The organism is Pseudarthrobacter sp. 10T415, from assembly GCF_056394175.1.
Genome location: NZ_JBFTHJ010000004.1, coordinates 1 through 57671, shown reverse-complemented (window position 1 = coordinate 57671; position 57671 = coordinate 1). Strand labels below are relative to the sequence as shown.

The 57671-nt window shown below is 67.2% G+C and carries 44 protein-coding genes, 1 tRNA gene and 1 rRNA gene (1 of these 46 running past the window's edge); 25 read left to right on the top strand and 21 right to left on the bottom strand.

Features of this window, described 5'->3' with window-relative positions; all coding sequences use genetic code 11:
• On the top strand, positions 1–1057 hold the 3' portion of the coding sequence (locus AC1DBN_RS07775) for a cation:proton antiporter (RefSeq protein ID WP_091723681.1). The gene continues 125 nt to the left of window position 1, outside the view; 1057 of the gene's 1182 nt are visible here — the last part of the coding sequence; its start codon lies beyond the left edge, outside the window; the stop codon is at positions 1055–1057.
• A gap of 28 nt (positions 1058–1085) precedes the next feature.
• Here AC1DBN_RS07775 and dcd read toward each other — a convergent pair whose 3' ends face one another.
• Complete coding sequence (dcd, locus tag AC1DBN_RS07770) at positions 1086–1661, bottom strand: dCTP deaminase (protein WP_091716511.1); 576 nt, start codon at positions 1659–1661, stop codon at positions 1086–1088.
• A gap of 133 nt (positions 1662–1794) precedes the next feature.
• On the opposite strand from dcd, the gene AC1DBN_RS07765 reads away from it, so the two are divergent.
• Complete coding sequence (locus tag AC1DBN_RS07765) at positions 1795–3582, top strand: CAP domain-containing protein (protein WP_091723682.1); 1788 nt, start codon at positions 1795–1797, stop codon at positions 3580–3582.
• Positions 3583–3667: 85 nt separating this feature from the next.
• Here AC1DBN_RS07765 and AC1DBN_RS07760 read toward each other — a convergent pair whose 3' ends face one another.
• Positions 3668–4129: an SRPBCC family protein gene (locus AC1DBN_RS07760; RefSeq protein ID WP_091716514.1), complete on the bottom strand. Its 462-nt coding sequence runs from the start codon at positions 4127–4129 to the stop codon at positions 3668–3670.
• A gap of 240 nt (positions 4130–4369) precedes the next feature.
• On the opposite strand from AC1DBN_RS07760, the gene AC1DBN_RS07755 reads away from it, so the two are divergent.
• Together AC1DBN_RS07755 and AC1DBN_RS07750 are read left to right on the top strand one after the other, a co-directional pair.
• Positions 4370–4443: transfer RNA gene (locus AC1DBN_RS07755), tRNA-Gly, on the top strand.
• A gap of 305 nt (positions 4444–4748) precedes the next feature.
• Positions 4749–5999: an amidohydrolase gene (locus tag AC1DBN_RS07750; RefSeq protein ID WP_477722941.1), complete on the top strand. Its 1251-nt coding sequence runs from the start codon at positions 4749–4751 to the stop codon at positions 5997–5999.
• 2 nt (positions 6000–6001) lie between these two features.
• Here AC1DBN_RS07750 and AC1DBN_RS07745 read toward each other — a convergent pair whose 3' ends face one another.
• Positions 6002–7423: an MFS transporter gene (locus AC1DBN_RS07745; RefSeq protein ID WP_477722940.1), complete on the bottom strand. Its 1422-nt coding sequence runs from the start codon at positions 7421–7423 to the stop codon at positions 6002–6004.
• Between the two features lie 133 nt (positions 7424–7556).
• On the opposite strand from AC1DBN_RS07745, the gene AC1DBN_RS07740 reads away from it, so the two are divergent.
• Both AC1DBN_RS07740 and AC1DBN_RS07735 read left to right on the top strand, forming a co-directional pair.
• Positions 7557–8411 (top strand): LysR family transcriptional regulator, encoded by an 855-nt coding sequence (locus AC1DBN_RS07740; RefSeq protein WP_045732473.1) that lies wholly within the window; start codon positions 7557–7559, stop codon positions 8409–8411.
• A gap of 147 nt (positions 8412–8558) precedes the next feature.
• On the top strand, positions 8559–8873 hold the full coding sequence (locus tag AC1DBN_RS07735) for a hypothetical protein (protein ID WP_091716541.1): 315 nt from the start codon (positions 8559–8561) through the stop codon (positions 8871–8873).
• A 109-nt stretch (positions 8874–8982) separates the two neighbouring features.
• Here the strand turns inward: AC1DBN_RS07735 and AC1DBN_RS07730 are convergent, their stop codons facing one another.
• Positions 8983–12516, bottom strand: coding sequence for a proline dehydrogenase family protein (locus tag AC1DBN_RS07730; protein WP_477722939.1), 3534 nt, complete (start codon positions 12514–12516; stop codon positions 8983–8985).
• A gap of 346 nt (positions 12517–12862) precedes the next feature.
• Positions 12863–14326: an amino acid permease gene (locus AC1DBN_RS07725; RefSeq protein WP_091716546.1), complete on the bottom strand. Its 1464-nt coding sequence runs from the start codon at positions 14324–14326 to the stop codon at positions 12863–12865.
• A gap of 153 nt (positions 14327–14479) precedes the next feature.
• Here AC1DBN_RS07725 and AC1DBN_RS07720 point away from each other — a divergent pair, with 153 nt between their 5' ends.
• The 4 genes from AC1DBN_RS07720 (at position 14480) to AC1DBN_RS07705 (ending at position 18032) form a co-directional block, all read left to right on the top strand.
• Entirely contained in the window at positions 14480–15391 is a 912-nt protein-coding gene (locus AC1DBN_RS07720) for a LysR substrate-binding domain-containing protein (protein ID WP_091716548.1), read from the top strand.
• 85 nt (positions 15392–15476) lie between these two features.
• Positions 15477–15902 carry an aspartate 1-decarboxylase gene (gene panD / locus AC1DBN_RS07715; protein WP_172829877.1) on the top strand — a complete coding sequence of 142 codons (426 nt, stop codon included), beginning with the start codon at positions 15477–15479 and terminating at the stop codon, positions 15900–15902.
• 51 nt (positions 15903–15953) lie between these two features.
• Positions 15954–16880, top strand: a complete 927-nt coding sequence (locus AC1DBN_RS07710) for an AEC family transporter (RefSeq protein ID WP_091716552.1) — start codon at positions 15954–15956, stop codon at positions 16878–16880.
• Between the two features lie 21 nt (positions 16881–16901).
• Positions 16902–18032 carry an FAD-dependent oxidoreductase gene (locus AC1DBN_RS07705; protein ID WP_477722938.1) on the top strand — a complete coding sequence of 377 codons (1131 nt, stop codon included), beginning with the start codon at positions 16902–16904 and terminating at the stop codon, positions 18030–18032.
• Positions 18033–18047: 15 nt separating this feature from the next.
• Here the strand turns inward: AC1DBN_RS07705 and AC1DBN_RS07700 are convergent, their stop codons facing one another.
• The 3 genes from AC1DBN_RS07700 to AC1DBN_RS07690 form a co-directional block, all read right to left on the bottom strand.
• Positions 18048–19604 (bottom strand): MFS transporter, encoded by a 1557-nt coding sequence (locus AC1DBN_RS07700; protein ID WP_477722937.1) that lies wholly within the window; start codon positions 19602–19604, stop codon positions 18048–18050.
• 63 nt (positions 19605–19667) lie between these two features.
• Complete coding sequence (locus AC1DBN_RS07695) at positions 19668–22298, bottom strand: trehalase-like domain-containing protein (protein WP_314215656.1); 2631 nt, start codon at positions 22296–22298, stop codon at positions 19668–19670.
• Positions 22299–22486: 188 nt separating this feature from the next.
• Positions 22487–23479, bottom strand: a complete 993-nt coding sequence (locus AC1DBN_RS07690; protein WP_477722936.1) for an LLM class flavin-dependent oxidoreductase — start codon at positions 23477–23479, stop codon at positions 22487–22489.
• A 157-nt stretch (positions 23480–23636) separates the two neighbouring features.
• Here AC1DBN_RS07690 and AC1DBN_RS07685 point away from each other — a divergent pair, with 157 nt between their 5' ends.
• The 11 genes from AC1DBN_RS07685 to fdhA all read left to right on the top strand — a co-directional run bounded on the left by AC1DBN_RS07685 (position 23637) and on the right by fdhA (position 37680).
• Complete coding sequence (locus AC1DBN_RS07685) at positions 23637–24530, top strand: aldo/keto reductase (protein ID WP_477722935.1); 894 nt, start codon at positions 23637–23639, stop codon at positions 24528–24530.
• Between the two features lie 49 nt (positions 24531–24579).
• Complete coding sequence (locus tag AC1DBN_RS07680; protein WP_091716559.1) at positions 24580–25278, top strand: type 1 glutamine amidotransferase domain-containing protein; 699 nt, start codon at positions 24580–24582, stop codon at positions 25276–25278.
• Between the two features lie 244 nt (positions 25279–25522).
• The gene (locus AC1DBN_RS07675) at positions 25523–26503 is read left to right on the top strand and encodes an ABC transporter substrate-binding protein (RefSeq protein WP_091716561.1); all 981 of its coding nucleotides are present in this window, start codon (positions 25523–25525) and stop codon (positions 26501–26503) included.
• 151 nt (positions 26504–26654) lie between these two features.
• Positions 26655–27251 carry a hypothetical protein gene (locus tag AC1DBN_RS07670; RefSeq protein WP_091716563.1) on the top strand — a complete coding sequence of 199 codons (597 nt, stop codon included), beginning with the start codon at positions 26655–26657 and terminating at the stop codon, positions 27249–27251.
• Between the two features lie 75 nt (positions 27252–27326).
• Positions 27327–27926 (top strand): TetR/AcrR family transcriptional regulator, encoded by a 600-nt coding sequence (locus AC1DBN_RS07665; RefSeq protein ID WP_091716565.1) that lies wholly within the window; start codon positions 27327–27329, stop codon positions 27924–27926.
• 337 nt (positions 27927–28263) lie between these two features.
• Entirely contained in the window at positions 28264–29760 is a 1497-nt protein-coding gene (locus tag AC1DBN_RS07660; protein WP_477722934.1) for an aldehyde dehydrogenase family protein, read from the top strand.
• A complete protein-coding gene (locus AC1DBN_RS07655) occupies positions 29761–31410 on the top strand; it encodes a GMC family oxidoreductase (RefSeq protein WP_477722933.1) in 1650 nt (549 codons plus the stop codon). It abuts the gene before it with no gap.
• A gap of 153 nt (positions 31411–31563) precedes the next feature.
• Positions 31564–33162, top strand: a complete 1599-nt coding sequence (locus AC1DBN_RS07650) for an APC family permease (protein ID WP_314215688.1) — start codon at positions 31564–31566, stop codon at positions 33160–33162.
• A 464-nt stretch (positions 33163–33626) separates the two neighbouring features.
• Positions 33627–34931 (top strand): aromatic ring-hydroxylating oxygenase subunit alpha, encoded by a 1305-nt coding sequence (locus tag AC1DBN_RS07645; RefSeq protein WP_477722932.1) that lies wholly within the window; start codon positions 33627–33629, stop codon positions 34929–34931.
• Complete coding sequence (locus tag AC1DBN_RS07640; RefSeq protein ID WP_477722931.1) at positions 34928–36334, top strand: ferredoxin reductase; 1407 nt, start codon at positions 34928–34930, stop codon at positions 36332–36334. The genes AC1DBN_RS07645 and AC1DBN_RS07640 overlap by 4 nt, the downstream gene beginning before the upstream one ends.
• Before the next feature lie 134 nt (positions 36335–36468).
• Positions 36469–37680 (top strand): formaldehyde dehydrogenase, glutathione-independent, encoded by a 1212-nt coding sequence (gene fdhA, locus AC1DBN_RS07635; protein ID WP_091716575.1) that lies wholly within the window; start codon positions 36469–36471, stop codon positions 37678–37680.
• Between the two features lie 102 nt (positions 37681–37782).
• Here the strand turns inward: fdhA and AC1DBN_RS07630 are convergent, their stop codons facing one another.
• From AC1DBN_RS07630 to AC1DBN_RS07595, 8 genes are read right to left on the bottom strand one after another with little or no spacing between them, the layout of a single operon-like run.
• Positions 37783–37914 (bottom strand): hypothetical protein, encoded by a 132-nt coding sequence (locus AC1DBN_RS07630; protein ID WP_269457147.1) that lies wholly within the window; start codon positions 37912–37914, stop codon positions 37783–37785.
• Positions 37914–39287: an NtaA/DmoA family FMN-dependent monooxygenase gene (locus AC1DBN_RS07625; RefSeq protein ID WP_091716577.1), complete on the bottom strand. Its 1374-nt coding sequence runs from the start codon at positions 39285–39287 to the stop codon at positions 37914–37916. Before AC1DBN_RS07625 ends, AC1DBN_RS07630 begins: the two co-directional genes overlap by 1 nt.
• 9 nt (positions 39288–39296) lie before the next feature.
• Positions 39297–40379 carry an LLM class flavin-dependent oxidoreductase gene (locus tag AC1DBN_RS07620; protein ID WP_477722930.1) on the bottom strand — a complete coding sequence of 361 codons (1083 nt, stop codon included), beginning with the start codon at positions 40377–40379 and terminating at the stop codon, positions 39297–39299.
• Entirely contained in the window at positions 40376–41203 is an 828-nt protein-coding gene (locus AC1DBN_RS07615) for a DUF1684 domain-containing protein (RefSeq protein ID WP_314215674.1), read from the bottom strand. Before AC1DBN_RS07615 ends, AC1DBN_RS07620 begins: the two co-directional genes overlap by 4 nt.
• Complete coding sequence (locus AC1DBN_RS07610; protein WP_314215676.1) at positions 41193–42326, bottom strand: LLM class flavin-dependent oxidoreductase; 1134 nt, start codon at positions 42324–42326, stop codon at positions 41193–41195. The genes AC1DBN_RS07615 and AC1DBN_RS07610 overlap by 11 nt, the downstream gene beginning before the upstream one ends.
• Positions 42323–43387 (bottom strand): ABC transporter substrate-binding protein, encoded by a 1065-nt coding sequence (locus AC1DBN_RS07605; RefSeq protein WP_091716584.1) that lies wholly within the window; start codon positions 43385–43387, stop codon positions 42323–42325. The genes AC1DBN_RS07610 and AC1DBN_RS07605 overlap by 4 nt, the downstream gene beginning before the upstream one ends.
• Before the next feature lie 9 nt (positions 43388–43396).
• The gene (locus AC1DBN_RS07600) at positions 43397–44203 is read right to left on the bottom strand and encodes an amino acid ABC transporter ATP-binding protein (RefSeq protein ID WP_091716586.1); all 807 of its coding nucleotides are present in this window, start codon (positions 44201–44203) and stop codon (positions 43397–43399) included.
• Positions 44203–45300 (bottom strand): amino acid ABC transporter permease, encoded by a 1098-nt coding sequence (locus AC1DBN_RS07595; RefSeq protein WP_172829879.1) that lies wholly within the window; start codon positions 45298–45300, stop codon positions 44203–44205. Before AC1DBN_RS07595 ends, AC1DBN_RS07600 begins: the two co-directional genes overlap by 1 nt.
• 324 nt (positions 45301–45624) lie before the next feature.
• Between AC1DBN_RS07595 and AC1DBN_RS07590 the strand changes: the two genes are divergently transcribed.
• From AC1DBN_RS07590 to AC1DBN_RS07575, 4 genes are all read left to right on the top strand, one after another.
• Positions 45625–47589, top strand: coding sequence for an FAD/NAD(P)-binding protein (locus AC1DBN_RS07590; RefSeq protein WP_091716587.1), 1965 nt, complete (start codon positions 45625–45627; stop codon positions 47587–47589).
• Positions 47586–48137, top strand: a complete 552-nt coding sequence (locus tag AC1DBN_RS07585) for a GNAT family N-acetyltransferase (protein WP_091716599.1) — start codon at positions 47586–47588, stop codon at positions 48135–48137. The genes AC1DBN_RS07590 and AC1DBN_RS07585 overlap by 4 nt, the downstream gene beginning before the upstream one ends.
• 48 nt (positions 48138–48185) lie before the next feature.
• Positions 48186–49901: a helicase HerA-like domain-containing protein gene (locus tag AC1DBN_RS07580; RefSeq protein ID WP_477722929.1), complete on the top strand. Its 1716-nt coding sequence runs from the start codon at positions 48186–48188 to the stop codon at positions 49899–49901.
• Between the two features lie 195 nt (positions 49902–50096).
• Complete coding sequence (locus AC1DBN_RS07575; protein WP_172829880.1) at positions 50097–51089, top strand: hypothetical protein; 993 nt, start codon at positions 50097–50099, stop codon at positions 51087–51089.
• A 78-nt stretch (positions 51090–51167) separates the two neighbouring features.
• On the opposite strand, the gene AC1DBN_RS07570 is transcribed toward AC1DBN_RS07575, so the two are convergent.
• The 5 genes from AC1DBN_RS07570 to rrf form a co-directional block, all read right to left on the bottom strand.
• Positions 51168–52037 (bottom strand): type IV toxin-antitoxin system AbiEi family antitoxin domain-containing protein, encoded by an 870-nt coding sequence (locus AC1DBN_RS07570; protein ID WP_477722928.1) that lies wholly within the window; start codon positions 52035–52037, stop codon positions 51168–51170.
• Between the two features lie 173 nt (positions 52038–52210).
• The gene (locus tag AC1DBN_RS07565) at positions 52211–54235 is read right to left on the bottom strand and encodes an NHL domain-containing thioredoxin family protein (protein ID WP_477722927.1); all 2025 of its coding nucleotides are present in this window, start codon (positions 54233–54235) and stop codon (positions 52211–52213) included.
• Positions 54235–56397, bottom strand: a complete 2163-nt coding sequence (locus AC1DBN_RS07560; protein WP_091723697.1) for a bifunctional copper resistance protein CopD/cytochrome c oxidase assembly protein — start codon at positions 56395–56397, stop codon at positions 54235–54237. Before AC1DBN_RS07560 ends, AC1DBN_RS07565 begins: the two co-directional genes overlap by 1 nt.
• A 132-nt stretch (positions 56398–56529) precedes the next feature.
• Positions 56530–56817: an HU family DNA-binding protein gene (locus tag AC1DBN_RS07555; protein WP_015938867.1), complete on the bottom strand. Its 288-nt coding sequence runs from the start codon at positions 56815–56817 to the stop codon at positions 56530–56532.
• A 776-nt stretch (positions 56818–57593) separates the two neighbouring features.
• A 5S ribosomal RNA gene (rrf, locus tag AC1DBN_RS07550) occupies positions 57594–57671 on the bottom strand; the annotation flags it as partial.

Below are 57671 nucleotides of genomic sequence, written 5' to 3'. Positions count from 1 at the left end.
TTTCGGCGCCGGTGGCGTGGTGAAGCTCGAAGGCATGCACGAGTTCGCACACCTTTCCGGCGAGATCGGCGTCATCCTGCTCCTGCTTATGCTCGGACTGGAATATACGGCGGCGGAGCTGTTCACCGGCCTGCGGCGGTCGTGGCAGGCCGGCGTGCTGGACCTCGTGCTCAACTTCCTTCCGGGAGCGGCACTGGCCCTGCTCCTCGGCTGGGGCGGTGTGGGGGCCATGGTGATGGGCGGCGTCACCTACATTTCCTCGTCCGGAATCGCCGCAAAGGTCATCACGGACCTGGGCCGGCTGGGCAACCGTGAAACACCGGTGGTGCTGTCCATCCTGGTGTTCGAAGACCTGGCCATGGCCGTCTACCTGCCCATCCTTACTGCCACCCTCGCGGGCGTCAGTTTCCTGGGCGGGCTGACTACCGTGGCCATTGCGTTGGCCGTGGTCACTGCGGTGCTCATGGTGGCGCTGCGGCACGGCCACCATGTGTCCAAGGCCGTGCACAGCGAAAACTCGGAGGTGTTCCTGCTCAACGTGCTGGGCGCTGCGCTGCTGGTGGCCGGCCTGGCTTCTGCCATGCAGGTCTCCGCAGCGGTGGGCGCCTTCATGCTCGGCATCGCCATCTCCGGCGCCACCGCCCACAACGCCACCCGCATCCTCGAACCGCTGCGGGACCTGTTCGCCGCCATCTTCTTCGTAGCCTTCGGGCTGAACACCGACCCCACATCCATTCCGCCAGTACTGGGCTGGGCCCTGGTGCTGGCGGTGCTCACTGCCGGAACCAAGATGGCTACCGGAATCTGGGCAGCCAAACGCGAAGGGATTGCCAGGCCAGGACGCTTCCGTGCCGGTGCAACACTCATCGCCCGCGGCGAGTTCTCGATCGTGATCGCCGGGCTGGCCGTCGCCTCAGGCGCCGTACCGCCCAACCTCGCCGCCCTGGCCACCGCCTACGTCCTGCTGATGGCTGTCATCGGCCCGCTGGCCGCGCGCTTCGTGGAACCCCTGGTCAAGGCATCGACGCGGAGGCGGCAGGTCCCGGCGCAGGCGTAGGCGAAATCGGTACGGAGTGCCGGTTGCGCTAGATGCGGGTGCGGTGGAAGTTCAGGTGGCTCCGGCTGGCGGTCGGGCCGCGCTGGCCCTGGTAACGGTTGCCGTACTCACCCTGGCCGTAGGGGTACTCCGCCGCGGAGCTTAGGCGGAAGAAGCAGAGCTGGCCGATCTTCATACCAGGCCACAGCTTGATGGGCAGCGTAGCCATGTTGGACAGTTCCAGCGTGACGTGGCCTGAAAAGCCGGGGTCAATGAAGCCTGCGGTGGAGTGCGTCAGGAGCCCCAAGCGGCCCAGCGAGGACTTGCCTTCCAGCCGGGCGGCGATGTCATCCGGGAGGGTGACGGTCTCGTAGGTGGAGCCCAGGACGAACTCGCCCGGGTGCAGGATGAAGGCCTCGTCCTGCTCAACCTCCACCAGCCGCGTCAGCTCCGGCTGCTCCTGCGCAGGATCGATGTGGGCGTACTTGTGGTTGTCGAAAAGCCTGAAGAACTTATCGATCCGGACGTCCACCGACGACGGCTGCACCATCGCGGGCTCGAACGGTTCCAGGACGATCCGCTGGGAGTCTATTTCGGCACGAATATCGCGGTCTGAGATCAGCACCGTCCCAAATTACCGTATGGGATATCCACAGCCACATTCTTTCGTTGTTGCTGTTGTCCAGTGGGGCTAATGTTGCCTCAGATACACAGGCGCCGGATGGTCTCCCGGATGGCCCAACAGAGCTGGGGATGTTGTGAATAAATTAGTCGCGCCCTCTTTTATTGGCGTGCTCTGCGCGCTGGTGCTCGCCTCCTCGACGGCGGGGCCAGCCCCGCTGCCATTGGATGCCGGCCAGCACGTGGCGGCCTCAGGACCGTCACGCGTGTCGCTGGGGGAGGCCACCGGGAACGGCGGCGGCTCCAGCACGGTGAACAGCACCACCGGCACCGCCCTCACCCCGGCTGTTGATCCGGACATCCGGGTGGCCTCGCCCACCGCGCCGCTGGACGTGGCACCGCCTACAGCTCCTGCGGCCGCCGCGGTGGGACCGGCGCTGGACATCAGGCCGGTCCAGGAACCGTCCCCCGCGCCATCAGCCGATCCCACCGGCGCTTCGGGTCCCGCCACTGCGCTGCCCGCTGCCGGGGTCCCGTCCATACCCCCGCTGTGGGCACCTGACGCCGATCTGGCCTCCCCGCCGCCGGCAACATCCGGGCCCACTACTTCCGGGCCGGCAACGTCCGAATCACTGGCAGCGCCCCCGGCCACGGAGGCACTGGTCAAGGACAACAACTCCGCAGCGATCCTCACCGTCTTCACCAAGATCAACGAGTACCGGGCGTCCAAGGGCTTGAATCCGGTGAAATACAACCCCACTGTGGCCGGCCTCTCCCAGGAGTGGTCGGACAGCATTGCCTCCCGCGAGGTCATTGAGCACCGCGCCAACTTCTGGACAGATCCGCGCGCCATGAACCCCAACAACGGCGCAGGCGAGGTCATCGCCATCCGGACAGACAGGGATGCCGCCCAGCTGGTGGAGTGGTGGAAGGGCTCCCCGGGGCACAACGCCATGCTCATTGACCCCCGGTTCAACGTCATGGGTGCAGGCATCTCGTACACCAACTCCACCTACCAGATCTGGGGTGTGGTGAACTTCTTCGGCTACACCACACTCCCGGCCGGCACCGTGGACTCACCCGGCGGGTCCGGCGGGTCCTCAGGGGGAGGCTCCGCTTTCCCAGCACCGGCACCCACCTTGTGCGATGCCACGGGGCGGCACATGCCTCCCACGCTGGACCTGCGTGCCGCGGCCATCACGGGGCCCGGCGACCTTGTGTCCGTCAATTCTTCGGGCCAGCTGCTTAACAGGGCCTCAACAGGTGTCCGCACGTACGGCGCCGCCAAGGTCATCGGTTCAGGCTTCACCGGGGCGAAGGAAGTCTTCGTCACCGATTGGGACCGGGACGGCGCCTACGATCTCGTGACCCAGTGGACCAACGGGGACCTCACCCTGCACCGCGGCATCGCCACCGGAGGGTTCCAGGCAGCAATCACCCTGGGGTCCGGCGGCTGGCAGTCCCTCACCCTTGCGGTGGGCGGCTGGTGCGCCAACAACAGGATGCCGCAGATCCTGGCCCTGGACAGCAGCGGGAACCTATTCCTGTACCCCAACAAGGGCACCACAGACCTCTCGGCAAGGGCATTGATCACAAGCGGCGTTAACGCGTCCCGCCTCGCGATGGTGGACTACGACGCAGACGGCTTCCAGGATGTCCTCGCCCTCCGCGCTGATGGCGCGGTACAGCTCTACCGGGGCTGGGGAACCACCACCCTCCGTGCCGAGGCGCGGCCTACGGTGGCCACCGGCTGGCAGGATGTCACAGGCATCAGGGCACTGAAGAACGTCACCGGCCTGAACTCCACCGGTATCGCGCTCCGCAGGGCTTCCGATGTTGTGCAGTACTGGGACCTCTCGGGCGGAAGCCTGGCGTCGCCGTCGAACATTGCAGGGCCCTGGACCGGCCAGCGGCTGGCGCAGTAAGCACCAAACCGTAAGTACCAGGGCAGAAGGCGGAGAACCCTCACTGGGCCGGCGGCGGAAGCTGGTGGGCCGGGACGTCGCCTGGCTAGCTGACGGTCTGCAGCTCCAGCACGTCCTTGAGCCGGTCCAGCTGGGATACCTCGGCGCGGACCCGTCGCTGGGCGATCTTATTCAGGAGGCCGAACCGGTCAAGGAAGGAGAACGAGCCTTCCGGCCGGGCTTCGAGCGCGTAGCGGAGCCGGGTGCCGTCGTTCTCGGTGCTGAGGTAGTAGCCGCCCGAACGGTTCGACGGGCCGGAGGTCACCCGGAACTGGATTTCGGCGCCGGGCCTGGCCTGGGTGATTTCCAGCTCGGCCGGAATGCTGAGCCCGGACCGCCCCGCCACCATCTTGCGGTACACGGCGCCTTTGGTGCCGGCAGAGCCCTGCACCAGCTTCACGCTCCGGACAGCTTCGCGCCACGTGGGCAAGTTGGTGGCGTCCAGCAGGTACAGGTACACGGCCATGGCGTCACGCCGGATGAGGACCTCGTGTTCTGCGGATGCCATGGGGATCTTTCTGTGGTTGACGCCGGCATGCTGCCCGGACCGCCTCCCCCTGGCGCCACAGCATTCCGGTTCAGGTTAGCCAGCCCGCCGGGTGCCAACCTAGCCAGATGCGGCGACGTTATTGAAGAGTTACTGGATGACGTGCCGGACCTGGGACACGGCTGGAACTGCCGGCACCGTGGCCGGACCGCCGTTCCATCTGCGCTAAGCTAAGTTCTGCCCCGCAGATGCGGCGGCAACGCGGCTGTAGCTCAATGGTAGAGCGCTAGCTTCCCAAGCTTGATACGCGGGTTCGATTCCCGTCAGCCGCTCCAGTTTTCCCCAGGCCAGGCCTGCCGAGTGATGTTTACGGTGGGCCACAACAATAACAACGACGCTGTGGACCACAGCCCGTCCAGCCTCCGGAACTTCTCCGGCAGGAGATCAGCCAAACCTTGCTGCCGTTTCTGCGCGGGTGATTGTTCGGCCCCGCTCCTCACGGGCTGTCGCCGGCAAGGCCATACTTTTACCCCGTCCGGCGACGGTTTTGCGGTCGGTGAACGCCCGGCCTTTGGCCCTCGCTTCGCCTGCCTCCGGGCGTAGGGTCGCAAAGCAAGCGAACCCGTAAGTAAGGACTGTCATGACAAAGGTTTTGGACGACGTTGCCTGGGTGGCACAAGACCTCGCCGGAGTTTACGAGGATCTGCACCAGCATCCCGAGCTGTCCGGAGCCGAAGTCCGGACCGCCGGGATCGTGGCCGAACGGCTCTCCGGGCTGGGCTGGGAAGTGGGCACCGCAGTCGGCGGGACCGGCGTCGTGGGTGTCCTACGGAACGGGGACGGACCCACAGTGATGCTCCGTGCGGACATGGACGGCCTTCCTGTCCTAGAAAAGTCGGGGCTTGGCTACGCCAGCACGGCACGGGGCACCAGTCCCGACGGAGCTGACGTTCCCGTGATGCATGCGTGCGGCCACGACGTCCATGTCACCTGTCTCCTCGGTGCGGCCACGCTGTTCAGCGCCCACCTCCCGGCTTGGTCCGGGACCATCGTGGCGGTGTTCCAGCCGGCCGAGGAAACCGGCGCCGGCGCCCGCGACATGGTGGCGGACGGTCTCTTCGACCGTTTCCCCGTGCCGGACGTTGTCATGGGACAGCACGTGGCCCCGTTCCCCGCCGGTGCACTGGGTGTGCACGCCGGACCGGCCTTCGCCGGGTCCGACAGCTTTGCCGTGACGCTGTTCGGCCGGAGCGGACACGGCTCCCGCCCGGAAACCACCGTGGATCCTGTGGTGATGGCCGCCGCCACCATCATGCGGCTGCAGGGGCTGGTATCCCGCGAAATCGGCGGCAACGAGACGGCTGTCCTCACCGTAGGCCAACTCAACGCCGGCACCAAGGACAACATCATTCCCGAAGAGGCCAGGCTGGGCATCAGCATACGCACCGCGGATCCGGCGGTCCGGGAGCGGATGATCAGCGGCATGACCCGCATCATCAACGGCGAGGCCGCAGCTTCCGGGGCTCCCCAACCGCCCTCGATCACTGCCGGGCAGCACTTTCCCGTAGTGGTCAACAACCACGACGCCACCGCCCGCGTACGCGAAGCGTTCTCCGCAAAGCTGGGCGGCGCCGTCGATCCCGGCCCCGTCACCGGCAGCGAGGACGTGGGCACCCTCGCCACAGCCGCAGGAGCACCATTGGTGTACTGGCTGTTGGGCGGCACCGATCCCGAGGCGTACGGCAGGGCGGTCCAGGACGGGACGGTGGCATCCACCATCCCGTCCAACCACTCACCGACTTTTGCCCCAGTCATCCGCCCTACCCTCGACGCCGGGATCTCGGCGCTCGTGGTAGCCGCGTTCGCTTGGGTTGGAAAACCCGAAGGGTAGGGCTAGGCAGGCACCGTCCGGTCCACGATCCGGATCGGCCGGCGCCGGTCCCGCACGTCCACCTTCAGGTACAGTGAGCCCTTCCGTGCCAGGACAATGCCCACCACAACTGCCGCGAGCGCAGGCACCCCGCCGGATACCAGGAGGGCAACGTGCGGGTCAGCGTGTTCGGCGATCCACCCCAGCATCGGACCGCCAAGTGCCTGGCCGCCAATAAGCACCATGATGTACAGGCTCATGACGCGCCCGCGGATCCCCATGTTTGAGCTGATCTGCACCAGCTGGTTGGAGCCGGTGAGGAACATCAGGCACCAGAACCCGGAAAGCACCATCACAGCCCCGAACGTTGCCAGCGAGGGCGCCAGCGCAGCCAGGCACAGCATGGCCCCATACATTCCCGCACAGAACACCACCGAGCGCAGCCGCAGTTGGCGGCGCCGGGTCGAGGCTATGGCACCGGCCAGGGCACCGAGGGCCACCAGCGCGTTCAGGAGGCCATATCCGCCGGCTCCCACACGGAAGACATGGTCGGCAAAGGCCGCGAGGATCACCGGCAGGCTCATGGCGAAGACCGAGATGAATCCGGCCATCAGCCAAGGCCAGTAGATGGTGGGCTTGCTCAGCGCATACCTGAGTCCCGCGCGCAGCATGCCCTTGCTCTTGGGTGTGGGGGCGCTGACGTGCAACTGGTCCTTGCGGAGGATGAGCAGCATCGCCACGGTGGAGCAGCAGGCCACCGCGTTGGCCGCGAACGCCCAGCCCGCACCCACGGCGGTGAGGAGCAATCCGGCCAGCGCCGGCCCGATCAGCCCGCCCAGCTGGAACGTGGTGGAGTTGACGCTGATGGCGTTGCGCAGGTGGGTGGGACCCACCAGTTCGTTGACGAATACCTGGCGCGCGGGCTGGTCGAGCACTGTGACCAGTCCCAGGACCAGGGCGATCACGTAGACGTGCCACACCGCAATGGCGCCGGTCAGGGCGAGCGTGGCGAGCAGGGCAGCCAGGACCGCAGCCATGCTCTGGCACAGGATCAGGATCTTCCGCTTGGCGAAGCGGTCGGCAATCATGCCGCCCCACGGGCCCAGCAGCAGCGACGGCAGGAACTGCAGCGCCACCGTGAACCCCACGGCGGTGACGGACCCGGACAGCTGGAGGACCAGCCAGTCCTGGGCGATGCGCTGCATCCAGATGGCGATGACGGCGATGAAGTGGCCCACCGCGAAGATGCGGAAGTTGGGCACGCTGAGGGAGATAAACGTGTGCTTCCACGGCAGGCGTTCCGCGACGACGGGCACGGGCTGGGTGAGCGCGTCCCGGTTCCGGACGTCGGGAGCTTGCGGGGTGGGCGGCAGGGCCGGTGCTGAACTCGCGGAATCGATGACGGGCTGGCTGACGGTTGCCGACGACGGCGGTGGGGGTGCCACAGGATTGTCCTCAAAGTGGGTGCGGTCCGGGATGTCCTTAACGCTATGGTGGCGCTAACAGATTATGGAGACGTATTGTCCCTATAACTCGTATTGCAAACCGCAATACAACGCGCAGCCGATGGAGTCCACCGTGTTCGAACCAGCCCAACTCCGCTCGTTTCTGGCTGTTGCCGAGACCCTGAGCTTCACCAAGGCCGCAGACCGGCTGGGGCTGGCCCAGCCCACCATCAGCCAGCACATCCGGAAGCTGGAAACCGCCGCCAAGCGTGTCCTCATCACCAGGGACACGCGGGACGTGCGGCTGACGGACAACGGGGACGCGATGGCGGGTTTCGCCAGGAACATCCTCTCGGCCCACGACGCCGCGGCCCGCTACTTTTCAGGCTCGGCGATGCGGGGCCGGCTGCGTTTCGGCACGGCTGACGATCTGGCCATCACCGGGCTGCCCCGGATCCTGCGCGAGTTCCGGCAGATCTACCCGCAGATCAACCTTGAACTGACTGTGGGCCAAAGCGACCAGCTCTACCGCAAGCTCAACGCCGGCCAACTGGACCTGGTGTTCGTCAAGTGGGTGGCCGGCGCCAAGGACGGCACTGTGGTCCAGCACGATTCCTTCTCCTGGGTGGGCCTGGAACAGACGTCCCTCGAACCGGGCGCGCCGGTGCCCCTGATCGCTTACCCCTCCCCCAGCCTCAGCCGGAAACTTGCCATCGACGCTCTCGAAGCGCACGGCCGGACCTGGCGGATCACCTGCACCACCCGCCAGATCAGCGGCGTCCTGGCCGCCGTCCGGGCCGGAATCGGCGTGGCCGTCATGCCGTCATCTCTGGTACCGGAGGACCTGAAGATCATCACCCGCCGGTTCGATCTGCCGGCGGTGGGCGATGTGGATTTCACCCTGATCCGGAATCCGCTGGCCAACGCGGAAGTCATCGACGCGCTGACGCAGTCCATTGTGGGGCGGATCATCAACCGCCAGGGGTGAAGCGGCAAGGCAGAGACGGGAGAAATCTTTCATTGATGTCAGATCGTTGCATAATCTATGCTGGTTTCTCCAGGGTCAAGCAGCAGGCCGGTTCTATACTACGGGCGCGCCTGCACACCATGGCACGCCGCCCGGGACAGGCAGCCAATGACGACAGCCAGGAACACCCATCTCAGCGCCGCACACGCCCGCCCGCACACCAGCACCCGGCCGGCAACGCGTCAGTCCAACCTCGGCACCGGCCTTGCCACCACCGATTCGGGCTACATCGGAAAGCCGACCTGCGAAAAGTGCCGGACGGACGAATTCATCTATCTTGAGTCCTATATTCCGCCCACCTACCGGCACGACGGGTCAGTCGCGGCTCTGGGCGAGGTGGCATACAACTGCACGCGGTGCGAGGACTTCTCGGCCCACAGCGTGCCCGTGACGTGGTCTCCGCCAGGTTGGTACTTGGGCTGACATCCCACGGGCCGGGCGGGCCGTAACCCATGCTCCCGCAAGCCCAACCAACAACGAGGCCGGGCGGCCACCCTGAGGGTGGCCGCCCGGCCTCGTTTGTTCCGGCCTGCTAGACCAGCGAATCCGAAAGGTGGTTCGGCGTGCCGAACCGGTGGGCGGTGATGCTGACAGCCTGCTCGTGCAGGAACGGCAGCAGCTCAACCCGGCCCGCTTCGGTCACGGCGTGGGAGTAAACAGCGACGTCGGGCCTGCCGCCGGTTGCTTCCGCCAAAGCCGAAGCGTCGCCGCCCAGCAGCCGGATGCGGGCGCCGGAGAGCTTGCCCGCCGAGGCGAGCCGTCCCGCTGAAGCCAGCCAGCCGGCGTCGGACTCCACCGTCAGGTCCACATCGAGGCCGAGGAACACCGCCCGCAGCTGGGCGGGAAGTTCGACGGCGGTGGACACGGTGAGCGCCGACCCCGCCAGCACGCCGGCCGCCACGGTCCGCACGAGGTGGGCCAGCGGCTCACCTTCGGAGAGGCGGATGGTGACCGGAAGGTTCCTGTAGCGGAAGATGTTGCGCTCCGCGCTCAAACCTGAAACGTCCTTGGCGGTGCCGAACTCGCTGGCCCAGGCCTCGGCGTCGGACGCCAGGGCCCGCTGCACGGACTCAAGGTGGGCCGGCTCCAGGGCGGCGCCTGCGGCGTTGATGATCCGGCGGACGCCGGGGTGCGTGACGTCAGCCTTCCCGGATGCCTCGGCGGGGGTCCAGTCGCCCAGCCCGGCAAGGTAGTTCGGGCCGCCGGCCTTGGTGCCGGCGCCGACGGCCGACTTCTTCCAGCCGCCGAACGGCTGCCGCTGCACGATGGCGCCGGTGATGCCGCGGTTGACGTAGAGGTTGCCTGCCTGGATGCTGTCCAGCCAGATTCCCAGCTCCTCGGAGTTGAGCGAGTGCAGGCCTGCGGTGAGTCCGTACTCGATCTGGTTCTGGATGGCGATGGCCTCTTCCAGGGTCCCGGCAGTCATCACGCCCAGGACCGGGCCGAAGAATTCGGTCAAGTGGAAGTAGGAACCGCGCTTGACCCCGTACCGTACGCCCGGGCTCCAGAGCCTGCCGGTCCCGTCCAGCTTCTTCGGTTCCACGGCCCAGTTTTCGCCCTCGCCGAGGGTGGTGAGGGCGTTGAGGAGCTTGCCGTTGGCGGGCTCGATGATGGGGCCCATCTGGCTGGTGGGGTCCTGCGGGTAGCCCACCTTCAGGGAGGTGACGGCGTCGATCAGCTGGTTGTGGAACCGCTTGGACTTTGCAACGGATCCCACCAGGATCACCAGGGACGCGGCTGAGCACTTCTGGCCGGCGTGGCCGAACGCGGAGTAGGCCACGTCCTTGGCTGCCAGGTCCAGGTCGGCGCTGGGGGTGACGATGATGGCGTTCTTGCCGCTGGTTTCGGCCAGGAGCGGCAGGTCCTTGCGGAAGGAACGGAACAGCTCTGCCGTTTCGTAGCCGCCGGTGAGGATGACGCGGTCAACGGCCGGGTGGGAGATGAGCTGCGTGCCGAGCTCCCGCTCGCCCAGCTGCACCATGGTGAGGACGTCCTTCGGGACGCCGGCTTCCCACAGGGCCTCGACCATCACGGCGCCGCTGCGTGCAGCCTGCTTGGCAGGCTTGATGACGACGGCGGAGCCGGCGGCGAGTGCTGCGAGGGTGGACCCTGCCGGAATGGCGACCGGGAAGTTCCACGGCGGCGTGACAACGGTGAGCTTCGCCGGGACGAACGTGGCGCCGTCGACCGCGTCCAGCTTGCGCGCGGACTCGGCGTAGTAGTGCGCGAAGTCCACAGCCTCGCTGACCTCGGGGTCGCCCTGGTCGATGGTCTTGCCGGTCTCGCTGGCCATGACCTCGAGGAGGTCTGCACGGCGGGCTTCCAGTGCGTCGCCGGCGCGGTGCAGGATCTCGGCGCGTTCGGCGCCGGAGAGGGCGCCCCAGGCTTTGCCCTTGTCCACGGCGGTTTCGATGGCCGTGTTGAGCGCCGCCTCGTCATTGATGAAGGCTGCCTTCACCGAGGCGTTGCCCAGCGTGGAGCCCGGAACGCGGTCCAGGATTGCGCGGCCCCAGGTGCGGTTGGCGGGCAGGGACGGGTCCGTGTCGGGGGTGTTGTCGAAACTGTGTTGTGCCTGACCGGCGCGAGGCACGGCTGCGGCGGGAAGGCTGCGGTCCTGCCGGCGGTTGGGGCGCGGCACGCCGTTGTCCAGGGCTTCCAGAGAGGACAGGAAACGCTGCTTTTCGCGTTCGAACAGGGTTTCGTTCTTGTCCAGCTCGAACACGGCGGACATGAAGTTGTCCTGGCTGGCGCCCTCTTCGAGGCGGCGGATCAGGTAGGCGATGGCGACATCGAACTCCGCTGGGTGCACCACGGGAGTGTAGAGAAGCAGGGAGCCGACGTCCTTCTTCACGGCTTCGGCCTGGCCCTGGGCCATGCCCAGCAGCATCTCGAACTCGATGCCCGCTTCTACCCCGCGCTGCTTGGCCAGGAGCCAGGCAAACGCGATGTCGAACAGGTTGTGCCCGGCCACGCCGATGCGGATGTTCCTGATCCGCTCCGGGTGCAGCGCGTAGTTGATGACGCTCTTGTAGCTGGTGTCGGAGTCCTGCTTGGAACCCCAGGTGGCCACGGGCCAGTCGTGCAGCGAGGCTTCCACCTGCTCCATCGGCAGGTTGGCGCCCTTGACCACGCGGACCTTGATACCGGCGCCGCCGTTGGCGCGGCGCTCGGCGGCCCAGTCCTGCAGCCGGATCATGGCGGACAGCGCGTCCGGGAGGTAGGCCTGGAGCACGATGCCGGCCTCGAGGTCCTTGAACTCGGGCTTGTCCAGGATCTGGGTGAAGACCGCGATGGTCATATCCAGGTCCTTGTACTCCTCCATGTCCAGGTTGATGAACTTGGCCTTGCCGCCGGTGCTGCTGCCGGGGGCGGCGAAGGAGGCCGCGCGCTGGAAGAGCGGGGTGAGCTTTTCGACGACGTGTTCCACGGCTTCGTCGAAGGCCCAGGCGGAGTGCGGGGCCACGGTGGAGGAAACCTTGATGGAGACGTAGTCGACGTCGGGACGCGCCAGCAGCGTGTGCGTTCCTTCAAGCCGGCGGGAGGCCTCGTGCTCGCCGAGGACTGCCTCGCCGAGGAGGTTGACGTTGAGCTTGATGCCGTCCTTTTTGATCTTGGCGATGGCTGGGCCCAGTTTGGCGTCGGTGGCGTCAACGATCAGGTGGCCCACCATTTCGCGGAGCACCTTGCGGGCTGCGGGGATGACCACCTGCGGCAGTGCCGGGGCCATGGTCCCGCCAAGCGCCACGGCGCTGCGCATGTACCAAGGCAGGAAGGCCGGCACCTTGGGCGCCAGCGCGGCCAGGTTGCGGGCGGCCACGTTGAGGTCTTCGGGGCGGACCACGCCGTCCACGAAGCCCACCGTGAAGTCCAGGCCGTTGGGGTCCTTTAGGACTCCGGCCAGCTGTTCGGCGGAGGCATCCACCGGAACCTTCGCGGCCTCGGTGAGCCAGTGCCGGACCAAGGCGACCGCCTCAGTGGCGAGGGCCTTGGCCTGGGGGACGTCGACGTCGACCGTCTGCGGGGTGGCCGCGTGGGTGACTGCCGGTTCCATTGCAACGTGGGTCATGGTTTTCCCGATCTTTCCTTGGGTGGGAGGAGGTCTTTTCATCAGTATGCGCTCCTGCTCACATAAGATAAAGCGACCTTTTCCAATCAATACAGGTTAGAAAAACCAATGGTTTTCTCTCCCCGGAACGCCCGCTCACTTGTGGCGGTCAAAACGCGAACCCCCGCTCACTTGTGGCGGCCAAAACCCGAACCCCCGCTCACGTCCAGGGGCCCTTAAATGCGCCAGCCCTCCCACACATGATGTGCAGGAGGGCTGGCAAATGGAGCTGGAGTGAGCGCGCGTTCCCCGGGAAGCCGCCACAAGTGAGCGCGCGTCGCAGGGGCGGCGGGGATCAGGCAGGGGGTCAGGCGAGGGGGCGGTGCATTTCCTCAATTTCCTGGTGCCGCGGGCTGTTGGGGTTCATCAGCGAATTCTTGCGGCCGTAGGCGAAGTAGATCACCAGGCCGATGACCAGCCACACAACGAACCGCAGCCAGGTTTCCCAGTGCAGCTGCAGCATCAGGAAGGCCGAGGCAAGGACACCGAAGGCCGGCACCAGGGGCATCAGCGGCAGCCGGAAGGTGCGCGGCGCGTCCGGACGCTTGTAGCGGAAGATGATGACGGACAGGCAGACGACGACGAACGCGGCCAGGATGCCGATGTTGGTCAGGTCGGCGACCTCCTTGATGGGGAACACGCCGGCCAGGAAGGCCGAGGCGATGCCGGCGATCCAGGTGACGCGCTGAGGAGTGCCGTTGCGGTCAGTCTTGGCGAACCAGCCCGGGAGCAGCCCGTCGCGGCTCATCGAGAACCACACGCGGGTGACGCCCAGCAGGAACGTCAGCATCACGGTGAGGATGGACAGCACCGCGAAGACAGAAATGATGGTGGCGATCACGGGCAAGCCCACCGAGCTGAAGGCGGACGCGAAGCCGGCCTTGGGGTCGATGTCCTTGTAGTTCTGCATGCCGGTGAGTACCAGGGTGGCCGCCACGTAGAGCAGCATGGCGACGATGAGCGAGAGGATGATGGCCTTGGGCATGTGCTTCTTGCCGTCCTTGGCTTCCTCCGCCGCAGTGCTCATGGCGTCATAGCCGAAGACCGCGAAGAACACGGTGGCGCTGCCGGCCAGCACGGGCCCGAAGCCGGAGGGCATGAACGGGTTGTAGTTGTTGGTGTCGATATAGAAGACGCCCAGGCCGATGATGAAGAGGATGAGGATGACCTTGATGGCCACTGCCACGAGCTCGAAGCGGCCGAACGCCTTGGTGCCGCGGGACAGGATCCAGGTGACCAGGAGGCAGACCAAGATGGCGGGAATGTTGACGATGCCGCCCTTGCCCTCATCCGCCGTGGACGTCATCCAGGTGGGCAAATGGATGCCAATACCGGAAAGGAACGCGTCAAGGTAGCCGGAGATGCCGATGGCCACCACGGCCACAATGGCGATGTACTCCAGCAGGAGGTCCCAGCCGATGAACCAGCCGATCACCTCGCCGAGTGCCACGTAGCCGTAGGTGTAGGCAGAACCGGCACGGGGAATCATGCCTGCGAATTCCGCGTAGGACAGGGCCGCCGCAGCGGAAGCCAGGCCCGCAATAAGGAAGGAGATCAGCACCGCGGGCCCCACTCCCGGGTTGCCTTCGCTTCCTGCGGCCACCAGCCCCGCGAGGGAGAAGATGCCGACGCCGATGATGCCGCCGACGCCGATGGCAGTGAGCTGCCACAGGCCCAGCGATTTAAAGAGGCCGCTGTGCTTGTTCTCCTCTTCAATGTCATCAATGGGCTTCCGCCGCATGATGGACTGGCTCATATCTCTAGTGCTCATCAGGAACTCCTGCTGTGGGGTGCTGCCCCGCCGCGGCACGCCGGGAAAGGCTGTGACGGGGGTAACTCAGTCCCAACAGTATGCAAGCCCGTTTGCATTAGATAAAGTGACTACTTCTAACCTATATTCATTAGTTTCAGTTAGGAATTCCCTATGCTTGACGTACGCCGGCTGCGCCTGTTGCGGGAACTGAGCATCCGGGGGACGCTGGCCGAGGTGGCGGAGGCGCTGCAGTACAGCCCGTCGTCGGTATCCCAGCAGCTGGCCCTCCTGGAGAAGGAGGTGGGCGTGGAGTTGCTGCGGAAGACCGGCCGCCGCGTGCAGCTCACCCCGCAGGCCGAGGTGCTGGTGGCCCACACTGCCCAGCTGCTCGAAACCATGGAACAGGCCGAGGCGGATCTGGCGGCCTCGCTGACCACCGTCACGGGCACCGTGCGGATTGCGGTTTTCCAGTCGGCGGCCCTGGCGCTGATGCCGGACACCCTCACCCGGATGGCCGCAACCTACCCGGAAGTCCGGATCGAGATGATCCAGCGGGAACCGGAGACGGCACTCCACGAGACATGGGCCCGCGACTTCGACCTGGTCATCGCCGAGCAGTACCCAGGCCACGCGGCTCCCCGCTATCCGGAGCTGGACCGCGTCAAACTGACCACCGACGCCATCCGGCTTGCGGTTCCGGCGTCCGATGGCGGCACGGCCATCCGCGCGCTCGCGGACACCGCGGAGCTCCCCTGGGTCATGGAACCGCGGGGTGCCGCGTCGCGCCACTGGGCGGAACAGGCGTGCAGGAGCGCGGGGTTCGAGCCGGATGTGCGCTTCGAGACGGCAGACCTGCAGGCCCAGGCCCGGCTGATTGAATCCGGCAACGCTGTGGCACTGATGCCGGATCTGGTGTGGACGGGGCGTGGCACCACCGCCCGGCTGCTGGAGCTCCCGGGCAAGCCGCACCGCACCATCTTCACGTCGGTCCGCCGGTCCAGCGCGCAGCGGCCCGCCATCCTGGCAGCAAGGGAAACCCTGGCCGCAGCTGCCGCCGCGGTGGCGGGGGACGACGCCAGGTAACCGCCCGCCGTCGTCCGTTGACGGAGCTGCGGGTGTTCCGTGCGTCACTGCGGCGGCCCGGCCCCGGCGCTAGACTGGAGCCGTTATGAATCGAACCATGTTCAAGTCCAAAATCCACCGGGCCACCGTCACCCACGCAGACCTGCACTACGTAGGTTCCGTCACCGTTGACCTGGACCTGCTGGAGGCAGCTGACATCCTGCCGGGCGAGCTTGTCTCGATCGTCGACATCACCAACGGCGCCCGGCTGGAGACCTACACCATTGCCGGTGAGCGCGGCTCCGGCGTCATCGGCATCAACGGCGCCGCCGCACACCTGATGCACGAGAACGACCTCGTCATCCTCATTACGTATGCCCAGATGACCACCGAGGAAGCCAAGGCCTACGAGCCGAAGGTGGTCCACGTGGACCAGGACAACCGCATCATCCAGCTGGGGAACGATCCCGCCGAGGGCATTGCCCCCGGGATGATGCGTCCGCCGTTCGCACTCAACAACGCCGCCCTGTAGCCGGGGCGTGAGACCCGGCACCCTTTTCCGCCGCCCGCCGCGGGTTCCTCCGTGCTAGGGGTACTCGCCGGCTTCTTCGTTGTCTGGTGCATCATCCTGGTGGGCTGGTTCGTTGGCCGGCGGAAGATCCTCGGTGACAACGCCCGCCAGGTCCTCAGCTCCCTCACCTTCTTCGTGGCCAGCCCGGCCCTGCTGTTCGAGACCCTCAGCAAGGCCCGGCTGCAGGAAGTCTTCGCCGCTCCGCTGCTGGTGACCGCAGTGGCCGCCATCGCCACGGCTGCCATCTTCTTCACCATTGTGAAGTTCTGGCTGAAGCGCTCGCTGCCCGAGTCTTTGATGTCCTCGATGTCAGCCTCGCTCGCGAATTCGGCAAATTTAGGTATTCCCATCGCGGTATATGTCCTGGGTGATGCCAGCTATGTTGCGCCGCTGCTGATCTTCCAGCTGGCCTTCTTCACGCCGCTGTTCCTCATGATCCTGGACTCCAGCACCAGCTCGCACCGGACCACCCCGCTCGGCTTCGTGGTGATGATCCTGCGGAACCCGATGATCGTGGGTTCGGCGCTGGGCCTGATCGTTGCCGGCACCGGTTTCAAGGTACCCGAGCTGGTCATGGAGCCCATCCACTTGATTGGCGGCGCCGCGATCCCGGCCATGCTGATCGCCTTCGGCATGAGCCTGAACGGGACCCGGCCGCTGCAGGCAGCCGCCGGCCGGCGCGTGGACACCCTGCTGGCGAGCGCGTTCAAGCTGGCCGTCCAGCCTGCCCTGGCCTATGTGTTTGCCCGATTTGCCCTGGGGATGGACGGCCACGCCCTGTTCGCCGTAGTGGTGACGTCCGCCCTGCCCACGGCGCAGAATGTGTTCGTGGCGGCCAGCCGCTACAAGACCGGCCTCACCGTGGCCAAGGACACCGTGCTGATCACTACCGTGGTGGCTGTTCCGGCGATGATCGGCGTCGCGCTGTTGCTGGCGTGACAACCTGGACGAGGAGGACCAGTGGCAACAACTCTTGACACCGTGGTGATCGGCGGCGGCGCCATGGGTTCCGCTGCCGCATGGGCGCTGTCCCGGCGGGGACGCCACGTGACCCTGGTGGAGCAGTTCGGGCCGGGGCATAGGATCGGCGCTTCCCACGGCACCACCCGCAACTTCAATCCCGGCTACCACCGGCCGGAATACGTGGCCATGATCGCCGAGTCCCTGGACCTCTGGAACGAGCTGGAGCAGGACAGCGGCGAGACGCTCCTGGCACGGACCGGCATCGTCACGCACGGGCCCGAACCCATGCTGCCGGACGCTGCGGCAGCGCTGGCACAGGCCGGGCTTCGCGCCGAGTTCCTGCGTCCGGACGAGGCCGGCGAGCGCTGGCGCGGCATCCGCTTCGACCAGCAGGTCCTCTACATGCCCGACGGCGGCCAGCTCAACCCGGAGGCCGCACTGCCGGCTTTCCAGCGCCTTGCCGCGGCCCGGGGCGCCGACATCCGGCACCACACCAAGGTGGTGTTCTTCGAGATAACGGACGACGGCGTCCGGCTGGGGCTGGAAAGCAGCGCCGGTACCGAGGTGGTCACCGCCGCGCAGGTGGTGGTGACGGCCGGCGGCTGGACGGAGAAGCTGCTGGGCGCTGCCGCGGGCGGGCGACTGCGGACGCCGAAGCTCAGGGTGACGCAGGAGCAGCCGGCCCACTTCCGGGTCACCGACCCGGACGCGGTATGGCCCGGGTTCAACCATTACCCCGGCGGCGGATCGCAGTACGCGGGATGGTACTCCCCGGTCTATGGCATGCAGACCCCCGGCGAGGGCATCAAGGCCGGCTGGCACGGGGTGGGTCCGGTGGTGGACCCGGACAGGCGCACCTTCGAGCCGGAACCGCAGCAGCTCGCTGCCCTGCAGGCCTATGCGAGGACGTGGCTGCCCGGCGTGGACGCCGACGCCTTCGAGGCCATCAGCTGCACCTACACCACCACCCCGGATGAGGACTTCGTCCTGGACCGGATTGGGCCAGTGGTGATCGGCGCCGGGTTCTCCGGCCACGGGTTCAAGTTCACTCCCGTGGTGGGCCGGATCCTTGCCGACCTCGCCACGGGCACCCGCCCCGCCCCAGCCATCTTCAGAGCCTCACGCTAGCTGCTCCCGGCCGGATCAGCTGCCGCGGTGGCCTGAATCCTCCACTTCGGTGCGGCCCGGACCGGGGGCCTCCCCGCCGTCGTCGTCCCCGTTCGTTGCATCCTGGTTCGAGGCTGTGTCCTGTCCGGAAACCTGGTCCTGCCCGGCGGCGGCATCCCCGGCACCGGCGGCCTGCATCCCCGGCATGGCCAGCACCGCCAGGACCGTCAGGAGCCCGGCCACCAGTGCGGCCAGGAAGACGGCGCTGGATGCGGCCACCACGGCCTGGCCGTTTCCCTCACCGCCCGGGTTGCCGGAGTAGATGGCGTTGGCCACGGCGCCGAACACCGCCACGCCCAGGGCGCTGCCGATGGAGCGGGCAAACATGTTGGTGCTGGTCACCACGCCGCGCTCGTTCCACCGCACGCTGGACTGCGCGGCGATCAGCGTGGGCGTTGCGAGCAGGCCCAGGCCCAGGCCCACGACGAAGCAGCTGGATGCTATCAGCGCCACGTTCGGCGTCTCTGCCGTCGACGCCAGGATGAGCAGCCCGGCCACGGTGATGGAAATGCCGATCAGGCCGGTGGCTTTGAACCCGATCCGCAGGTACAGGCGGCCGGCCTGGGACGCGCTGAGCGGCCAGCCGAGGGTCAGCGCCGCCAGGGCCAGGCCCGCCACCAGCGGCGAAACGGACAGCGCACCCTCCAGGAAAGTGGGCACGTAGGAGGTCAGGCCAATCATCACCGCACCCACGCCAAAGGATGCGAGCGCCGTGGTCACCAGCAGGCGCCGCTGCACCACCCAGGACGGCAGGATGGGTTCCGCAGCGCGCCGTTCCACCAGGATGAAGACCACCAGGAGCACCGCACCGACGCCGAAGACGGCGACGCTGACCGGCGAATCCCACGCCCAGGCCTCGCCGCCCTGCAAAGCGCCGAGGATCAGCAGGCCCAAAGAGCCCGCCATCAGTGCCGCTCCGGCGTAATCCACCGTGTGCTTGGCGCGTTCCACCTTCTCGTGCAGCGTCCGCACCAGCATCCAGCCGGCCAGGATGCACAGCGGGATGTTGACCAGGAAGATTCCGCGCCAGATGCCCAGCGCCGAGAACACGCCGCCCAGGCTGGGCCCCACCACGGAGGACACCGCCCACACACTGGCCAGGTACCCCTGGACCTTGGCGCGCTCCTCCAGCGAGTAGATGTCGCCGGCGATGGTGATGCTGACCGGCAAAACCGCGCCGGCGCCCAACCCCTGCAGTGCGCGGAAGGCGATCAGGGACGGCATGCTCCAGGCCACGCCGCAGAGGACGGAGCCCAGCAGGAACAGTCCAATGCCTGTCAGGATGATCGGCTTGCGGCCCACCATGTCGGACAGCTTGCCGTAGATGGGCACGGAGACGGCCTGGGCCAAAAGGTACGCCGAGAACAGCCACGGGAACGAGGAGAACCCGCCAACGTCGCGGACGATGGACGGGACGGCGGTGGCCACGATGGTGGAGTCGATCGCCACCAGTCCGGTGGACAGCATCAAGGCGATGAGGATGGGGCCGCGCTCCGAGCGGAACCCCACCCCCTGGGCGCGGGCGGTCATCATGAGTCTCGATTCGGTTTCTGTATCCCTGATCCTTCCACTCTAGGTACCCCGGACAAGCGCTGCCTACCGTCCGGACTGGTGCGCATCCAGGAGGCGGGCGCAGCGGATGAAGCCCAGGTGGGAATACGCCTGCGGATGGTTGCCCAGGTGGGTCTCGGTGCCGGGGTCGTATTCCTCCGGCAACAGCCCGGTGGGCCCGAAGAGGTTCACCAACTGGTCGAACAAATCCCAGGCTTCATCGATGCGCCCCACGGCGACATAGGCCTCGATCAGCCAGGTGGTGCAGATGTGGAAGCCGCCCTCCAGGCCCGGCAGGCCGTCGTCGTACCGGTACCGGAAGACTGTGGGCCCCACCCTCAGTTCCCGCTCCACGGCGGTGACCGTGTCCAGGAAGCGCTGGTCGGTGACATCCAGCAGGCCGGAAAGTCCTATGTGCAGGACGGCGGCATCGAGGTCCGGGCTGTCGTAGGCCACCGTGTAGGACTTGGCCGATTCGTCCCAGCCCTCCCGCAGCACCTCGTCCCGGATGGTGGCGGCCATGGGAGCCCAGGCGGGGTCCGGCTCCCTGCCGTGCCGGTCAGCTGTCCGCAGTGCCCTGTCCAGGGTCACCCAGCACATCACCTTGGAGTAGACGTGGTGGCGTGCCGGGCGCCGGGCTTCCCAGATGCCGTGGTCCGGTTCATGCCAGCGGGCCAGGACCGCCGAGGCCATCTGGACCAGCAGCTCCCAGTGCTCATCGGCGAGTGTGCCCTCCTTCGAACTCAGGGTATGGATCAGCTCGGCAACGGGGCCAAAAACATCCAGCTGGACCTGGTGGTCCGCCGCGTTTCCGATCCGGACCGGGCGGGAACCAGCGTAGCCCGGGAGGCTGTCCACCACGGCTTCCGTGGACAGCGGCGCACCGGTGACGGAGTACAGCGGATGCAGCCACTCCGGGCCCGGGGCATGCTCAAGGATGCGCCCCAGCCACCCAAGGAACCCGGCGGCCTCCGCGGTGGAGCCGAGGTCCGCCAGGGCATTGACCGTCATGGACCCGTCCCGCAGCCAGCAGTACCGGTAGTCCCAGTTCCTTGTTCCGCCGATGCCCTCGGGCAGGGACGTGGTGGGGGCGGCGAGGACTGCGCCAGTGGGTTCGTGGACCAAGGCCCGGAGCACCAGCGCCGAGCGCCGTACCAGCGAGGGTTTCACGGACGGAAGGGCGAGTCTCTGCACCCACTGGCGGGCGTGGAGGGCCACCTCCGCCCGGCGTTCCGTCTCCCCCTGTGGGTCTGCGGGCCGGGGCTCAGTGTCGCCGCAGCGCAGGTTGAGCACCACGGGCCCGGACTGGAGGTTCACCGATGCCGTGGCCGTGCCGTGCCTGCCGTCCGAGGTGATGCTGAAGGTCACGCCCGGCGCGAAGAGAATGATCGGTTCCGACGTGCCCACCACATGCAGCTCGTCGCCGCGGGCCTCCATGACGAACGGGGCGTTCGCGTAGTCAGGCCGCGGTGCGAAGGTGATCCGGGCAGCCCCGGTGCCGGTCAGCACCCGGACCAGGCTGGTGATACCGTCCGGGGCCGGTTCGAGGTAGTCGGTGACGGTGACGTCCGCCCACCGGGTTTCGACGATCATGGTGCTGTCCACGTAGCGCTGGCCCAGCACCTGCGATGCCTTTGCCGGTTCCACGGAGAAGTGGCCGGCCGCGTCACCGCCAAGGATGTGGGCGAACACCGAGCCGGAGTCCGGCAGCGGGTGGCTCATCCAGCAGACCTTGGCGTCCGGTGTCAGCAGTGCGGTGGAGGAGCCGTTGCCGATCATGGTGTGCCGTTCGAGGCCCACGGCGTCCTCGCCGAACAGCCAGGCCCGGCGCAGTTCGAAGAGCAGGGCAAGGACCCGGGCAAAGGACTCGGGGTCGCGGACCCGGTGTGCCGCTGCGGTTTCGCCCCCGCCGACCCGGAGGCCCAGGTCCGGGCCGCGGAGGGTGGCGATAGCCAGTTCGTCGCTGTCGGCGTCGCCAGCGAACATGGCGGCACTGGCGCCGAGCCGGGACCGGAGGGTTTCCAGTGCCTCGCCCTTGGACGGCTCCACCACGGACAGGTCCAGCACCGAGCCGTCCACGATGAAGAACAGTCCGTGGGCGCGCGCTATTTCCCGGGCAGTCTCGGTCACCGAGGCGACGACCTCTGCCGGGGCCGGACGGGTGTGGACCGAAACCGCCACCGGTTTGCGCTCAATCCAAACGCCGCTCTGGAACCCTACGGCCTCGTTCAGCGCAGCGTTGACCTTTTGCAGGACCGATTCGGTGGCAAGCGTCTGGGTGTGCGCGAAGCCCATGTCCGACTCCGCGCCGTGCGACCCGATGAGGTGGACCTCCACGGGGAGCCGGGACACCGCCGCCAGGTCCCGCAGGGAACGGCCTGAAATGATGGCGGCGTGCGTGCTGGGCAGGGCGGCCAGTGCCCGCAAGGCGATGGCGGCACTGCCCAGCGGGAGGATCTCGGTGGAAATGCCTTCCGCGTCGCACAAGGTGCCGCCGTAGTTGCAGGCCACCAACAGGGCAGGAACACGTGCCAGAACCTTCAGTTCGTCCAGCAGCGCCGGGGTCAGCCCGCTGTCCGCCGCATCCGCCTGGACAAACGACCGGAGCACGTCCAGCGGAAGGGAACGGGTGAGCAGGGCGGAATCCGCCACGCTCTGGTTCAAAGGCGTGGGCATCAGGGAACCCCTTCGAGGCAGAACCAGGCCGGGACTGCAGCCGCTGGGTCACCTGCGGACTACCGGTTGGCGCCCCTCCCGAAGATCCTGGCGGATTCCCGGGGGAGCATTACCCATCGTCATCCCCGGCGGTTTCCCCTGAATATCCCCTTCATTGCGTATGTGTAAAAGCCCGGGCAGGCGGAAGCTCAGACGCGCGCCAGCCCGGCCACCTCGGCCAGCAGTTGCACCGAGCGCAGGCGGGCGTCCGTGCCGGTGCTCTGGTGCGCCACGATGAGTTCGTCGGCGTCCGCGTGCCGGCCGAACCCGTCAAGGTAGTCCAAGACGACGTCGGGCGTTCCCACTGCGGAGTAGGTCATCATCTGCGAGACGTGCTGGCCCTGCGGGGAGTCGAGGATCATGTCCGCCTCGTCATCGGTGAATTCCCGGGTCCCGCCGCCGAAGAACAGGGACACGCGGGCGCGTTTGGTGGCCTGCATCATCTCCTGCGCCTCGGACGCGGAATCAGCCGCGATCACGTTGACGCCGGCGATCACGTGCGGGGCGTCCAGCTGCGCCGAAGGCTTGAACTCGCGGCGGTAGACGGCCACCGCATCCTTGAGCGCGTTGGGTGCAAAGTGCGAGGCGAAGGCGTACGGCAGGCCCAGCTGGGCAGCGAGCCGCGCGCCGAACAGGGACGATCCCAGGATGTAGAGCGGGACGTTGGTGCCCTTGCCGGGGGTTGCCTCCACGCCCTGGATCCGTGTGGGTCCGGTGAGGTAGCCCTGCAGTTCCAGGACGTCCTGAGGGAAGCTGTCGGCGGACATCGGGTCGCGCCGGAGGGCCCGCATGGTGTTCTGGTCGCTGCCGGGGGCACGGCCCAGGCCCAGGTCGATCCGGCCCGGGTGCAGGGTCTCCAGGGTGCCGAACTGCTCGGCGATGGTCAGCGGCGAGTGGTTGGGCAGCATGACCCCGCCGGCGCCGAGCCGGATGCTCTCGGTGTGCGCGGCCACGTGGGCGATCAGCACGCTGGTGGCGGACGACGCGATGGACGACATGTTGTGGTGCTCGGCATACCAGACCCGCCGGTACCCCAGTTTCTCGGCGCTCTGCGCCATGGCCACGCTGCCCGCGAAGCTTTCCGCCGCCGTCTGGCCTTTGCCGATGGTTGCCAGGTCAAGGATGGAAAGCGGGAGGGTCACGTCGGGTGCCGGCCTTTCGGAGCGTTGCGTACGGAATATCGTTGCGTCATGGCGCCCGCCGGAATCGCGGCAGGCACAGAGGGTATAACCACCGCGGCGGCCGGCTTATTTCTGTGATCTGCGGAATACCCAGCACACTGATGATGTTGCCGCCCCTATGAGCCCAGACACGAACAACGCAGACACGAAGAGCACAGGGACAACGAACCAGTCCGCCACCATCGACCTCAAGGACCTCGGAACCGTGCAGCGGCTCGGCTTCGGTGCGATGCGCATCGTGGGCGACGGCGTCTGGGGCGAGCCCGCGGACCGGGCGGCCGCCGTGGCCGTGGTGCGCCGCGCCGTCGAACTCGGCGTCGATTTCATTGACACCGCGGATTCCTATGGCCCGAACATCAGCGAGGAAATCATCGCCGAAGCCCTGCACCCCTACAAGGACGGCCTGAGAATCGCCACGAAGGTGGGATTTACCCGCACCGGGCCCAACAAGTGGGTTCCCGTGGGCCGGCCCGAATACCTGCGCCAGCAGGCGGAACTGAGCCTCCGCAAGCTGAAGGTGGACACCATCGACCTGCTGCAGCTGCACCGTATCGATCCCAAGGTGGACGCCGAGGAACAGTTCGGTGTGCTGCGTGAACTCCAGGACGAGGGCAAGGTCCGGGCGCTGGGGCTGTCGCAGGTCAGCGTGGCCGAACTCGAAGCCGCCGGAAAGCACTTCACTGTTTCCACCGTCCAGAACCGCTACAACCTGACGGACCGCAGCTCCGAGGACGTGCTGCGCTACTCCGAGGAGAAGGGCATCGGTTTCATCCCGTGGGCCCCGATTTCCGCGGGCGAGCTGGCACAGCCTGGCGGTCCGCTGGACGAGGCCGCCTCGCGTCTGGATGCCACCACCTCGCAGGTGGCCCTGGCGTGGCTCCTCCGCCGTTCCCCCGTCATGATGCCCATCCCCGGCACGGGATCCCTCAGCCACCTGGAGGAGAACATCGCAGCGGCGGGCATCACGCTCGACGACGACACGTACGCTGGGCTGGAGGCTGCCGGCAATTAGCGGCGGCTTTCCACGCAGTGCCCAGCAACACAACAGGCAGGAGAACAGCATGGCTAACGTTTTGATGGTTGTTTCAGCAGCCGATTCCCTCACCATGAAGGACGGCAGCGAACACCCCACCGGCTTCTGGGCTGAAGAACTGGTGGTCTCGCACCAGACCCTGGTGGACGCCGGACACACTGTCCACATCGCCACACCGGGCGGCGCGAAGCCCACCGTGGACCAGGTCAGCCTGGCCGCAGATTCCGCCGGCGGTGAGGAACGCGCCGAGGGCTTCCGGGACTACCTGGCCAAGATCGGCACCGAACTGTCGCAGCCCCTGGTGCTCGCCGACGTCGACATCGCTTCCTACGACGCCGTGGTGATGCCCGGCGGGCACGGCCCGATGGCCGACCTCTACAAGGACGCCGATCTGGGCCGCCTGCTGGTGGCCGCGGACAAGGACGGCAAGGTCATCGCGCCGTTCTGCCACGGCCCAGCGGGCCTGCTCAGCGCAACGGACGACGCCGGGACGTTCATTTTCGCGGGACGGCGCCTGACGGTCTTCAGCAACGAAGAGGAACTGAACGGCGGCACCGGCGAGAACACGCCCTGGCTTGTGGAGGACGCGCTGAAGGAGAAGGGCGCGATCGTCAACAACGCCGCTGCCTGGTCTTCCCACGTGGTCCGCGACGGGAACCTGATCACCGGCCAGAACCCGCAGTCCAGCGAGGACGTGGCCAAGGAGGTCATCAAGGCCCTGGGCTGACAGGCTTAGCGCTTTCCGGCCGGATGGCCTGAAGCCCACGCATTGACGGAGGGGACCAGCTCTTGGGAGCTGGTCCCCTCCGTCGGTGTACGCGGATTGTGACCGCGGCGGTCCCCGCATTAACTGCGGTTACTCCCCGTATCGCCCGGTTTCGGGGCCTTTGATTCTGCCGGTGGCACTCCCGGATAGTTGCTGCAACGCGCATCATCCGTCGCATCAACTTCGTACCTCCAAGGAGGAAACCATGGCCATCCCCACGCCGAAACCGGCCCTTATCGCGGCCCTGGCAGTGTCCCTGCTGGGCCTGGCCGCATGCGCCGATCCGGGCGCGACGGCGGCGACAGGACCGACGTCGGAGACGACCGCCACCGCAGCCGGCAAGACCTTCAACCTGTCCCCCGAGCAGGACCGCTTCAAGGTGGACGTGGACCAGGCAGCGGCCGTGCAGGTCCCCGACGCCATCAAGGCCGATGGCAAGCTGACAGTGGTGACCACCGGCGGCACGGCCCCGCTGAGCACGTTCGCCTCCGACAACAAGACCCTGATTGGCAGCGAGGTGGACATCGCCTACGCCGTGGGCGAGACGCTCGGCCTGCAGGTTGAGGTCCTCCCCGTCGCGTGGGCCGACTGGCCGTTGGGCATCGAGTCGGCCAAATACGAAGCCGTCCTTTCCAACGTGACCGTCACCGAGGCGCGCAAGGAGAAGTTCGACTTCGCCACGTACCGCAACGACCTGCTCGGTTTCTACGCCAAGAGCGACTCGGACATCACCGAGGTGAAGGAAGCCAAGGACGTGGCGGGCAAGCGGGTCATCGTGGGCTCCGGCACCAACCAGGAAGCAATCCTGGTGCGCTGGGACGAGGAGAACAAGAAGAACGGCCTCAAGCCGGTGGAGTTCCAGTATTACGACGACGACTCCGCCTCCGGACTGGCCCTCCAGTCGGGCCGGGCGGACCTGACCTTCGGGCCCAACGCCGGGGCTGCCTACAAGGCGGCGAAGGACGGGAAGACCAAGCAGGTGGGCACCCTGGAGGGCGGCTGGCCGCTGAAGGCCGAGATCGCGTTCACCACCAAGAAGGGCAACGGCCTGGCCGTCGCAGCCCAGGCCGCCCTGAACCACCTGATTGACGACGGCACCTACGCCAAGATCCTGGACCGCTGGGGCCTGTCCTCCGAGGCAATCCCGAAGTCCGAACTGAACCCGGCGGGCCTGCCCAAGAAGTAGGCGGCCAGCCGACGAAGGAATCCCCGCCCAGCACCTTCAGGTGCCAGGCGGGGATTCTTCGTTGTCCGGCCATGGCGCAGCGGCGGCGCCGTCCCTAGTCTTAGGACTATGGGGCCGCGAGGCCGATTGCGTGGTGGCACTAGGAGTTCCGGTGGAAGTACTTCTCCCTGAGTATCTGACCTTCGATTACCGCTGCCAGTTCCGTGGCAGGCCCGGCGTGCACCACGATCCGGACGACTATCCCCTCGTGTGGAACGTCAGCGTCAACGGCCGCACCTGGGACGGCGCGGACGACGGCGGCGACGGCAAGGAAGTCCGCGTCGGCGAAGCGGAACTGTATGTTGTTCCGGACGCCGGGATCATCGATCTGTTCCTGACCCTGGATGCCGTGAACCCGGACGTCGCCGCGGTGGGTGAAATGCTGACGATCAACCGCCCGGACCTGGTCAAGGAGCTGGCCCTGGGCGGGGATCTGCTGATCCTTTCCAAGCTGCACGTGGCTAAGGAATTCCGCACGAACAAGCTCGGCCACGAGATCCTGAAAGCCGTCCTGAGCAGCGTGGGCCGGTCAGCGTCCAAGGTCATCCTCGAAGCAGTCCCGGCGCCCACGGACAACGCCCCCGCCGAAGGAACGGACGGGTACGAGGCCGCGAAGGCATCGTTGCGCCGGTACTGGGAAAGCTTTGGCTTCCAGGCCGCCCACGGTGACTACCTGGTGTTCGATGACATGAACGGCGTCGTCGACTGACCACTCAACCGCAACATCACTGCTGCGGAACGGGGGAAAGTGCACTGCCGGCGAGTTTGGCAATAGTCTGGCCAGATGGGGACTAATACCGTGAACTCCGGCGAGCAGCTCGACAGGCAGTCCCGCATCCTCGAAGCGGCCCTGGACCTGCTCTCCCGGCACGGGATCTCCGGCGTGAGCATGCGCTCCGTGGCCCGGGAGGCCGGCGTCGCCCTGGGCCTGGTGAACTATTACTACGACGACAAGACGAGCCTGATCCGGGCAGCCCTCCACCGTGTCGACGAGCACGACCTCCTGCTGGTCACACCGGATCCGGACTCGACTCCCGACGAACAGCTGCGCACGGCCCTGCGCCGGGTGGCGGGCGCGGATCTGCTGACCACCAAATACCTGTCGCTGCGCCTCCACCTCTGGGCCCTCGCCCAGGCCGATGAGGGCTACGCCGAAATCAACGCCGCCGCCTTTGACCGGTACATCGACGGCCTCGCCGCACTCGTGGCCAATGCCCGGCCCGGGCTCACCTGGGCGGAGTGCCGGGAACGCGCATCAGATGTGGTGGTCATCCAGAACGGCATGTGGCTGACCTCCCTCCTGGGCGTGGACAAGGCCTCCATCCAGCGCAGCATCCAGCGCACCGAGGACATTGCCTTCGCCCCTGCACCGGACGCCGTTTAGGCAGAAGCGCCACAAAACCTGACCCTCGAGTCACATTTGAACGAGTGTTCAACTTGCTATTGAACACTCGTTCAACATGCATTACTGTCCTTCTATGACGTACGCCACACCCGCCCGGGTTTTCGCTGACAGGGCCCGGCACTTCACCCTCCGCTCCGCGCCGCACTAAGCCCCGCCGGCCCGAAGCCCGGCGCGATGTCCGCACCACGGACACCGCGCACCGCAAAAGTCACCTCCGCAGCACAGCCGCCGCACCACCCGGCGCTGCTCTGCCGCGCCCGCAGCGCGGCCGTTGCACCAGCCGGCGCGGCCCGTGACCTACCACTTAGGGAGACACATGACAGATACAGCAACCACCCTGTTCATCAACGGATCGTGGGAGGCCGCCGCGTCCGGCGCCGTCCGTGAAATCCGCAACCCGGCCGACGGCGAACTGGTCGCCACGGTGTCCGAGGCCGGCCAGGCAGACGCGGAGCGCGCCATCACAGCCGCCCGCGCCGCCTTCAATTCAGGCGTCTGGTCCGGCGTCCCGGCACCCGATCGCGGCGCATTCCTCCTCAAGGTCGCCGCCGGCCTGCGGGAACACCGGGAGAAGTTCGCCCGTGCCGAGTCCCTGGACACCGGCAAGCGGATGGTGGAAAGCCGCATCGACATGGATGACATCGCCGCCTGCTTCGAATACTTCGGCAGGCTCGCCGGGCAGCAGGCGGGGCGGATTGTCGACGCCGGGAACGCCGACGTCGTGAGCCGGATCGCCTACGAACCCGTGGGCGTCTGCGGCCTGATCACGCCCTGGAATTACCCGCTCCTCCAGGCCGCCTGGAAGATCGCCCCGGCCTTGGCCGCCGGCTGCACTTTCGTCCTCAAACCCTCCGAGCTGACCCCCTCCACCAGCATCCTGGCCATGCAGCTGCTGCACGACCTGGGCCTGCCCGACGGCGTGGCCAACCTCGTCACCGGGACCGGCCCCGAGGCGGGCGCGCCTCTTTCGGAACACCCCGCCGTCGACCTCGTCTCCTTTACCGGCGGGCTGGAAACCGGCAAGCGCATCGCCGCAGCCGCCGCCGGCACCGTCAAGAAGGTGGCGCTGGAGCTCGGCGGCAAGAACCCGAACGTCATCTTCGCCGACGCTGACTTCGACGCCGCCGTTGACAACGCCCTCAACGGCGCGTTCGTCCACTCCGGCCAGGTCTGCTCCGCCGGCGCCCGGCTGGTGGTGGAGGAATCCATCGCCGAACGTTTCGTGGACGAACTGGTCCGCCGTGCCCAGGGCATCCGGCTGGGCGGCCCCTTCGACGAGGACGCCGAATCCGGGCCGCTGATCTCCGCCGCCCACCGGGACAAGGTCAACGCGTACGTCCAGCGCGGCATCGAGGAAGGCGCGCGGCTCCGGACCGGCGGCGCGGCACCGGAAGGCGAAAAATACGACGCCGGGTTCTACTACCAGCCCACCATTTTGGACCAGGTGCAGCGCGGCATGTCCGTGGTCACCGACGAGGCGTTCGGCCCGGTGGTCACCGTGGAAACCTTCCGCACCGAGGACGAAGCCGTGGCCACCGCCAACGACACCGTCTACGGCCTGGCCGGCGCCGTCTGGACCCAGGACGCCGGCAAGGCGCAGCGGGTGGCGGGCAGGCTCCGGCACGGCACCATCTGGATCAACGACTACCACCCCTACCTCCCCCAGGCCGAGTGGGGCGGCTTCGGCCAGTCCGGCGTCGGCCGCGAGCTGGGCCCCACCGGCCTTGCCGAGTACCAGGAAGCCAAGCACATCTACCAGAACACCAGCCCGCAGGTCACCGGCTGGTTCGCTGACCACAGCAAGGAGAACTAGATGCACTTCGACAACATCGACGACGCCACGCAACGGGAATTCGACTACGTCGTCATCGGCGGCGGGTCCGCCGGTGCCGCCGTGGCCGCGCGGCTGAGCGAGGATCCGGACGTTACCGTGGCCCTCGTTGAGGCGGGCCCGGACGACCGCAACATTCCCGAGATCCTGCAGCTGGACCGCTGGATGGAACTGCTCGAATCCGGCTACGACTGGGACTACCCCATCGAGCCGCAGGAGAACGGCAACTCGTTCATGCGGCACGCCCGCGCCAGGGTGATGGGTGGCTGCTCCAGCCACAACTCCTGCATCGCGTTCTGGGCCCCGCGCGAGGACATCGACGAGTGGGAGTCCAAGTACGGCGCCACCGGCTGGAACGCGAACACCGCCTGGCCGCTGTACAAGCGCATCGAAACCAACCAGGACGCCGGCCCGGACGCACCCCACCACGGGGACTCGGGCCCCGTGCACCTGATGAACGTGCCCCCGGCCGATCCTGCCGGCGTCGCGCTCCTGGACGCCTGCGAACAGACGGGCATTCCCCGCGCCAGGTTCAACACCGGCACCACCGTGGTCAACGGCGCCAACTTCTTCCAGATCAACCGCCGGGCGGACGGCACCAGGTCCTCCAGTTCGGTGTCCTACATCCACCCCATCATCGAGCGGGACAACTTCACCCTGCTGACAGGCCTCCGCGCCCGCCAGCTGGTGTTCGATGCGGACAAGCGCTGCACCGGCGTGGACGTGGTGGACGGAGCGTTCGGACGCACCCACCGGCTCTCCGCGCGGCAGGAAGTCATCCTGTCCACCGGCGCCATCGATTCGCCCAAGCTGCTCATGCTCTCCGGCATCGGCCCGGCCCAACACCTCGCCGCCCACGGTATTGAGGTCCTGGTGGACTCCCCCGGCGTGGGTGAGAACCTGCAGGACCACCCCGAAGGCGTGGTGCAGTTCGAGGCCAGGCAGCCCATGGTGCAGACCTCAACGCAGTGGTGGGAGATCGGCATCTTCACCCCCACCGAGGACGGCCTGGACCGCCCGGACCTGATGATGCACTACGGCTCCGTCCCGTTCGACATGAACACCCTGCGGCACGGCTACCCCACCACGGAGAACGGCTTCAGCCTCACCCCCAACGTCACCCACGCCCGCTCCCGCGGGACAGTGCGGCTGCGTAGCCGCGACTTCCGGGACAAGCCGATGGTGGATCCGCGCTACTTCACGGACCCGGACGGCCACGACATGCGCGTCATGGTGGCCGGCATCCGCAAGGCCCGGGAGATCGCCGCCCAGCCCGCCATGGCGGAATGGACGGGCCGCGAGCTTTCGCCCGGCATTGAGGCGCAGACGGACGAGGAACTGCAGGACTACATCCGCAAGACCCACAACACCGTCTACCACCCGGTGGGCACCGTCCGGATGGGAGCGGACGACGACGGGATGTCACCTTTGGACGCCCGGTTGCGGGTCAAGGGGGTCACCGGGCTCCGGGTCGCCGATGCGTCCGTCATGCCTGAGCACGTCACGGTCAACCCCAACATCACGGTGATGATGATCGGCGAGCGCTGCGCCGATCTGGTCAAGGCGGATTACGCCGGCGCCGGTAGCTCCGCGGCAACGGCAGAGGAGGAATTCGCCCCTTCCTTCGCCTGACGGGCACGGCACTGCGGCAGCGGGCTTAATATGGCCACGCCGCGTGCACGCCGCCCCTCCGACTCAGCCGCGCCCCAGGGCGGCCGATCCCATCGTGCTTTTCTGATTTAGGAGTCCACAGTGGAACCCAGCAAGAGTATTGATTCAAGCGGCATGGACGAATTTGGCTACACCCAGACCCTGGACCGCAGCATCGGCAAGTTCGCCAGCTTCGCTGCAGGCGTCAGCTACATTTCCATCCTCACCGGCGTTTTCCAGCTGTTCTATTTCGGCTTCTCCATGGCCGGCCCCGCGTACGCGTGGTCCTGGCCCATCGTGTTCGTGGGCCAGCTGATGGTGGCCCTCTGTTTTGCCGAGCTCGCCGGCCGCTACCCGGTGGCCGGTTCGGTCTACAACTGGGCCAAGCGGCTGGCGTCCGGGACGTCGTCCTGGCTGGCCGGCTGGCTGCTGCTGCTGTCGTCCATCATGGCGCTGGGCTCGGTGGCGCTGGCACTGCAGATCACGCTGCCGCAGCTCTGGTCCGGCTTCCAGTTCGTCGGCGACGGTACCGGCCCGTTCGATTTCGCCATGAACGGCGTGGTGCTGGCCACCATCATGATCACCATCTCCACCCTGATCAACGCCTTCGGCGTGAAGCTGATGACGCGGATCAACAGCATCGGCGTCTTCGTGGAGCTGGTGGCGGCGGTGCTGCTGATCCTCGCCCTGGGCTGGCATGTGGTGCGCGGGCCGGAGGTCTTCTTCGATACGGCGGGCTTCGGCGAGGGGCACGACCTCGGTTTCTTCGGCGTCTTCCTGATCGGGGCCATGGCCTCCGGCTACGTCATGTACGGCTTCGACACCGCCAGCTCGCTGGGTGAGGAGACCAAGGACCCCAAGAAGACGGCACCCAAGGCCATCCTCCGCGCCGTCACCGCGTCGTTCCTGCTGGGCGGGCTCATCCTGCTGTTCGGGATCCTTGCCGCACCGGACCTCACCGATCCGAAGGTGGGATCGGCCGACGGCGGCTTGCAGTACATCGTGCTCAGTGTCCTGGGCGGCCCGTTCGGCAAGGCGTTCCTGGCCTGCATCGTGGTGGCGGTGGTGGTGTGCACCCTGGCCGTCCACGCTGCTGCGATCCGGATGATGTTCGCCATGGCCCGGGACAACAACCTGCCGTTCAGCCGGCAGCTCAGCAAGGTGGACCCGGTCCGCCGCACCCCCACCGTGGCTGCCATTGTCGTCGGCATCCTGGCGGTCCTGCCGCTGCTGATCAACGTAATGCAGCCGGCCATCTTCACCATCCTGTCCAGCATCAGCATCGTGCTGATCTATATGTCCTACCTGCTGGTGACGGTTCCACTGCTGCGCAAGCGGCTTCTGAAGAAGTGGCCGCTGGCCGATGCCGACGGTGCCGAGCCAGGGTTCTGCATGGGCAAGTGGGGGCTGCCGGTGAACATCCTCGCGGTCCTGTGGGGCGGTGCCATGACGGTGAACCTGATCTGGCCGCGGCCGGAGATCTACAACTCGGTGCCGCCCTTCGAGTGGTACCTGCAGTGGGGCGGCGTTCTGTTCGTGGCTGCCGTGACCGGCGGCGGGGCCCTGCTGTACCGGCTGAAGATCAGGCACCAGACAGGCGTGCTGGCCGAGCACGCCGCCGCAGTGGCAGCCCACCCGTCCGCAGGCCCGGCCCCGGACGCTGCTCCGGCTGAATCTCTTCCAGCCGACGCTGTTCCGGCCGAGGAGGGGGCCGTCGCGGTCAAGGTGCCCTAGGCGGCGCCACCGCCTCCTGTACAACGCACAGGGAAGGGCCGACGACGGCACGCGCCAGGCCGTCGTCGGCCCTTCCGTGCTGCCCGCCTGCAGGAAGGAATTCGTTGCTTTTTGACGGGGCCGCACCGGTGCCCGGCGGGCCACTCAGCCGCCATGCCGCGGCGCCCTGCCGTACTCCGATGTCAAGACATTTCTGTGGCCGCGGCCACGTGTTTGTAACTACTTGACAGTCGCCGTGGCATACGTCACGCTGTTGCACATCATGATTGTTGTTGCGTAAGACGCATGCGGAAGGACCCCAAGATGGAGAGGCTTGCCAAAAGCTCAATCCGGACACCCGGTCTTCTTCCGCGTCGATCCTCCCCCACCCCGTAACGGCGACATTCCGACACCGTGAGTTGCCTCCACCAACTCCGAAGTCTCCCCACCAACCGCATACTTACCCAGCCTCCCGGGAGGAAAAAATGACTGCTCCAGTGAACGTGCCCCTCAATTCACGCGGAAAACTCGCTTCGACTTTGCCTGCAGAGCAGCAGGCAGAGATCGCAGCGCTGTTCGAGTTCCGGCGCACGGGCTACTCCCTCGACGCCCCCTTCTACACGGACCCGACGATCTTCAAGATCGACATGGAGGCCATCTTCGGCCAGCACTGGATCTTTGCCGGCAGCGTTGCCGAGCTGCCCGAGCCAGGCGACTACATCACCGTCGATTACGGCCCCTATTCCCTGATCGTGCTCCGCAACGACGACGGCGGCGTCAACGTCCTGCACAACGTCTGCCGCCACCGCGGTGCCCGCGTCCTGACCGAGAATGCCGGTTCCACCGGTAACCTCGTCTGCGGCTACCACTCCTGGACCTACTCCCCCGAGGGCAACCTGATCCACGCCTCCGCTCCCGGCGAAGCCAAGTTCGACAAGAACTGCTTCGCCCTCAAGCGGGCCCACAGCCGCGAGGTGGCCGGACTCATCTTCGTCTGCATCGCTGACGAACCGCCCACAGACTTCGACGAGACCTCGAAGATCTTCGAGCCCTACCTGGCACCGCACGACCTGTCCAAGACGAAGATTGCCTACCAGCAGAACATCATCGAAGAGGGCAACTGGAAGCTCGTCATGGAGAACAACCGTGAGTGCTACCACTGCGACGGGCACCCGGAACTCGCCTGCTCCCTCTTCCCCACCTGGGGCCTGACGGAAGGCCTGATTCCCACCCACCTTGAGGAGGTCTGGGAACGCAACAAGGAAGCACAGTCCTCGCTCGAGGAGCGGTGCCGCCGCTACGGCCTCCCCTACGAGGTGGTCGAGGAACTGGACACCCGCATCGCAGGCATCCGCATCTCCCGGGAATCCCTTGACGGAGAAGGCGAATCCTTCTCCGCCGACGGCCGCCGGCTCTCCAAGAAGCTGCTCGGTGACCTGCGGGACTTCCGCCTGGGCCGCTGCTCAATGCACCTGCAGCCGAACAGCTGGTTCCACTTCCAGAGCGACCACGTCATCACCTTCGGCGTCTTCCCCATCAACGAACACCAGACCCTGGTCCGCACCACCTGGCTGGTGGCCGACGACGCCGTGGAAGGCGTCGACTACGACCGTGAGAAGCTGACCTACACCTGGGAGCAGACCAACATCCAGGACAAGGCGTTCGTTGAGCTGTGCCAGCAGGGCGCAGCAAGCCCGGCGTACGAGCCCGGCCCGTACATGAAGAGCGAATACCAGGTGGAGGCCTTCATCAACTGGTACGTGCAGCGGGTGCAGGAGCACTTGGCATGATTGAGCTCCTCTCTGAAACGGCGGCTGTCCAGGAGCCGCAGCGTATCCGCGGCCTGGAGATGCCGTGGAACAGGGTGATGGGCACCACCGAGGGACCCGCAGGCGCCGCGCGCGCCCTGGGGCCCTGGCACCCGCAGGAGTTCATGGCTGAATGCGTTGAGACCGTCCCCGAAGCGGGCGGCATGATGACGTTCGTGTTCCGCCGCTGCGACGGGGCTCCCCTGGCGTTCCGTGCGGGCCAATACGTGAACATTGCCTTCCCGGTGAACGGCGAAGACCAGGAGCCGGTGGACCGCAGCTACTCGCTGTCCAGCTCGCCCACGGAACCCTGGACCTTCAGCGTCACCGTCAAGCGCGACACCGGCGGACTGGTTTCACCGTGGGTGCACGACAACGTGCGGCCGGGCACCGTCCTGGACATGCTGGGACCTGTGGGTGCATTCCACCTGCCCGATGCGGACCGGCGCGCACGGTACCTTTTCCTGGCGGCCGGCGCCGGCATCACGCCTATCATGTCGATGCTGCGGACCATCCACGACCTGCCCGGAACAGCCGACGTGGTGGTCCTCTACCACGGCGCCGAAGCCGGCGGCTTCGCCTTCCACCGGGAGCTTGCCTACATCGCTTCCGTGGACTCGCGCGTCAAGGTCTTCTACGCCCTGGGCGACCGCGGCAGGCCCGACGAATGGGAAGGCTTCAAGGGACGGTTGTCCGCCGCGATGATCGACGAGGTGGCCCCCGACGCCAACGGCCGGCAGGTGTACGCCTGCGGCCCGGAGGGTTACCTGAACACCGCTACTGAGCTGCTGAAGAAGGTGGGCGTCGACGACACCTCCATCTACATGGAGTTCTTCTCGGGCGACCGGCAGACCCTCCTCGAATACCAGGCGGAGCTCGCGCTTGCAGCCGACATTGCCGAAGAAATCGCCGAGGAAATCGCCGATTCAGCCGAGGACTACTACGAGGGCCAGCCCGCCGCGTTCGGCATGTACGAGCCCGGCTACGACGAGGACGGAACCCTGCAGGCTTCCGGCATGCCGCTGGAAGCGGTGGACCCGGACGCTCCGGCCGCAGAGACCACCGGCACCGCGCCCGAAACAAGCGCTCCCGATGCCTCCAGCTTCGAGACCGTGGGAACCGGCAGCCTCACGCTGTCCTTCATGCGCACCGGCATCAATGTGCGGATCGACCCGGAGCTGCCCATCCTCGAGGTGGCACAGCGTGCGGGTGTCCGGATCGGCGCCAACTGCAAGGAGGGCATGTGCGGTTCCTGCAAGGTGGTCAAGCTGTCCGGTGAGGTGGACATGAACCACCAGGGTGGAATTCGCAAGCGGGAAATCGACGCCGGCAAGTTCCTGCCCTGCTGTTCCACCGCGCGCACCGACATGGTGATCGACGCCTAGCCGCCCCCTCAAACTGCGGGCGCCGCCCGCCCCATGATTCACCGCAAGTGAAAAGTAAAACAACACGGAAGGTCTGATGCACCAAGCGTCGGGCCTTCCGTGGCAATCAAATGCCAACCATAGGAGCCATGCCCATGTCAGGTAACAAAGCCGTTGCGTACAAGGAGCCCGGGGTCGTCGAAATCATCGATACCCCCTACCCCACCTTCGAACTGCAGGCCGGCCCCGGCGTCAATCCCATCAATGTTGGCCGGAAGGTTCCGCACGGGGTCATCCTGCGCACCGTAAGCACCAACATCTGCGGTTCGGACCAGCACATGGTCCGCGGCCGCACCACCGCCCCGGCTGGACTCGTCCTGGGGCACGAAATCACCGGTGAAGTCATTGAGGCCGGGCCGGACGTCGAGTTCATCAAGGTGGGGGACATCGTCTCGGTCCCCTTCAACATCTCCTGTGGCCGCTGCCGGAACTGCAAGGAGCGCAAGACCGGAATCTGCCTGAACGTCAACCCGGACCGTCCAGGGTCCGCCTACGGTTACGTGGATATGGGTGGGTGGGTTGGCGGCCAGGCCGAATACGTCCTGGTCCCCTACGCCGACTGGAACCTCCTGCGCTTCCCGGACCGCGACCAGGCCCTTGAGAAGATCATGGACCTGACCATGCTCTCCGACATCCTGCCCACCGGTTTCCATGGCGCCGTCACAGCGGGTGTCGGCGTCGGCTCCACCGTCTACGTTGCCGGAGCGGGACCCGTGGGCCTTGCCGCGGCCGCAAGCGCGCAGCTGCTGGGTGCAGCGGTGGTCATCGTCGGAGACCTCAATGAGGACCGCCTGGCCCAGGCCCGGTCCTTCGGCTGCGAAACCGTCAACGTGGCCAACGGCGACCCCGCCGACCAGATCGAGCAGATCCTCGGCGTCCGGGAAGTGGATTCCGGAATCGACGCCGTCGGCTTCGAAGCCCGCGGACACGGCCACGGCGCCCAGGAGGCACCGGCCACGGTGCTCAATTCGCTGATGGACATCACCACCGCCGGCGGGTCCGTCGGCATTCCCGGCCTCTACGTCACCGGAGATCCGGGCGCCGCGGATGAGGCAGCCCAGAAGGGCAGCCTGTCCCTGTCGCTGGGCACGGGCTGGGCCAAGTCCCTTTCCTTCGCCACCGGCCAGTGCCCGGTGATGAAGTACAACCGGCAGCTGATGATGGCGATCCTGCATGACAGGATCCACATCGCCAAGGCCGTCAACGCCACGGCCATCTCGCTCGAAGACGCCCCCCGCGGTTACGCGGAATTCGATGCCGGAGCGGCCACGAAGTACGTCCTGAACCCGAACGGCTACCTCAACTAAGCCGCGGGCCACGCGGGGTCTCCCCCAGGCAGATTCGAGCGGGCCGCTGCACCACCCAGGCCATACGGGTGGTGCGGCGGCCCGCGTCAGTTAAGGAAGGGCCTACAGCCACTGCTCCCACACGGTCAGCTGCAGCCTGCAGGTTTCCTCCGAAGCAGCCCCCAGGGAAGGGCCTGCGACGGCGCTCTCCTCGCCGCCGTCGTCGTCCCTTCCCCGCCAGGTTGCAGTACGCATCAGGCGCGGACCGCCCCGGACGGCGCGTCGGCCGTGCGCACAGGCGTTTCCAGGCCGAGATTCTCGCGCAGCGTGCTGCCGCGGTACTCCGTGGGGTACACGCCGCGCTCCTGCAGCTCCGGCACCAGGTGGTTGACGATGTCATCCAGGCCGGTGGGAACCAGCCACGGCGAGATGTTGAACCCGTCCACCGCGCCCGTCCGGGCGTATTCGGCCAGGTGGTCCGCCACGGCCGTGTAGGACCCGGTGAACGTGGCGTCGATCCGCGCCGTCTTGGAGGTCACGAACTGGCGGATGGACAGGCCCTTGTCCTTGGCCTCGGCACGCCACTGGTCCGCCAGCTGGCGGGCCTTCGCGCCGTGGAAGCCGCTGCCGCGGGTCTCGGAGGTCTCCTCCACCACGGGATCGATCTCGGGCAGCGGGCCGTCGGGATCGTAGGCGGACAGTTCGCGGCCCCAGAACTGCTCCAGGTAGGCGACAGCCTGCTGCGGGCCGATCTGCAGGCTCCGCACCCATTCCTTCTTTTCCGCGGCCTCTTCTGCGGTGGCCGCGAGGATGAATTCGCTGGCCGGCATGATCTGCACGGCGTTGGCGCCGCGGCCCGCCGCCACCGATCGCTCCACGAGGTCCTTGCGGAACTCCAGGGCGTCGTCGAACTTCGGGTGGGCGGAGAAGATCACGTCGGCCTGGCGGGCAGCGAAGTTCCGGCCCTCGGGCGAGTCGCCGGCCTGGAACAGGACCGGCCGGTACTGGGCGCTGCGCGGCAGCCGCGGTGTGACGTCCACCGTATAGTGCTGGCCTTCGTGGAGCACACGGCGGGCGGGGCCGGCGGGGGTCTCCCAGGAGTCCCAGATCCGCTTGGCCGTCTCCACGAATGCCTCGGCGTGCTTGTACCGGTCCGCGTGGTCCAGGTACCCGCCGCGGCGGAAGTTGGCGCCGGTCCAGGCGTTGTCCGTGGTGACGATGTTCCACGCGGCGCGGCCGCCCGAGATCAGGTCCAGCGAGGCGAGCCGGTGCGCCAGGTCTGCGGGGTCGTTGTAGGTGGTGTTCTGGGTGGCCACCAGGCCGATGTTTTTGGTCACCGACGCCAGGGCGGCGAGCATGGTCTGCGCGTCCGGGCGGCCCACCACGTCCAGGGCGTGCGGGCGGCCCAGGTGCTCGCGCAGGCGCAGTCCCTCGCCGAGGAAGAAGGCGGCGAACAGTCCGCGTTCTGCGGTCTGGGTGATGCGGCGGAAGGATTCGAAGTCGGTCTGCGAGCCGGATTCCGCCGCCTTCCAGATGGTGCCTGAGTTGACGCCCTGGAAGAAGATGCCGAACTGGATCTGACCGGTGGGCTGGAAGATGTCGGATTTAGCACGGTTGTGCTGTGTCATGGTTTTTCCTTACTTTCCGGTGCCGGCGGCGGCAGGGGCGTAGCGGCTGGCCGGGCGCTCCAGGCCCAGCAGGTCGCGGAAGGTTCCGTCCTGCAGCACGGGGCGGAGCGCTCCGCGGCGGCGCAGCTCGGGCAGGACCAGGCGTCCCAGTTCGTCGAGGTCCAGGGCGAGCGACGCCGGGTGGAGGCGCACGCCGTCAGCGTCCGCCAGCAGCGACTCCAGGAAGTCCGCCAGGGCGGCGGCGGTGCCCGCGAAGGCCGCCCGGCCGCCGTCGGCGTCCACGCCGGTGGCGGCTGCGCGCGACGCCGCAGCCTGCCCGCGCGAGTCGAGGACGACGTCGAGCTCGGCGATTACCGCCACGGACCCACCCACCCGGGAACGCACGTCGAGGACTTCCGCGGCCAGCAGTTCAGGGGTTGGCGCGGACACCAGTACGGCGTCCACGGCGTCAGCCGGCACTTCACCGAGCAGCGATGCCGGAGCCAGGACGGGCAGCTGTCCCTGCAGCGGCCGCGGAATGATGGACGGGCCCTTCACCGAGTAGCCCGCGCCGGCAAACCCGGCCGGTGTCTCAAAGTCGGCATAGTGGAGCTTGTCCACGTCGATGTACCGCCCGGTGGGGACGTCGCGGATCACGGCGTCGTCCTCCCACGAGTCCCAGAGCCGCCGGGACACCTCAATGGACGCGGCAGCTTCCTGGCCCAGCGCGGCACCGGTGACGGAAGAACGTCCGACGGCGGCAGCAGCCGCTGGTGCCTCGTCTGCGGAGACGATCCATCCGGCCCGGCCGCCGGAGACGTAGTCGAGGCTGGCCAGCTGGGTGGAAACGTGGAACGGCTCGGTGTAGACGGTGTCCACTTCGGGCACCAGGGCAATCGACCTGGTGATGGGGCCGGCGAACGCCGCCCGCTGCAGTGCGTTGGCGCGGCCGGGAACCGGCGCGTCCGTGAAGGTGGCTGCGTGGAAGCCGGCGGACTCTGCCGCCAGCACGGCGCGGGAGATGTCCGCTCCGTCCCAACCGGCGCCGTCGAGCTCGATGGCCAGGAAGCCGGCCTGGCTTCCCTCGGCCGAAGGGGTGTCGGTGTTGCTCACTTCTGGTCCTGACGTTCGTAGGGAATCTTTTCGCCGGCCTCGATGGCCACGGGCAGCCGGTTTTCGGCCGGGGGCAGCGGGCAGGTGGCCAGGTCCGTGTAGGCGCACGGCAGGTTGACCGCCCGGTTGAAGTCCAGCACCACGGAGCCGTCCGCTGCGGGCACCACGGAGAGCGAGCGGTTGGCCGCGTAGGTGGTGGCACCGGAGGTTTGGTCCGTGAACAGCACCGAGAGAGAGCCCGGGGCGTGCCCGTTGAATGCGGTCAGCGCCAGTTCCTGGCCGGCCAGCTTGAAGCGGATCTCGCCAGGGGCCTCGTAAACGTGCTGGATGCCCTCGACGGCGGCACCTACCGTGGTGGGCCGCGGCGCCTCGAACGGAACGAACGTTCCGCGGACGGCGTAGGCGGCATCGGGCGAGTAGGCGGGCGTGCCCTGGTACTCGCGCAGCAGCCCGTTCTCCGGGTTCCGCGGCCGCACGATGTACTCGCCGCCGCGCTTGGCCACCTCGATGACGGTCTCGCCGGACACGAGGTTGATCCCGCCGCGTTCGGCGATGGGTCCGAAGTCCAGGGTTGCGCCGGCTTCGGTGTTCAGTTCCCTGCCGTCCTGCTGCAGGCTCTCACCCGGCTGCAGGACAACGCGGACGACGTCGGCATCCGCACTCCACGTGCCCGGGGCGCCTTCCAGCGCGGCAGGGTCGCTGCTGAGCCAGTGGAGGTGGGTCACGGCGAGGAAGCCGTGCGGGTGGGCGCGGTGGCGCTCGTGCGCCGCATGCCACTCCTGCCAGTCGGCGTCGAAGGTCTCGAGGGCTGTTTCAGTGGACAAGGGCGTTCTCACTCCTGCTGGCGTTGGCGGACGGGTTGGATCGCGTGAATTCGGGGCGGCTGCCGTGAGGGTCCCCGGCCTCCCACAGGCTGGTGGGCGCTGCGGCCCGGACGGCCGGGATCACTTCGAGGGCGAAGCGTTCGAGGATTTCCAGCTGCTGTTCGAAGGGCAGGGTGGTGGGCAGGGAGATGGACTGCAGGTCGTGGCGGTACAGCTGGTGGTAGCTCAGGATCTTGTCGATCACCTGCTCCGGGCTGCCCACCAGCGCGGGCCCCTCGGCCACGGCGTGCTGGATGTCCCGGAAGGGCGAGTTGTTGCCCGGCACGTTGCGGTTGGCCGTCAAAGCCTCGTAGACGGGCCCGAACTGGCGCACCGCCTCCTGGGTGGTGTCGGCGATGAACACGCCGCCGGCGCCGCAGCCCGAGCCCACGTACTGGTGGCGGGGGTCGTGGCCGTGGCGTTCGTACTCTTCGCGGTAGTGATCGATCAGCACGGCATAGTTTTCCCGCGGCTGGATGGCGTTGGCGGTGAACAGGGGATCGCCCCACTTGCCGGCCAGGGCGGCCGACGTCTGCGTTGTAGCAGAGCCGTGCCAAATACGCGGCGGACCGTCGAAGGGACGGGGCGTGGTGGTGGCCGGCTCGGTCAGCGCGGACCGGAACCTGCCGGACCAGGTGACGCCTTCCTCGCGCCACAGCCGGCGCAGCAGCCCGTACTTTTCGGCCAGCAGGTCCCACTGGTCCGCCAGGTCCAGGCCGAAGAGCGGGTACTGCAGCACCTCGTTGCCTTTGCCGACGGTGATTTCCAGGCGGCCGCGGCTGAGCTGGTCAATGGTGGCGTAGTCCTCAGCCACCCGCACCGGGTCCAGCACGGACAGCACCGTGACGCCGGTGTGCAGCCGGATCCGGTCCGTCACGGCTGCGATGGCCGCCAGCACGGTGGTGGGAGAGGAGGAGATGAACTCGCCGGCGTGCCGCTCCCCCACCGAGAAGCTGTCGAAGCCCAGGGCTTCTGCCCGGCGGGCCGTTTCCACTACCTGGTTCAGCCGGTCCGCGGTGGAGACGATCTCCCCGGTGAGCGGGTTCTTCAGGTGCGGAATGATGTCCAGGACCTGGAATTTCATGAGGACTTCTTCGATGCTTCGGCTGATGCGCTGGCGGTGGCCGTGGCGGCGGTCTGGCTGGCGGCGTAGTTGTCCTCCGTGATGGTCTTGGCTTCCGGCAGCGCTTCCTCTGACAGGCCCCAGCGTTCCAGGACCTTGCCGTAGGAACCGTCCTTGATGGCGGAGTTCAGGGCCTCAGTGATCACCGGAGCCAGCCCGTTGCCCTTCAGCGACGTGGCGGCCACCAGCGTCTCTGACGGCCAGCCGGCGTTCACCTTGCCCACCACCTTCAGGTCGTCGCGGGTGTTTTCCCGGTACACGGTGGACGGGTAGGGGGCGATGTTGAGGTCCGTGCGGCCCGAGGACAGCGCCAGGATGGTGTCCGCCTCGGACTGGTAATACTGCAGGGTGGCCGGCGCCTTGCCCTTGTCCTCCAGCTCCTTGTTCCAGGCCAGCAGGATCTTTTCCTGGTTGGTGCCGGAGCCGACGGAGACGCGCAGACCGGAGATGTCGTCCGCACCCTTGATGTCGTAGGTGGCGGATTTCTTGGCTTCGAAGCCCATGAACGCGGCGCGGTAGCTGGCGAAGTCGAACAGCTTCACGCGGTCCTTGTTGACGCCCACGTTGGAGAAAACTACCTCGAAGTCGCCAGACTGGGTCTTCAGCGGCCAGTTCTCCCAGGACGTGACCTGGACGTCGAGTTCCAAGCCCAGCTTGTCCGCCACCAGCTGGGCAATGTCCAGCTCGGAGCCGATGGGCGTCTTGTCATCAGTGGCGTGGAAGGACAGGGGAATGGACCCGGCCGTGGTGGCCACGGTCAGCTTCCCGTCCTTGCCGATCAACCCGGGGACCTTGGCGGCGAGCGCCGCGTCCTTCCCGCCGCGGATCCGCTGCTGGTCCGGGGAGGTGTTGTAGACCACGCCGTTGCGTGCCGCCGTCGTCTGCGCCGCGCCGGAGGCGTCACCGGAGGCCGAAGCGCCGGGGTCTGCGCAGGCGGACAGCGCGGCCGTTCCCAGGAGGACGACGGCGGGCAGTGCTGCCAGTGAGCGGCGCGTACGGAAGCGCGGGGTGGAGAGAGCCATGGATGGTCCTTAGATGTTGAAAGCCGGTTCGAGCACCTTGGAGAAGAAGCTCCGGGTGCGCGGTTCCTGGGGGTTGGTGAAAATCTGCTGAGGGGTGCCCTGTTCCACGATCTGGCCCTGGTCCATGAACACCACGGTGTCCGCCACGTCACGGGCGAAGCCCATTTCGTGGGTGACGATGATCAGGGTGGTGCCGGACTTGGCCAGTTCCCGGATGACGTCCAGCACTTCGTTGACCAGTTCCGGGTCCAGGGCGGAGGTGGGCTCGTCGAACAGCAGGATCTTGGGGTCCAGCGCCAGGGCACGGGCGATGGCGACGCGCTGCTGCTGTCCGCCGGAAAGCTGCCGGGGGTAGGCGCCGGCGCGGTCCTTGAGCCCTACACGGTCCAGCAGTTCCAGGCCGCGGCGGCGGGCTTCCTCCTTGGAACGGCCCTGCGCTACGACAGGTGCTTCCGCCACGTTTTCCAGGGCGGTCAGGTGCGGGAAGAGGTTGAAGTTCTGGAACACCATGCCGATCTCGGTGCGCTGCTTGAGGATGTCCTTCTCCCGCAGTTCGTGGAGTTTCTGGCCGCGGATCTCGTAGCCCACCAGCTTGCCGTCGATGGAGATGTGGCCGCCGTCCACCTTTTCCAGGTGGTTGATGGTGCGCAGCAGGGTGGATTTACCGGAACCGGACGGGCCCACGATCACGGCCACGCCGCCCGGCTCCACGGTGAGGCTGACTCCTTTGAGCACCTCGGTGGCGCCGAAGGACTTGCGGACGCCGGTGATTTCGACGAGCCCGCGGGTGGCGGGGGCTGAAAGGGTGGCGGTCATCAGAGGCTCTTCCGGTTGGTGACGGCGTGGGTGGCGAAGAACTTGCGGGCCTTCTGCAGTGGCGTCAGCGGCAGGTTACGCACGGCGCCTTTGGAGTAGTGGCGTTCGATGTAGTACTGGAAGACGCTGAGCACGGAAGTGATCACCACGTACCAGAGGGTGGCCACCAGCAGCAGCGGCAGGACCTGCTGGGTGCGGTTGTAGATCACCTGCACGGTGTAGAACAGCTCCGAGTAGGCCAGGACGTAGACGATCGAAGTGCCCTTGACCAGGCCGATGATCTCGTTGAAGGCGGTGGGCAGGATGGCGCGCATGGCCTGCGGCAGGACGATCCGCGTGGAGCGGCGCCAGGCGGGGATGCCCAGGGCGGCAGCGGCCTCCAGCTGGCCCTGGTCCACGGAGAGGATGCCGCCGCGGATGATCTCCGCGGAGTAGGCGGCCTGGTTCAGTGTCAGGCCCAGGACGGCCGCGGCGAACTGGCTGATCAGCGTGGTGGTCTGCACCTCGAAGAACCGCACGTCCGTGAACGGGATGCCCAGGCTGATCTTTTCGTAGAGGTAGCCCAGGTTGTACCAGAGGAGCAGCTGGACCAGCAGCGGCGTGGACCGGAAGATCCAGGAGAACGTCCAGGAGACGGACACCAGCAGCGGCGAGGCGGACAACCGCATGAGTGCCAGGATGAAGCCCAGCACGAAGCCGAGGATGCCGGAGATGGCGGTGAGCTTCAGGGTTTCCACCAGGCCGTTGACCACTGACTGCGCGGTAAACCACTGCGCCACCACACCCCACTCCCAGCGCGGGTTGGTGGCCAGCGACCAGGCCACAGCCAGGACGCCGAGCGCCACGGCGGCAGTTCCCACCCAGCGCCACGGATGCTTGGCAGCCACGACGCGGTATGAGGAATAGTCAGCGGCAATGCGCGCTGTTCCTTCGGGCGGCAATCCCCCGCCTGACGGCAGGTTGCTGCCGGTTGCAGAAGCGGATTCGGTGGCCGCCTGTCCGGGAGCGGCTGCCGCCGCTTCGGTCTCCGCAGTCGCTGCCGGCTCTCCCGTGGGTGCCGGCCGTGCCTGCGCCACCCTCGATGTTGCTGAACTCATGTGCCACCTCGCTTCTTGTCCTGGGTCCTGGTGTTCGGGCCGGAGCGGGCGCCCCGGCCTGGGCTTTTGCCCCGGTTGCTGGCTGCAAATCTAGGACCGGCCCAAACGGGGCGGCAACACCGGAAGTTGCATTAGTTCACCGGGCTTCGCACTGCGTCATGAGTCGGTTTCTTGCGTCTTTTGACCTGTTGTGACGCGGAGTTAACGGGCGTGACCGGCCGCTCGACCGGCGTCGTCACCGCTGCCTAGCATGGGCACTCCGGCGGCTGCCAACGCGCCGCTGCACCTCCCGCCAACCCGCCCATCCGCCCGTCAGGAGCCCCCATGCCAGCGAAGATTCCGGCCGTCGTATTCATCGGTGGCGGACCGCGCACGGCCGGCGTCCTGGAGCGCATCGCCGCCAACCGGCCGGATGTTTTTGCCGGTCCGCTGGAGATCCATGTGGTGGAGCCGCACGTTCCGGGCTCGGGCCGCATCTGGCGGTACGACCAGGACCCGGGCCTGCTGCTGAACTCCATGGCAGCGGACATCACCATGTTCACCGACGAGTCCGTGGCCTGCGACGGCCCCGCCTTTGCCGGCCCCGGGCTGGTGGAGTGGACCGCCGGAGTCCTGGACGGGTCCATCACCGACGTGCCGGACTTCCCGCAGCACCTGCAGGACCAGCTCCGGGCACTCAACGGCACCACGTTCCCCACCCGCCAGCTGCAGAGCCAGTACCTCGAATGGTTCTTCCGCCGCGCCGCCAGGGCACTGAACCGCAGCGTCACCACCCACCGGAGCACCGCCGTCGGGATCTCACCCCTGCCGGACGGCGGGCACGAAGTCGCGCTGGCCAACGGCCGGACGGTGCACGCTGACATCCTGGTGACCGCGCTGGGCCACACCGATTCCCTGCCGGACGCCGCCTCCTCCGGCTACGCGGACTTCGCTGCCCGGCACGGCGGGTACCACGCGGCACCCAGCTACACCACCGACGTCGACTACTCCGGCATAGCCCCGGGCCAGGACGTCATCGTCTCCGGCATGGGCCTGGCCTTCGTGGACTTGCTGGTCATCCTGATGGAGGGCCGCGGCGGCCGGTTCGAGGAAGCGCCCGACGGCGGGCTGCGCTACCTTCCGTCCGGACGGGAACCGCGGCTGTGGGCCGGGTCGCGCCGCGGCGTTCCCTACCATTCCAAGATCTCTGCCACCCTCCGCGGTGAAGCACCCGGACCGCTGCGGTTCTTCACCCCTGCCGCTGTGGAATCCCTGCTCCAGAGCCACGGGGAACTGGACTTCCACCAGCACCTCTGGCCGCTGGTGGCCAAGGAGGCCGGGTACTACTACTACCGCGAGCTCCTGACCGGAAGCCCCGAACGGGCTGCCATGGGCTGGGATTCGTTCGCGGCCCGGTACGCCGGGCTGGACTGGTACAGCGGCGAGCGCGCAGAGCTGGTGGCCGCCGCGGTCCCGGACGACGCCCTGCACCTGGACCTCGAACGGCTGGACCGCCCCTTCGACGGGCGCCGCTTCGCGGACCACCGTGCCGTGCAGGATGCCGTGGCCGGATACATCGAACACGACCTCGCCCTCCGCGACACCCCGGACCATCCCGAGACGCTCGCCCTGTTCCTGGCCCTGCTGCACGTGTACATGGAGGTGGGCCGGGTGGTCCCCGCGGACCGGCTGAACGCCCGGTCCCAGCAGACCATCCATGGATGGTGGCACGGGTTCTTCAGCTTCGTCGATTCCGGGCCGCCGCCCCACCGTTTGCGGCAGATGCTGGCCCTGCACCGAGCCGGGCTGCTGCAGTTCCTGGGACCCGGCGTGGAGGTCACCCCCGATGAAGCAACCGGGGCTTTCGTGGCCGCGTCCCCGCAATCCGATGCTGTGGTTTCGGCGCGGGCGTTCATCGAGGCCAGGCTGCCGGCCACCTCGGTGGTCCGGTCACTCAACCCCGTCCTGGTCTCCCTGAACGGCAGCGGGCTGGGAACCGAGCAGCAGCTGCTGACCGCGGACGGGATCCACTCCACCGGCAAGCTGCTGGTGACCCCGCAGCACCGGCTGGTGGGGGCGGACGGCACCCCGCAGGCCACCGTGTTCGGCGTGGGCCCCGGAACGTCCGGCTGGGGCGCGGGAGCCTTTGCCCGGCCGCGCACCAACGCAGCCCCGTTCCGCGAAAACGATGCCCTGGCCCGGACCATCCTCGGCACGGCCGGCAACCTTGCCGGCGGAATGTCCGCCACAATATCCCCAGAGCCGGCCGCTGCCGGACAAAACCAGACCCTGACAAGGAACCACCGGTGACAGCAGAACCAGAAGTCCAGCCCCGTCCCCTGGACCGCGCCGCCCTGGAAGTCCTCATCCTGCCCATGCACGATCCCCGGGTCCGGCCGCTCCTGGACGAGCTCGCCGTCGAATACGACACCCGATACGGGGACCTCTTCGGCAGCGGCGCCGCGGCCGAAGAACTGAACCGGTACCCGGCAGCGGAATTCGAGGGCCCCTCCGGTGCGCTGCTCATCATCCAGGAAGACGGCGAATCCATCGCCGGCGGCGCGTTCCGCCGGTATGACGCCACCACGGCGGAACTGAAGCGGATCTGGACCCACTCCGCCCACCGCCGTCGTGGCCTGGCCCGCCTGGTGCTCGCCGAGCTGGAGGCCCTGGCAGCTGCGCGCGGATATACCGGCCTGTACCTGACCACCGGCCCGCGGCAGCCCGAGGCCAAACACCTCTACCTGAGCACGGGTTACGAGGCCCAGTTTGACCTGTCCGCGGACCCCGAGACCATCGGGGCGCTGGCGTTCACCAAGGACCTTCCCGCCGCCGGCAACGGTACGGCGCGGAACTGACCTTCCCCACACCTCGGCAGATGCACCGGCCGCCGCTAAGCTAGCGCCATGGCGAACAAAACCACCGCAGAGAAGCTTGCCACCATCCAGAAGGGCTACGCCCTGGAAGGCGCCACCATCGAGCTGGGGGCGGCCCTGATCGACGGCGAACTCCACAAGGACGCGCCGGTGCGGCTGCCGCTGGCCATGATGAACCGGCACGGCCTGGTGGCCGGAGCCACCGGTACCGGCAAGACCGTCACCCTGCACATGATGGCCGAACAGCTTTCCACCGCCGGCGTTCCCGTCTTCCTGGCGGACATCAAGGGTGACCTCTCCGGGCTCGCCACGGCCGCGGCCGGCAGCGAGAAGCTCCTGGCCCGCACGCAGAGCATTGGCCAGGACTGGCACGGCAAGACCTTCCCGGTGGAATTCCTGGCGCTGGGCGGCGACGGCAACGGCATCCCCGTCCGGGCCACGGTGACCTCGTTCGGGCCAATCCTGCTCTCGCGGATCATGGAGCTCAACGACACCCAGGAATCCAGCCTGCAGCTGGTCTTCTACTTCGCCGACAAGAACGGCCTGGAACTGATCGACCTCAAGGACCTCCGGGCGGTCATCCAGTTCCTGACGTCCGACGAAGGCAAGGACGAGCTCGAGCAGCTCGGCGGGCTCTCGAAGGCCACCGCCGGGGTGATCCTGCGCGAACTGGTCACGCTCGAAGCCCAGGGGCTGGAGAAGTTCTTCGGCGAACCGGAGTTTGATACCGCCGAACTGCTGCGCACAGCACCGGATGGCCGCGGCGTGGTGACCTGCCTGGAACTGCCCACGCTGCAGAACAAGCCCATGCTGTTCTCCACGTTCCTCATGTGGCTGCTCGCCGATCTCTTCGAAGACCTCCCCGAAGCCGGCGACCTGGACAAGCCCAAGCTGGTCTTCTTCCTCGACGAGGCGCACCTGCTGTTCAACGGTGCCTCCAAGGCTTTCCTGGACGCCATTACCTCCACCGTCCGGCTGATCCGGTCCAAGGGCGTGGGCATCTTCTTCGTCACCCAAACCCCCAAGGATGTCCCTGCCGACGTCCTCGGCCAGCTGGCGAACCGGGTCCAGCACGCCTTGCGGGCCTTCACGCCGGAGGATGCCAAGGCCCTCAAGGCCACAGTGTCCACGTTCCCGCTCAGCGACTATGACCTCGAGGAGACGCTCACGTCGGCCGGGATCGGTGAAGCGGTCATTACTGTCATGAACGACAAGGGCGCCCCCACCCCGGTGGCCCTCACCCGGCTGCGGGCCCCAGAATCGGTCATGGGTCCCAGCGACGAGGCCCTGGTCCGGAGCACCGTGGCCGGGTCCGCGCTGCTGGGCAAGTACGGCACAGCGGTGGACAACCCTTCCGCGTACGAGAAGCTCACCGGCAAGACGGCAGCACCTACCGGTCCGGCGGCTCCCGCCGGAACACCGGGTGGGGCTTCGCAGCAGAACGACGTCGACGCCGAGGCACGGCGCATCGAAGAGGAAATCCTGGGCCGGCCCAGCAGCAGGCCGTCGGGTACCAGTTCCGGTAGGGAAGAGGCTGCTGAAAGGGCTGGCAGCGTCCCGGCTCCCCGGGCACCCCGTGCACCCGAGCCCCAGCCCGGCGGCGGAATCATGGGCGACCTGGGCGGTGTGCTCGGCGGCGCCCTGGGGGGCGGGCTGAAAAGCATGGCCCGGTCCGTGGGCACCCAGCTGGGCCGTGAGCTGCTGCGCGGCATGTTCGGCACGTCCTCCCGGCGTCGCCGCCGCTGACCCCGGGGCCCCGGCGCGGGTACCCGCGGACCCCGCCAGGGCCGGGCCAGGCTGGATCAAAGGTGCGGCCGGGCACTCTTCGTGCCGGCGTCGTCGGGCGCTGTCCCTGGTGCCAACGTCGGGCTGCGGCGGGAATTAGGGGAGGCGCCGACTTTAGTGTGCCAACGTACTGACGTTACTGTAATAAACGTGCAGATGAGTCAAGCGTTGGTGAGGATAGCGGCCGGGTGGCTGCTGGGCCTCATGCTTGCCGTGGCCGGAGCCATTGTGGCCATCAACCTGGTCAACAGCACGGTGGCCAGCCCGCAGCAGCCGGTGCGCGAGTACATTGACGCCCTGCAGAGCGGGAACGGCGGCAAGGCGCTGGGCCTCCTGCGGGCCACCGTTCCGCCCAGCAACGCCGCCATGCTCGATGGCACGGCCCTGCAGACAGCTGCGTCGAGGCTCTCCAACGTCCAGATCGGCGAGCCGGAGGAACGTCCGGACAACCGCGTGGCAGTGCCGATGGACTACACCATTGACGGAAGCCGGCTCAGCACCGAATTCGTGCTGCAGAAGACCGGCACCGAATGGATCTTCTTCAACACCTGGGCTTTTGTCCCGTCACGGCTGCCCACGGTGGACATCACAGTGGTGAACGGCAGCGAAGCGAACATCAACGGCGTCCCCGTGAACATGCCCAACGGCCGGAACTCCTTCGCTGTGTTCTACCCCGGCGAATACGAAGCATCGCTGGATGGCCAGTACTTCTCCGCCCCCGCCAGCCGCGCAACAGTGACCGGGCGGGACACCCCCGTGGCTCCACTGAACCTGCTGACCCAGGCCACCGGCAAGCTCAAGGAGGACGTGTCCGCCAAGGTCCGGGAATTCCTGGACGGCTGCGCCGCCGAAGCCCAGAAGGAGCAGCGGCTGCAGCCCGACTGCCCCTTCTACTACGCCAGCAACAACAGGGTGCAGGACGGCAGCATCAAGTGGTCCGTCACCGAGTACCCCAACGTCTCCATCGAACCCTTTGACGGCCGCTGGGTGGTATCGCCACTGGACGGGAAAGCCAAAGTGGAGGCGCTGCAGCAGAACTCCTTCACCGGCGCCTGGTACCCGCTGGACGAAGAGGTGGATTTCAGCTTCACCACCCGCCTGGACGTCTCGGGCGACACCGTGAAGGTCACACCCCAGCTGAGCTTCTAGGGTTTCCTGCCTGTGTTGGCTGCCGCCCGGCCACACTGGCCCAGCTTTGAAGCCGGCCTCCAAAGTTTGCCTGTACTCCTATGCCCAATCCCGCCGAAAGCTGGGCTGGTTTGGCAGTGGCCACCGCAGCGAACCTCGTGACAGCACCTCTCGGACCTGCGCCAGGACGGACTGGGGCGCAAAAACCACGTCATCATAGAAGAACCTGAGCACGGGCAGGCCCTGCACGATGGCGGAGTTATCCCGGCGGCGGTCCTTCTTGAACTGCCGTGATTCCAGATGGAAGGCGATTCCGTCGATTTCGACAATAAGGAAACCCTCCAGCAGGAAGTCGACGCGTCCGACGCCGTTGATCCACACCTGGGTCTCTGTGGCTATGCCGGCTTCCCTGAACAGCACCCTCGCCAAGGTTTCCAGCAGGGAGTCAGCACCTCGTTCCACCTTGCCCAAAACGTTGCGTGCCTTACCGAACCGGTTGCCACCCAGATGGCGGTACAGGGACGCCGAATCGATCTCCCCTCGGTTGTAGGCGCATTCCACCATCACCAGCGACTCCAGCTCAGGCAGACACAGCAATGCATGGAGGAGGACATCGGGGAGTGCTGCCAGCGTCCGATGCCGGGGTTCCTGTATCAGGGGTGTCCTGTGGCTGATACATCCCGCCGCGCTTCGGCCATTGCTGTGCCAATAGTGCGGCCGCGCGGGAGCCTGGAGCTGCCACAGTCCGTACATCGGCGCTGCGGACACACATGTCAGGAGCCCGTGGGCCTGTCCGGCCAAAACCAGCTCGCTGTCAGCATCGGGCACAGCCAGCAAACCGCGTTCAAGCCGGACCACCTGGCCCGTCCGCACCGCCCTGCGCAGGTCCACATCCGTAGCACCGGCCGCCAGCACGTCGCGCCTCAACAGCACTCCGCCACCTGATCGAAGGATTTCCGCAGGATCCATCAGGCAACGATGTCCGCTTCCGCGGCCCCGGGGGGAGGTGCTGCCACAGCTATGTGGACAATCGGCCCTCCCAAAGTGGCCCAGCTATCACAGCTCAGTCCAACGGAAAGGGCCCGGCTTACGCTCCTCAAGAGCGAAAACCGGGCCACTTTGGCGCGTACGACGGCTGCGCGTCAGTCCATGCCGCGGAGGTCCAGGACCAGCTCGGTGTCGCCGTCGGCCTGCAGCAGCACCGGGATGCCCCAGTCCTGTTGGTACAGGTGGCAGGCGGCGTGGTCCGGGATCTCGCCGTCCTCGGTCTCGGGCCCGTCGCAGGCCGCTGCGCGGGCGGTAATGTGCAGCACGCCCTCGGGAACGTCCGGGGAGAGCTCCAGCGTGCGCAGCAGCCCCACGGAGGTGCCGCCGCCGGACACCAGCAGCTCGGGCGGCGTGGAGGAGATCTTCAGCTGGGTGGGGTCACCCCAGCGGTCGTCGAGCTTCTGCCCGGTCGGGGCGGTGAAGCGGACCGTCAGTTCCAGCGGTCCCGGAGCTACGGGGCTCTTGGGCCGCTGCGTCTGGGCGGCGCCCTCGTCCACCTGCTGCGCTTCCTTGGGAATGGGCACGTACACCAGCTGGTGCTTGTTGGCCTCCACCACCACCAGCAGCGGCTCAGCGCCGGCAGCCCCGGTGGCGTCCACAATCACGTCGGACGGCTCGGCGAGGCCACGGGCCAGCGTGGACACGGTGCCGTTGGCGGGGTCATACCGGCGGACGGCGCCGTTGTAGGTATCGGCGATGGCTACGGAGCCATCCGGGAGGACCGTGACGCCCAGCGGGTGCTGCAGCCGGGCCTCGGCCGCAGTACCGTCGCGGAAGCCGAAGTCGAACAGGCCCTTGCCCACGGCGGTCTTCACGGTCACCGTCCCGGCGTCGTCGATCACCAGCGTGCGCAGCGCCGATGTTTCAGAGTCGGCGACCCAGATATTCCCGTCCGCGTCCTCGGCAAGGCCTGAGGACTGGGCGAACCAGGACTCGTGTGCAGGGCCGTCCAGCAGCCCTTCCAGTCCGTTGCCGGCCACGATGGCCACGCCGCCGGTGAGGGGGTCGAAGCTGAAGATCTGGTGCGTGCCGGCCATGGCCACCACCACGGCGTTCAGCTTGCGCGACCACACAACGTCCCAGGGAGAGCTCAGCGAGACGTCCAGGGGGTCATTGCCCAGGGAACCGCTGAAGCCGGCACCGTCCTCGTCCACGCGGGCAGGCCCGGTTTCCAGGAGCCGCTGCACCCCGTTGCCGGCAAGGGTCAGTGCCTTGCCGTCCGTCAGGGACAGGCCGCGGAGGCGGTGGTTGACCGAGTCGGCAATAACGACGTCGTAGCCCGTCTTGGCTGCCACGTCTTCCGGCAGCAGGACCAGGCCTTGGGGCTCGTTGAACTGTGCGGTGGCGTCTTCCCCGGCGGCAGGACCGTCGGAGTAGCCCTTGGTACCCGAGCCGTAGGTGGCAAGGACAGTTTCGAAGTCCGTGCCGAGTTCCACGAGGCGGTGGTGGCCGGTGTCGGTGACCAGCCAGGAACCCTTGCCGTCGGAACCGCTGGCGGCGGCACCCGCTGCCGTGCCGCCGTCGGACGCTTCCTCCCCGGCCGTGGACCCGCGGCCTGCCGGCAGGAAGAGCGCCTTGCCGGGGAAGCGCAGGGTGCCGGAGGTGGCCTCAGGGGCCACGTACGGGCCGGAGCCGCGGTGCAGCGTGCCCTTGGCCTCATGTTCGGCGATCAGCTCGGGGATCAGCACTGCCAGGCCGTCTGCGTGGCCTTCACCGGACAGGTGCGCCACGATGTAGCCCTCGGGGTCGATGACCACCAGGGTGGGCCAGGCGCGGGCGGTGTAGGCCTTCCAGGTGTCCAGTTCAGGATCGTCCAGGACGGGGTGGTGGATCTCGTAGCGCTCCACGGCTGCGGCCAGGGCCACGGGATCGGCCTCGTGCTCGAACTTGGGCGAGTGGACACCCACCGTCACCAGGACATCCGAATACTGCTCCTCCAGCGGCCGCAGCTCGTCCAGGACGTGCAGGCAGTTGATGCAGCAGAAGGTCCAGAAATCGAGCAGGACGATCTTGCCGCGGAGGGCTTCGAGGTCCAGGGTCTTGCCGCCGGTGTTCAGCCAGTTGCGGCCCACCAGTTCGGAGGCCCGGACCCGGGCATGGGTGCGTACGGTTTCGCTCATCAGCGTCCTTCCAGCTTGTTGCGGTCAGCCAGCCTGGCATCGCGTTCAGCCAATTTGGCAAACATATCGTTGTAAGCGGCCAGATCGGCGTCGTTATTCCTGTCCGCCGCGCGGTCCACGCGTTTGGTCTCCCGCTGGTCCGAGCGGGACCACATGATCGCGACGCCGATTGCCACCAGGAGCGTGGGCACCTCACCGATGCCCCAGGCCACCGCTCCGCCGGTCTGCTGGTCGGCCAGCGCGGACTGGCCCCACGTGCGGCCCAGGTTGCCGAAGTAGTCGGCTGCGAGCAGCCCGGTGCCGCCCATGATGGAGACGCCGAAGAACGCGTGGAAGCCCATGGTGGCGAGGAGCAGCAGCAGCCGCATGGGGTACGGGGCCCTGCGCGGCAGGGGATCGGTGCCGATCATGGTGAGCACGAAAATGTACCCGGTGAGGAGGAAGTGCAGGTTCATGAGTTCGTGGCCAACGTGCTCGCGCATGGCGTAGCCGAACAGATCGGAGAAGTAGAAGATCACGATCGAGCCGGCGAAGTTGGCCGCGGCAAACAGCGGATGCGTGACCAGCTGGGAGAACTTCGAGTGAACGAACACCAGGATCCATTCGCGGGCACCCCGTGAGCCGTCGCCGCGGGCGGGCAGCGCGCGCAGGGCCAGCGTCACCGGGGCGCCGAGCACCAGGAAGATGGGCGCCACCATGGTCAGGGCCATGTGGTCCACCATGTGTGCCGAGAAGAGGATGCGGCCATACACCGCCGGCGGCCCTGACGTGATGTAGGTGAGGACTATGAGGCCGATGATCCAGTTGACGGTGCGGAACCAGTGCCACTTGTCGCCGCGGCGGTGGACCTTGGCGACGCCCAGGACGTAGGTCACGAGCCCGAACAGGGCTACCGCGATCCACAGCCAGTCCAGGCGCCACTCGGTGAACCACCGGGTGGCGGTCAGTTCCGGGGGGAGCTCGTAGCCGGTCAGGATGAAAGCCGGCGAGGCGTCGGGTGCGAACGTGGTGGGCTGCGGGGGCGCTGAGCGGCCCAGCGCGACGGCGATACCTGAGGTTGCGCCCATCACCAGGAGTTCGGCGAGGAGCAGTTGCCAGAGCACACGCCGGGAAGACATGGTGGATCCCTTGCGGCCCAACTGCGGGATGACCCACTGCCGGTGCATGAACCCGATGCCGCCCAGGACCAGGGTGGCGGCGGACTTAGCAAGGATCAGCTGTCCGTATGACGAGCCGAAGAGGTCTCCCCAGCTGGTGATCCGGATGCTGGCATTGATGACACCGGAAGCGAAGACCAGGAAGAAGGCGAAACCGGCGAGGGTAGAGAACCGGCGCAGCGTCGGCTCGGTGATGTCCGTTGTTGCACCGGCCTTGGGGCCGGTGAGGATCCCGGACAGGAGTGCCAGCAGGATGATGCCGCCCACCCAGGTGCTCACACCCACCAGGTGGAGTCCGAGAGAGTTGATGGCCCCTTCATGGTCCGAGGAGCTGGACGAGTGGCCGATCAGGGCCGTAGGGACGAGGCCGATCAGCGCCAGGATCAGGGTGAGGGCCAGGCCGCCCAGGGACCGGACCCCGAACAGTGCCGTGGTGACGACGGCAGCGATGATCGTTACCGCCAGCCAGGCCCGCCCGGTCTCGATGTCTGTCATGAAGTAGACGAGCGCCTGGGTGAATTCGGCGTCACCCGAAAGGGGTTGTCCGGCCACATCCGCGTAGGTCAGGACCAGCACGGCGATAGCGGACAGGGTCCACACCGCACCTGCGGCGGCTGCTACGGCGAGGGCCCGGCTGAAGGCTGGGTGTTCCGGGCCGTCCTTGTCTCCGGCGTCGCCTTTGTCCCGGCTGCGCTTTGACAGGCTCCTGGGGAGAATCCCTACGGCGAAGATCAGGCCGCCGATGACAGTGGCCACGGCCACGTTGTGCAGCGCCTTACTGATCGGAAGCCCCCAGCGCACCAGTGCGCCGGGATCGGAGACGCCGCGGGTCACTGCAGCGCCGGAGAAAATCAGTGCTGCGACGAGGGCCAGGAACACCGCAGCAAGACCGGCGAGCTGCCAGCCTTTCGGGATTCCGAGGGCATTGCCGCCCGTCCCCTTCGCTCCGTTCCCGGGAGCGGGCTGAGGCGTGGCGGAACGTGGTTTTGCGGCAGAAGACACCACTACATTGTCCGCCACGCCGGGCTGTGCGGCGAATCGGCCGGTGGCTCCGGGCCGGGGCTTAAAGCAAGAGGAGCGGTGACCCTCAGGTCACCGCTCCCAGAGCTGCTCCGGCGTTGCGCCGGGCGAAGAAGCCTACTTCTTGTTGGAGACGGCAGCCTTCAGCTTGGAGCCGGCGGTCAGCTTGACGCTGTGGCCTGCTGCGATCTGGATGGTCTCACCCGTCTGCGGGTTGCGGCCGGTGCGAGCTGCACGGTCGGTGCGCTCCACTGCCAGCCAGCCCGGGATGGTGATCTTCTCGCCAGCGGCGACAGAAGTCTCGAAAACCTCGAACAGTGCGTCGAGGACGGTGTTGACGGCTGCCTGGCTGGTGCCGGCCTTGCCCGCTACCTCTGCAACAAGTTCACTACGGTTCTTAGCCATTGATGTCCTCCTGGACGGTCTGGTTACGGAGCCCGCACGCGGTGTGCGCGCAGGCCACTGTTCGAAAACTTACCAGCTACCACCCCTCGGGGCCGCAAATTCCGCGTGTTTCCGCGACTTTTTGAGGTTAATCACCGCATATTGGGGGGTTTTTCGCCCTCAGCGGAGCCTGACAGGTCACGTTGGGACGTTGAGATACGTACGACGCCGGCGGGCACCTTCCAGCCTCAGCCCGCCGGAGCCTCCCCCACTCCCTGTGACGCGAGCTCACTAGTGGCGGCTGTTCGTCGGATGCGCGCTCACTTGTGGCGGCTATCCCTGTGACGCGCGCTCACTCGTGGTGGCTATCCCTCCGACGCGCGCTCACTCGTGGTGGCTATCCCTCCGACGCGCGCTCAATAGTGGTGGCTATCATTCTGATGCGCGTTCAGCTGCAGTGAGCGCGGGTCAGGGTCTGAGCCGCCAGTAATGAGCGGGAGTCCGGGTGGGAACCGCCACGACGGAGCGGGGGTCCGGGCCTGAGCCGCCAGAACTGAGCGGGGGTCCGGGCCTGAACCGCTACGAGTGAGCGCGGATCCGGACCAGAGCCGCCAGAACTGAGCGCGGATCCGGGCCTAAGCCACCACGACTGAGCGGGGGTTCGGGTGGGTGCCGCCAAGAGTGGGCGGGGGTCCGGGTGCTGCCACGTTTGGGTGTGTGGTGTGTGGTGTGTGGTGTGTGGTGGTTAAAGTGGTAGGGCCCTGACATGGTGTGTGTCAGGGCCCTACTCAAATGATGTCCGGCGGTGTCCTACTCTCCCACACCCTCCCGGGTGCAGTACCATCGGCGCTGTGGGTCTTAGCTTCCGGGTTCGG

Excerpts from the sequence above, each read along its gene's own strand:
- AC1DBN_RS07760 (WP_091716514.1), bottom strand. The coding sequence starts at position 4,129 with ATGGCATCCGCAGAACACGAGGTCCTCATCCGGCGTGACGCCATGGCC.
- AC1DBN_RS07750 (WP_477722941.1), top strand. The coding sequence starts at position 4,749 with ATGACAAAGGTTTTGGACGACGTTGCCTGGGTGGCACAAGACCTCGCC.
- AC1DBN_RS07735 (WP_091716541.1), top strand. The coding sequence starts at position 8,559 with ATGACGACAGCCAGGAACACCCATCTCAGCGCCGCACACGCCCGCCCG.
- AC1DBN_RS07730 (WP_477722939.1), bottom strand. The coding sequence starts at position 12,516 with ATGACCCACGTTGCAATGGAACCGGCAGTCACCCACGCGGCCACCCCG.
- AC1DBN_RS07725 (WP_091716546.1), bottom strand. The coding sequence starts at position 14,326 with ATGAGCACTAGAGATATGAGCCAGTCCATCATGCGGCGGAAGCCCATT.
- AC1DBN_RS07720 (WP_091716548.1), top strand. The coding sequence starts at position 14,480 with ATGCTTGACGTACGCCGGCTGCGCCTGTTGCGGGAACTGAGCATCCGG.
- panD (WP_172829877.1), top strand. The coding sequence starts at position 15,477 with ATGAATCGAACCATGTTCAAGTCCAAAATCCACCGGGCCACCGTCACC.
- AC1DBN_RS07700 (WP_477722937.1), bottom strand. The coding sequence starts at position 19,604 with ATGATGACCGCCCGCGCCCAGGGGGTGGGGTTCCGCTCGGAGCGCGGC.
- AC1DBN_RS07695 (WP_314215656.1), bottom strand. The coding sequence starts at position 22,298 with ATGCCCACGCCTTTGAACCAGAGCGTGGCGGATTCCGCCCTGCTCACC.
- AC1DBN_RS07685 (WP_477722935.1), top strand. The coding sequence starts at position 23,637 with ATGAGCCCAGACACGAACAACGCAGACACGAAGAGCACAGGGACAACG.
- AC1DBN_RS07680 (WP_091716559.1), top strand. The coding sequence starts at position 24,580 with ATGGCTAACGTTTTGATGGTTGTTTCAGCAGCCGATTCCCTCACCATG.
- AC1DBN_RS07675 (WP_091716561.1), top strand. The coding sequence starts at position 25,523 with ATGGCCATCCCCACGCCGAAACCGGCCCTTATCGCGGCCCTGGCAGTG.
- AC1DBN_RS07665 (WP_091716565.1), top strand. The coding sequence starts at position 27,327 with ATGGGGACTAATACCGTGAACTCCGGCGAGCAGCTCGACAGGCAGTCC.
- AC1DBN_RS07660 (WP_477722934.1), top strand. The coding sequence starts at position 28,264 with ATGACAGATACAGCAACCACCCTGTTCATCAACGGATCGTGGGAGGCC.
- AC1DBN_RS07655 (WP_477722933.1), top strand. The coding sequence starts at position 29,761 with ATGCACTTCGACAACATCGACGACGCCACGCAACGGGAATTCGACTAC.
- AC1DBN_RS07650 (WP_314215688.1), top strand. The coding sequence starts at position 31,564 with ATGGACGAATTTGGCTACACCCAGACCCTGGACCGCAGCATCGGCAAG.
- AC1DBN_RS07645 (WP_477722932.1), top strand. The coding sequence starts at position 33,627 with ATGACTGCTCCAGTGAACGTGCCCCTCAATTCACGCGGAAAACTCGCT.
- AC1DBN_RS07640 (WP_477722931.1), top strand. The coding sequence starts at position 34,928 with ATGATTGAGCTCCTCTCTGAAACGGCGGCTGTCCAGGAGCCGCAGCGT.
- fdhA (WP_091716575.1), top strand. The coding sequence starts at position 36,469 with ATGTCAGGTAACAAAGCCGTTGCGTACAAGGAGCCCGGGGTCGTCGAA.
- AC1DBN_RS07630 (WP_269457147.1), bottom strand. The coding sequence starts at position 37,914 with ATGCGTACTGCAACCTGGCGGGGAAGGGACGACGACGGCGGCGAGGAG.
- AC1DBN_RS07625 (WP_091716577.1), bottom strand. The coding sequence starts at position 39,287 with ATGACACAGCACAACCGTGCTAAATCCGACATCTTCCAGCCCACCGGT.
- AC1DBN_RS07610 (WP_314215676.1), bottom strand. The coding sequence starts at position 42,326 with ATGAAATTCCAGGTCCTGGACATCATTCCGCACCTGAAGAACCCGCTC.
- AC1DBN_RS07605 (WP_091716584.1), bottom strand. The coding sequence starts at position 43,387 with ATGGCTCTCTCCACCCCGCGCTTCCGTACGCGCCGCTCACTGGCAGCA.
- AC1DBN_RS07600 (WP_091716586.1), bottom strand. The coding sequence starts at position 44,203 with ATGACCGCCACCCTTTCAGCCCCCGCCACCCGCGGGCTCGTCGAAATC.
- AC1DBN_RS07595 (WP_172829879.1), bottom strand. The coding sequence starts at position 45,300 with ATGAGTTCAGCAACATCGAGGGTGGCGCAGGCACGGCCGGCACCCACG.
- AC1DBN_RS07590 (WP_091716587.1), top strand. The coding sequence starts at position 45,625 with ATGCCAGCGAAGATTCCGGCCGTCGTATTCATCGGTGGCGGACCGCGC.
- AC1DBN_RS07580 (WP_477722929.1), top strand. The coding sequence starts at position 48,186 with ATGGCGAACAAAACCACCGCAGAGAAGCTTGCCACCATCCAGAAGGGC.
- AC1DBN_RS07575 (WP_172829880.1), top strand. The coding sequence starts at position 50,097 with ATGAGTCAAGCGTTGGTGAGGATAGCGGCCGGGTGGCTGCTGGGCCTC.
- AC1DBN_RS07570 (WP_477722928.1), bottom strand. The coding sequence starts at position 52,037 with ATGGATCCTGCGGAAATCCTTCGATCAGGTGGCGGAGTGCTGTTGAGG.
- AC1DBN_RS07565 (WP_477722927.1), bottom strand. The coding sequence starts at position 54,235 with ATGAGCGAAACCGTACGCACCCATGCCCGGGTCCGGGCCTCCGAACTG.
- AC1DBN_RS07555 (WP_015938867.1), bottom strand. The coding sequence starts at position 56,817 with ATGGCTAAGAACCGTAGTGAACTTGTTGCAGAGGTAGCGGGCAAGGCC.